The sequence below is a fragment of the Pseudaquabacterium terrae genome (assembly GCF_013266755.1).
GTDB classification, from domain to species: Bacteria; Pseudomonadota; Gammaproteobacteria; order Burkholderiales; family Burkholderiaceae_C; genus Pseudaquabacterium; species Pseudaquabacterium terrae.
The window spans coordinates 115344-173014 of the sequence record NZ_JABRWJ010000013.1; the positions used below are offsets into that span (position 1 = coordinate 115344).

The 57671-nt window shown below is 67.2% G+C and carries 39 protein-coding genes and 2 pseudogenes (2 of these 41 cut by a window edge); 31 read left to right on the forward strand and 10 right to left on the reverse strand.

The window, feature by feature from the left end; translation table 11 throughout:
- Positions 1-2212: the 3' portion of a glycoside hydrolase family 2 protein gene (locus tag HLB44_RS32430; RefSeq protein WP_173133442.1), read on the forward strand. Its footprint begins 377 nt before the window's first position; only the last 2212 of its 2589 coding nucleotides appear in the window; its start codon lies off the left edge, out of view; the stop codon is at positions 2210-2212.
- Between the two features lie 37 nt (positions 2213-2249).
- On the opposite strand, the gene HLB44_RS32435 is transcribed toward HLB44_RS32430, so the two are convergent.
- Positions 2250-2663, reverse strand: a complete 414-nt coding sequence (locus HLB44_RS32435) for an alpha/beta hydrolase (protein WP_173133445.1) — start codon at positions 2661-2663, stop codon at positions 2250-2252.
- 16 nt (positions 2664-2679) lie between these two features.
- Positions 2680-3438: a PEP-CTERM sorting domain-containing protein gene (locus HLB44_RS32440; RefSeq protein ID WP_173133449.1), complete on the reverse strand. Its 759-nt coding sequence runs from the start codon at positions 3436-3438 to the stop codon at positions 2680-2682.
- Positions 3439-3524: 86 nt separating this feature from the next.
- Here HLB44_RS32440 and HLB44_RS32445 point away from each other — a divergent pair, with 86 nt between their 5' ends.
- Together HLB44_RS32445 and HLB44_RS32450 are read left to right on the forward strand one after the other, a co-directional pair.
- A complete protein-coding gene (locus HLB44_RS32445) occupies positions 3525-3734 on the forward strand; it encodes a hypothetical protein (RefSeq protein ID WP_173133452.1) in 210 nt (69 codons plus the stop codon).
- 138 nt (positions 3735-3872) lie between these two features.
- Positions 3873-4870 (forward strand): annotated as a pseudogene (locus tag HLB44_RS32450) (class I adenylate-forming enzyme family protein); the annotation flags it as partial.
- A gap of 77 nt (positions 4871-4947) precedes the next feature.
- On the opposite strand, the gene HLB44_RS32455 reads toward HLB44_RS32450, so the two are convergent.
- Positions 4948-8313, reverse strand: a complete 3366-nt coding sequence (locus tag HLB44_RS32455) for a triple tyrosine motif-containing protein (protein ID WP_173133455.1) — start codon at positions 8311-8313, stop codon at positions 4948-4950.
- 134 nt (positions 8314-8447) lie between these two features.
- Between HLB44_RS32455 and HLB44_RS32460 the strand changes: the two genes are divergently transcribed.
- Complete coding sequence (locus HLB44_RS32460; RefSeq protein WP_173133458.1) at positions 8448-10256, forward strand: response regulator; 1809 nt, start codon at positions 8448-8450, stop codon at positions 10254-10256.
- Here the strand turns inward: HLB44_RS32460 and HLB44_RS32465 are convergent.
- Positions 10193-10546 (reverse strand): tripartite tricarboxylate transporter substrate-binding protein, encoded by a 354-nt coding sequence (locus HLB44_RS32465; RefSeq protein WP_343051696.1) that lies wholly within the window; start codon positions 10544-10546, stop codon positions 10193-10195. The two genes, HLB44_RS32460 and HLB44_RS32465, sit on opposite strands and share 64 nt — an antisense overlap.
- Positions 10547-10568: 22 nt before the next feature.
- On the reverse strand, positions 10569-10748 hold the full coding sequence (locus tag HLB44_RS38270; protein WP_343051697.1) for a hypothetical protein: 180 nt from the start codon (positions 10746-10748) through the stop codon (positions 10569-10571).
- A 394-nt stretch (positions 10749-11142) separates the two neighbouring features.
- Here HLB44_RS38270 and HLB44_RS32470 point away from each other — a divergent pair, with 394 nt between their 5' ends.
- Positions 11143-11754 carry a poly-gamma-glutamate hydrolase family protein gene (locus tag HLB44_RS32470; protein WP_173133464.1) on the forward strand — a complete coding sequence of 204 codons (612 nt, stop codon included), beginning with the start codon at positions 11143-11145 and terminating at the stop codon, positions 11752-11754.
- A gap of 171 nt (positions 11755-11925) precedes the next feature.
- Here the strand turns inward: HLB44_RS32470 and HLB44_RS32475 are convergent, their stop codons facing one another.
- On the reverse strand, positions 11926-14580 hold the full coding sequence (locus HLB44_RS32475) for a S8 family serine peptidase (protein ID WP_173133467.1): 2655 nt from the start codon (positions 14578-14580) through the stop codon (positions 11926-11928).
- A gap of 1449 nt (positions 14581-16029) precedes the next feature.
- On the opposite strand from HLB44_RS32475, the gene HLB44_RS32480 reads away from it, so the two are divergent.
- Positions 16030-16308 carry a hypothetical protein gene (locus HLB44_RS32480; protein WP_173133470.1) on the forward strand — a complete coding sequence of 93 codons (279 nt, stop codon included), beginning with the start codon at positions 16030-16032 and terminating at the stop codon, positions 16306-16308.
- On the opposite strand, the gene HLB44_RS32485 is transcribed toward HLB44_RS32480, so the two are convergent.
- From HLB44_RS32485 to HLB44_RS32500, 4 genes are all read right to left on the reverse strand, one after another.
- Entirely contained in the window at positions 16268-17392 is a 1125-nt protein-coding gene (locus HLB44_RS32485) for a hypothetical protein (RefSeq protein ID WP_173133472.1), read from the reverse strand. The genes HLB44_RS32480 and HLB44_RS32485 overlap by 41 nt on opposite strands.
- 103 nt (positions 17393-17495) lie before the next feature.
- Entirely contained in the window at positions 17496-17933 is a 438-nt protein-coding gene (locus HLB44_RS32490; protein WP_343051698.1) for a phage integrase family protein, read from the reverse strand.
- Positions 17934-18163: 230 nt separating this feature from the next.
- Entirely contained in the window at positions 18164-19336 is a 1173-nt protein-coding gene (locus tag HLB44_RS32495) for a tetratricopeptide repeat protein (RefSeq protein ID WP_173133475.1), read from the reverse strand.
- Entirely contained in the window at positions 19333-22380 is a 3048-nt protein-coding gene (locus HLB44_RS32500) for a TIR domain-containing protein (protein WP_173133477.1), read from the reverse strand. Before HLB44_RS32500 ends, HLB44_RS32495 begins: the two co-directional genes overlap by 4 nt.
- Before the next feature lie 1030 nt (positions 22381-23410).
- On the opposite strand from HLB44_RS32500, the gene HLB44_RS36860 reads away from it, so the two are divergent.
- The 25 genes and pseudogenes from HLB44_RS36860 to HLB44_RS32620 all read left to right on the forward strand — a co-directional run.
- Complete coding sequence (locus HLB44_RS36860; RefSeq protein WP_217283898.1) at positions 23411-25831, forward strand: phage tail sheath subtilisin-like domain-containing protein; 2421 nt, start codon at positions 23411-23413, stop codon at positions 25829-25831.
- Between the two features lie 19 nt (positions 25832-25850).
- Complete coding sequence (locus HLB44_RS32510; protein WP_173133479.1) at positions 25851-26372, forward strand: phage tail protein; 522 nt, start codon at positions 25851-25853, stop codon at positions 26370-26372.
- Positions 26373-26408: 36 nt separating this feature from the next.
- Positions 26409-27149, forward strand: a complete 741-nt coding sequence (locus HLB44_RS32515; protein ID WP_173133480.1) for a hypothetical protein — start codon at positions 26409-26411, stop codon at positions 27147-27149.
- Entirely contained in the window at positions 27146-28096 is a 951-nt protein-coding gene (locus tag HLB44_RS32520) for a hypothetical protein (protein WP_173133482.1), read from the forward strand. Before HLB44_RS32515 ends, HLB44_RS32520 begins: the two co-directional genes overlap by 4 nt.
- A 17-nt stretch (positions 28097-28113) precedes the next feature.
- On the forward strand, positions 28114-29328 hold the full coding sequence (locus tag HLB44_RS32525; RefSeq protein WP_173133484.1) for a Pvc16 family protein: 1215 nt from the start codon (positions 28114-28116) through the stop codon (positions 29326-29328).
- Positions 29325-31484: an ATP-binding protein gene (locus tag HLB44_RS32530; protein WP_173133486.1), complete on the forward strand. Its 2160-nt coding sequence runs from the start codon at positions 29325-29327 to the stop codon at positions 31482-31484. The genes HLB44_RS32525 and HLB44_RS32530 overlap by 4 nt, the downstream gene beginning before the upstream one ends.
- A 6-nt stretch (positions 31485-31490) precedes the next feature.
- Positions 31491-31751, forward strand: a complete 261-nt coding sequence (locus HLB44_RS32535; protein WP_173133489.1) for a hypothetical protein — start codon at positions 31491-31493, stop codon at positions 31749-31751.
- A gap of 7 nt (positions 31752-31758) precedes the next feature.
- A complete protein-coding gene (locus HLB44_RS32540) occupies positions 31759-32424 on the forward strand; it encodes a hypothetical protein (RefSeq protein WP_173133491.1) in 666 nt (221 codons plus the stop codon).
- Positions 32425-32435: 11 nt separating this feature from the next.
- Entirely contained in the window at positions 32436-32738 is a 303-nt protein-coding gene (locus tag HLB44_RS32545; protein ID WP_173133494.1) for a hypothetical protein, read from the forward strand.
- 2 nt (positions 32739-32740) lie between these two features.
- Positions 32741-33904 (forward strand): hypothetical protein, encoded by a 1164-nt coding sequence (locus HLB44_RS32550; protein WP_173133497.1) that lies wholly within the window; start codon positions 32741-32743, stop codon positions 33902-33904.
- Entirely contained in the window at positions 33904-34548 is a 645-nt protein-coding gene (locus tag HLB44_RS32555; protein ID WP_173133500.1) for a phage baseplate assembly protein V, read from the forward strand. Before HLB44_RS32550 ends, HLB44_RS32555 begins: the two co-directional genes overlap by 1 nt.
- 2 nt (positions 34549-34550) lie before the next feature.
- Positions 34551-34886 carry a hypothetical protein gene (locus HLB44_RS32560; protein WP_173133503.1) on the forward strand — a complete coding sequence of 112 codons (336 nt, stop codon included), beginning with the start codon at positions 34551-34553 and terminating at the stop codon, positions 34884-34886.
- Positions 34887-34890: 4 nt separating this feature from the next.
- A complete protein-coding gene (locus HLB44_RS32565; protein ID WP_173133507.1) occupies positions 34891-35271 on the forward strand; it encodes a GPW/gp25 family protein in 381 nt (126 codons plus the stop codon).
- Positions 35272-35278: 7 nt separating this feature from the next.
- A complete protein-coding gene (locus HLB44_RS32570) occupies positions 35279-37942 on the forward strand; it encodes a baseplate J/gp47 family protein (RefSeq protein WP_217283899.1) in 2664 nt (887 codons plus the stop codon).
- Complete coding sequence (locus tag HLB44_RS32575; protein WP_173133510.1) at positions 37939-41547, forward strand: baseplate J/gp47 family protein; 3609 nt, start codon at positions 37939-37941, stop codon at positions 41545-41547. The genes HLB44_RS32570 and HLB44_RS32575 overlap by 4 nt, the downstream gene beginning before the upstream one ends.
- A gap of 1 nt (position 41548) precedes the next feature.
- Positions 41549-44131 (forward strand): hypothetical protein, encoded by a 2583-nt coding sequence (locus tag HLB44_RS32580; RefSeq protein WP_173133512.1) that lies wholly within the window; start codon positions 41549-41551, stop codon positions 44129-44131.
- Between the two features lie 10 nt (positions 44132-44141).
- Entirely contained in the window at positions 44142-47486 is a 3345-nt protein-coding gene (locus HLB44_RS32585) for a DUF6519 domain-containing protein (protein WP_173133515.1), read from the forward strand.
- A 5-nt stretch (positions 47487-47491) separates the two neighbouring features.
- A complete protein-coding gene (locus HLB44_RS32590; RefSeq protein ID WP_173133518.1) occupies positions 47492-48454 on the forward strand; it encodes a hypothetical protein in 963 nt (320 codons plus the stop codon).
- A gap of 587 nt (positions 48455-49041) precedes the next feature.
- The gene (locus HLB44_RS36865; protein WP_217283900.1) at positions 49042-52203 is read left to right on the forward strand and encodes an eCIS core domain-containing protein; all 3162 of its coding nucleotides are present in this window, start codon (positions 49042-49044) and stop codon (positions 52201-52203) included.
- Positions 52204-52463: 260 nt separating this feature from the next.
- Positions 52464-52907, forward strand: coding sequence for a helix-turn-helix domain-containing protein (locus HLB44_RS32600; RefSeq protein WP_246312597.1), 444 nt, complete (start codon positions 52464-52466; stop codon positions 52905-52907).
- Positions 52904-53332, forward strand: coding sequence for a hypothetical protein (locus HLB44_RS32605; protein WP_173133521.1), 429 nt, complete (start codon positions 52904-52906; stop codon positions 53330-53332). Before HLB44_RS32600 ends, HLB44_RS32605 begins: the two co-directional genes overlap by 4 nt.
- Before the next feature lie 160 nt (positions 53333-53492).
- Positions 53493-54906 (forward strand): annotated as a pseudogene (locus HLB44_RS32610) (IS701 family transposase).
- 196 nt (positions 54907-55102) lie between these two features.
- A complete protein-coding gene (locus tag HLB44_RS36870; RefSeq protein ID WP_217283901.1) occupies positions 55103-55456 on the forward strand; it encodes a hypothetical protein in 354 nt (117 codons plus the stop codon).
- Complete coding sequence (locus HLB44_RS36875) at positions 55425-55997, forward strand: hypothetical protein (protein ID WP_217283902.1); 573 nt, start codon at positions 55425-55427, stop codon at positions 55995-55997. The genes HLB44_RS36870 and HLB44_RS36875 overlap by 32 nt, the downstream gene beginning before the upstream one ends.
- Positions 55994-57671, forward strand: the 5' portion of a protein-coding gene (locus tag HLB44_RS32620; protein WP_173133523.1) for an ATP-binding protein. It continues 575 nt past the right edge of the window; only the first 1678 of its 2253 coding nucleotides appear in the window; it begins with the start codon at positions 55994-55996; its stop codon lies beyond the right edge, outside the window. The genes HLB44_RS36875 and HLB44_RS32620 overlap by 4 nt, the downstream gene beginning before the upstream one ends.

Consider the following 57671-nt stretch of genomic DNA (forward strand, 5'->3'; position numbering starts at 1 on the left):
CATCGACATCACGCCGCACGTCAAGGCCGGCCGCAACCTGCTGGCCGTGCACGTGAACAACCTGTGGAATGCGCGCGTGGCCCCGCGCGCGGGCGAGCACGTGTTCTCCGGCGGCATCTACCGCAACGTGCGCCTGGTGGTCACCGACCCCGTGCACGTGGCCTGGTACGGCACCTTCGTGACGACACCGCAGGTGTCCGACGAGCGGGCCTCGGTGCGCGTGCAGACGGAGGTGCGCAATCACCGCGCGGCCGAGGTCAGGGTCACGCTGGTCTCCGAGGTGCTGGACGCCGCCGGCCGGCGAATCGCGACGCTGCGCAGCACGCGCAAGGTGCCGGCTGCCGGCATGGCCACCGTTGACCAGACGCTGCCGCAGATCGCCCGGCCGCGGCTGTGGTCGCCCGAGCAGCCCACGCTGTACAAGCTGGTCAGCCGTCTTTCCGTCGCGGGCAAGCCCGTCGATCGCTTCGAGACGCCGTTCGGCATCCGCAGCCTCCAGTTCACCGCCGACAAGGGCTTCTTCCTCAACGGCAGGCACCTGTACATGGTCGGTGCCAACGTGCACCAGGACCAGGCCGGCTGGGGCGACGGCGTGACCGATGGCGCGGCGCGGCGCGACGTGCAGATGGTCAAGGACGCCGGCTTCAACTTCATCCGCGGCTCGCACTACCCGCACTCGCCGGCGTTCTCGAAGGCCACCGACGAGCTCGGCCTGCTGTTCTGGTCCGAGGCGCCGTTCTGGGGCATCGGCGGCTTCGGCGCCGATGGCAGCTGGCTGTCCAGCGCCTATCCGCCCGACCCGGCGGACCGGCCCGAATTCGAAGCCAGCGTGCTGCGGCAGGCGCAGGAGATGATCCGCATCCACCGCAATCATCCGTCGATCGTCGTCTGGAGCGCCAGCAACGAGCCGTTCTTCACGCTGGGCGATGCCATGGGCCCGATGCGCGAGTTCCTGAAGCGCCAGGTGGCCTTCATGCGCCAGCTGGACCCGACGCGGCCGGTGGCCATCGGCGGCGCGCAGCGCGGCGAGATCGACAAGCTGGGCGACATCGCCGGCTACAACGGCGACGGCGCCACGCTGTTCCTGAACCCGGGCGTTCCCTCGGTGGTGTCGGAGTATGGCTCGACGATGGTCGACCGGCCCGGCGCCTACGAGCCCGGCTTCGGGCTGATGCCCGACACCCCGGACCAGAAGGGCAGCACGAAGCCGTACGCGTGGCGCTACCCCTGGCGCGCGGGGGAGGCGCTGTGGTGCGCCTTCGACCATGGCTCGATTGCCTCGGTCGAGTTCGGCTCCATGGGCTTCATCGATTATTTCCGCCTGCCCAAGCGGCAGTACCACTGGTACCGCGAGCACTATCGCGGCGTGCCGCCGCCGGCGTGGCCGGTGGCCGGCAAGCCGGCGAAGCTGCACCTGGCCGCCAGCCAGCCGGTGATCCACGGCACCCAGGGGCTGGACGATGCGCAACTGGTCGTCACCGTGCAGGACGAGGCGGGCAGGGCGCTGAGCAACGCGCCCGACGTGACGCTCAGCATCGTCAGCGGCCCGGGCAAGTTCCCCACCGGCCGCAGCATCCACTTCAGCAACCAGTCGGTGATCGCCATCCGCGATGGCCAGGCGGCGATCAGTTTTCGCTCCTACTTCGCGGGCGAGACCCTCATCGAGGCCAGTTCCCCAGGGCTCGCGCCGGCCCGCCTCGCGATCACCACCACGGGGCCGGACCGCTTCGTGCCGGGCGAGTCGCCGCTGGCGCCGGACCAGCCGGTGGTCGTCTACCCGCCGATCCACCGCAAGGCGCTTGCCGACGATCCGATCAACGTCACCACCAGCCGCCCCACCGCCACCAGCGGCTCGGAACCCGGGCACGAGGCGCCGTTGGCCAACGACGGCCAGACGCAGACCTGGTGGCGTGCCAGCGCGACCGATGGCAGTGCGCACTGGGTGGCGCACCTCGAGAACGTCTACGCGCTGCACTGGTTGTCGCTGGTGATGCCGGACGATCGCGGGCCCGACTTCGTCGTCGAGATCAGTCAGGACGCCACCCGCTGGCGCCCGGTGGCCGAGGCCAAGGGCGGACGCAAGAGCCACGAGATCGCGCTCTTCGAGCCGCCGAACACCGCGGCTTTCCTGCGCATCCGCTTTCCCGCCGTCACGCCCGATCGGCCGGCCATGCTGAGCGAGGTGCGCGTGTTTGCCAAACCCAAGCCCTGACCCGCACGGCCTGGGGTCCTGCTCGGCAGGAGCCGGGTCAATGGAACAGGCGCTGCGAGAAGTGGTACAGGTTGTCGGCCCAGCTCTCGCGCACGGGGCCGTGCTCGTGGACGGTCCACACGTGCGGGATGCCGCGCTGCTGAAGCTGGCGGTGCAGGGCCTGCGGCACGCGGATCAGGCCGTCCTGTCGACCGCAAGAGAGGTACAGCAGCGCCAGATGGCGCCGCACGGCGTCCGCATCGGGCAGCAACTGCGCCGCTGTGCGCGTGTTGGGCGCCGGCGAGAAGCCGCCCACCCAGGCGAAGCGGTCGAGGTGGGCGAGGCCGACATTCAGCGCCTGGCCGCCCCCCATCGACAAGCCGGCGATGGCACGCATCCGGCGGTCGCTGGCGGCAGCGTAGTTCGCCTCGACGCTGACGCGGCCGGGTACCGTCGACCGGGACGCGTCCATGAGAGGTCAGGCGCGGTCAGCGGCCCCGGTGGCGACGCATCAGGCCGACCATGCCCAGTCCGGTCAGCAGCATGGCGAAGCTGCCGGGTTCGGGCACCGTGTTCGGAGCATCGGTCTCGGCCGAGGCCGCCAGGCCGATGCGCATGCGGGCCCAGCCCGTCGCGCCGGGATTGGTCCAGCTGGCCGAGAGCGTCATCGGGCCGGCGTAGGGGCCGCTCGTCGCGTCGACGAAGGCCTCCGCATAGTTGAGCGGCTCGCAGATGTCGGTGGTGAAGTCGGTGCTGCACAGTTCGATGTAGGCATTGGCCTGCGCGATGTCGCCATCGGCGAAGAGCTCCGTCAGCGTCGTGGACAGCGTGATCGTGGCGTTGCCGCCGACCATGATGTAGCCGTCGAAGACCTGCGCGAAGGCCCAGCCGGTGTGGCCTGCATCGGCCGCTGTTTCGGCGCTCGCCGCCACGCCGTCGAGCAGGTTGCCGCCGGTGGCCGCACCGATGTTGGCCTTCGCGAACGAGCTCGCGTCGATCACCGTGGCGTCGTAGGGGGCGCCGTGCCAGCCGCTCGCGCTGTCGGCCAAGGACGGGTTCTCGAGCGCTGCTGCCGTCGACGACGTGGGCTGCAGCCAGTTCTGGTCGTGCGGCAGCCAATACCATCCCTCGCCGCCGTTCACCGACAGGGCCAGGTTGGAGACGCCCACCTTGGCGATGCCGGCGGCTGCGAGTTGGGAAGCTGCCAGCAAGGCGGCCCCGAGGGCGAATTGGAAGCGTTTGCGCATGCGGGTCTCCGTGGGTCGATATTTGATTAGTGCAGAGCACGAATTTAAGTCAGTAACAACAGTTCCCGAACTGCGGCTTTCCCTAGATGCACTTTGCCTATGCCCAAGCCAAGCTGGCGCGCAGCCACCTGACCGCCGGGCAAGGCGCGCGGCTGTCGGTGCTGTTGAAGAACGAAGGCTCGCGTGAGGCGGCCGAGGTGGTGCAGGTCTATGCCCGGCGCTCCGGCGCCATGGCGCCATGGCGCCGGAGCGCACCCTGGCAGGTCACGGGGCGTGCCGAGCTGCCGCCGTTTTGAGAGAGGGCGCCACATCAGCGCCGCTCCTGGGTCGGTGATCCGGATCAAGCCCTCGAGCGCACGCGCCACCTTCTCGTGGGCCGGCAGTGCGTCGTCGAGCCCGTCGAGCACCGTGAAGCAGGCGGCCGTGGGTTCCCAGTCACCCGGTCCGGCGCTGCGGCACCGCCCGTGACGGTGGACATGGACGACGTCGCGCTGATGACCTACACCTCGGGCACCACGGGGCTGCCCAAGGGCGCGATGCTCACCTACGGCAACGCCCTCTTCAAGAGCGCGGCGGCGGCCGATTGCGCAGGCGTGCAGGCGAGCGACGTGCTGCTCGCCGTCGCGCCGCTGTACCACATCGCGGGCATGGTGGCGGGCGTGAACGTACCGGTGTTGAAGGGTGCGACCAGCGTGCTCTTCTACCGTTTCGATCCCGTGGCCACCTTGCAGGCGATCGAGCGGCATCGCATCACCAACTGGTACGGCATCGCCCCGATGAACGTGGCCTGCATGCAGGTGCCGGGCGCGAAAGACCACGATCTGTCCAGCCTGCGGATCAGCTCGGTCACCAGCTTCGGCATCAGCTTCACCGAGTCGCTCGCCATGCAGTGGCGCGCGCATGCGCCGAACTGTCAGTCGTTCGAATCGGGCGCATTCTCGATCCCGACACCGGATCACCCGTTCCCACGGGCCAGCAGGGCGAGATCGTGCTTCGCAGTCCCGGCGTCTTCAAGGGTTACTGGAACAATCCCGAGGGCACGGCGAGAACGCTGCGCAACGGTTGGGTGCACACCGGCGACATGGGGTCCCTCGACGCGGACGGTTATCTCACCTTCACCGGACGGATCAAGGAGATGATCAAGGTGTCGGGCTATCCGGTCTTCCCGGAGGAGGTGGAAGGCATCCTCGTCAAGCATCCTGCCGTGGCGCAGGCGGCCGTGATCGGTGTGCCGGACGCCACCAAGGGCGAGGTGGTCCGGGCCTTCATCGTGCGCAAGCCCGGGCGCGAGCTCGACGCGGATTCGCTCATGGCGTGGGCGCGCGACAACATGTCGGCCTGCAAGGTGCCGCGCGAGGTGCGCTTCGTCGAGCAGCTTCCCGCCACGGGCGCGGGCAAGGTGTTGCGCCGGCTGCTCAGGGACCTGCGCTGAGTGCACGTGCCGATCGAACTCGAGGCGAAGGTCGACGGCAGTAGGGAAAGGCGAGGGCGTCTGTGCGTGGGGCTGCCTCAGGTGTCCTTGCCTTGCCGGTCGGCGTTCTGCGAGGGCGCGCGCTCGCGCCGGAGTGCATGCCACCAATGCCGCGTATGCGCGGCCGCATCGTAGGCGTTGCGGCCGGGCACCCTGAGCGCCACCTCGGTGCCGCGTCCGTTCGCGCTTCGGACCTCCAACTGCCCACCGATGACGACGGCGCGCTCGCGCATGCCTGGCAACCCGAAGTGGCTGACTGGCTGCCGGCCCTCGAGCGTCGCTGCGTCGATGCCTTTGCCGTCGTCGACGATCGTCAGCCGGAACTGCCGCACGCCGTAGTGCAGCGTGACCGCGATGTGCCGTGCGTCGGCGTGGTGGAAGCTGTTGCGCAGCGCCTCTGCTGCGATGCGGCACGCTTCCTCGCGCACGACCGGGTTCAAGCCACGCGACGCTCCGTCGACCGCGACGCCGATGACTGGGGCGGTGGCCGCTGCATGCTCCTTGGTCAAGTCGGCTCCGATGGCAGCGATCGCCTCGGCGAGATCGTTGACCTCGACGTTGGCGGCCCGCAGACCCTGCACGGCGTCACGCCCTTCGGCGATCGCCGCCGCTGCACGGTCCAGAGCGAGCTCGAGCCGCTGTTTCGCTTCGAGCGGCCGCTCCGGCAGGACGTTCATTGCCGCACGGAACCACAGCAGCGATGCCTGATATGTCTGCAGCAGCGTGTCGTGCAGCTCGCGCGCGATGCGCGCACGCTCGCCGAGCCGCGCATAGAGCGCGATCTCGAACCGGCGGTGCAACTGGCGCACGCGCAAGCGGTACGCGAGCCAGAGCGCAGTGAGCAGCAATGCGGCGACCAGGATCCGGAAGGACCATGTCGCGTACCAGGGCGGCGGAACGCGGACCTTCAGCGCCAGCGCGCTCTCGTCCCAGTCTCCTCGCGCGCCTCGGGCCTGGACCAGGAACGTGTAGTCGCCGGTCGGCAGCATCGTGTACGTCGCGCTGCGCCGGGCGCTGTCCGTCTCGTTCCATTTCGCTTCGAACCCTTCGAGCCGGTACCGATAGCGCGTGCGCTGCGGATCGACGTAGTTCAAGGCGGCGAAGTCGAACGACACGATGCTGTCCGATTCCAGCTCCAGCGATGCGGCGGACCAGATGGGCTGCTTCAGCGGCCCGCTCCCCGGCAGCACCGGCTCGCCGAACAGGCGGAAATCGGTGAGGAACACCGGCGGCGCTCGCCCGCGCTCGACGACCTGACCGGGGGAGAACGCCACCAGCCCCTTCTGCGAGCCGAAGAACATCTCTCCGCTCGCGCTCTTGACGGCAACCACGGGGTTGGCGAACCGATCGGTCAACAGGCCATCCGACGCGTGATAGTTCGTGAAAGACGCGGTGCGCGGATCGAAGCGCGACAGCCCGTTCGGGGTGCTCAGCCACAGGCGTCCGTCGTCTTCTTCCAGGATGCCGAGGACGGTGTCCGCGGGCAGTCCGGAGCGCGAGCCGAACGACGTGAACGTGGCGTCGCGGGGATCGAGCTTGCCCAAGCCGCGGAACGTCGCGGCCCACACCGTGCCCGCGCGGTCGACGTGAACCGAATGGACTCGGTTGTGGCCGGGCGGATGCGCGGCGCGCAGCTCGGCATCGAAGGCCCGGAAGGTGCCCGTGCGAGGATCGAAACGCTGTACGCCGCGTGAGGCCGTCGCCAGCCACAGGGCACCGCTCGCGTCCTCCGCGATCGAGCGGTACTGGACCAGACCTTTCGGTTGTGGCCGGAAGGTCGAGAAGTCCTCCGTCGCGGGCTCCCAGCGGCTCAGGCCGAAGTCCGTCGCGATCCACAGGCTGCCGCCACGACCGACTCGCAGCGCCGTGATCCGGTTGTGGTTCAGCGATCGCGGATTGGATGCATCGTGGACGAACGTCGTGTACCGGCCCGCACGCGGATCGAAGCGAACGAGACCGTTGCCGTGCGTGCCCAGCCACAGGTGGCCGGAGAGGTCCTTCGCGATCGCGCTGACCCCTTGGTTGAAGACTGGCTGGTCGATCTGCGCGACCTGTTCCGACGTGCGGTCCACCCGGTTCAAGCCGCGGTCCGTGCCGATCCACAGCATGTCGGGATCTTCCGCGTAGGCCGCGGTCACCGCGCCTTTGCCGAGGCTCTGCGGGACGGCCTGCTGGTGGCGGTACGACCGGAAGCGCGGACGCTCGGTGTCGAAGCGGTAGACCGCCCCTGCCTTCGTCGTCGACCAGAAGCGCCCATCGCGATCCCTGAACACGCCGACGACGAGGTCGTCGCGCAAGCCGTCGGGATCGTCCGGGTTGCTCTGGTACCAGATCGCCTGGTTGCGGTCTGGCGTCAGCTTCACGAGGCCGAGCTTGTGGGTGCCGAGCCAGAGCGCCCGGTCGTGATCCTCCTGGATCGAGACCACACCGGAAGAGGCGTTCGGCGCCACGCCGCCATCCCGGAACGCATAGACCGTCACCTGGCCGCTGGTCACATCCACCGCGGCCAGATCGCCGCCGGAGGACAGGCCGAACCACAGCGTTCCGCTGCTGTCCTGGAACGGCCGCGATGGAAAGCCCGTGCAGACGAACCGGCGCCCCGAAGGCGTCTGCAGCCTGTTGTGGCGGGTGACCTTGCCCGAGCGCCGGTCGAGTGCGTAGAGCCCCTCGCTGCTGGTGATCCACAGCGTGCCGTCTTTCACGGCAAGCATCGCGATGACGCGCGTCTCGCCGACCGCGGGCGTATGGCGCGGCCGATGACACGTCGTCTTCGACGTGACCGGATCCAGGGCCGTCACGCCGTCGTCCGTCGCGAGCCAGATCATGCCCTCCTGATCCTCGACGATGTCGTGGGCGATCGCGACGGTGCCGCAAGCCTCGTTCGGCGAACGGTATTGCGTGAAGCTGCCGGTCTCGGGGTCGTACCGATTAAGGGAGTCGTCGGCACCGATCCACAGTCGGCCGTTGCGGTCCGTGGCCAGCGATTGGCCGATGATGTGGCCGACGCCCTGCGAGCGGTGTCCCTCGGGCACCTTCATGAATCCGTAGCCGTCGTAGCGCCGCAAGCCGTCGGCGGCGCTCAGCCAGAGAAAGCCGTACCGGTCCTGCGCCAGCCGTTGCAGCGCGAGCGGTGCGGAGGGCGCCTGCAGCCGGTGAAACTGGATCGGTGCGCCCGCGACGAGCGCAACCTCGACGACGGCGATGTCCTGCGATCGGGCGAACCCGCAGGTCGCGAGCGACGCGATCAGGGCCGAGAACAGCGCAACGAAGCGACGGCTCCATCTCTTCATACACCGTACCTCTCCGCCTTCCGGCAGCGTCGGTTCCGCGAGCGGCGGAACGAGCGCGTCGACGGCGACCGCAATCTTCGGCGAAGTCGGAGGCGCGATGACCAGCGCGACCACCGCCCTTGCCGCATCGGGATCGAATTCTATGGCTCTGCCCGGCGGACTGCCCCCGGGTGGCGGGAGTACAGTACGCCCGCAACGGCCCTCTCGGAGCCCCCGTACGGGCGGTTCTGGCCCGGCGAGATCGGTGAATGACCGAAGACTTGGCGCCCATCAAGGTTCTCTGCGTCGACGACCACCCGATCGTGAGGCAGGGCATCGCCACGCTGCTTGGCGTGGAACCGGACATGGCCTTCGTGGCGGAAGCGTCGAACGGGCGCGAAGCGATCCAGCAGTTCCGCATCCACTGCCCGGACATCACGCTCATGGATCTGCAGATGCCCGGGATGAGCGGGCTCGAGGCCATCAGCACGATCCGGGCGGAGTTCCCGGACGCACGGATCCTCGTGCTCACCACCTATGCCGACGACGCCAACGCGCAGCGCGCGCTGCAGGCCGGCGCGTGCGGCTACCTCCTGAAGAACGCGTTGCACCGCGAACTGCTCGAAGCCATCCGCGCCGTGCACAACGGCCGCAAGGCGCTTCCCTCGCGAGGGTCCTTCGAGCTTGCCGCGCAGGTGGCGGACGCGGGCCTCATGCCGGCAGAGATCGGCGTGCTGCGATTCATCGCAGAGGGCAATGCCTACCCCGAGATCGCCCGGGCGCTGGGCCTCAGCGAAGAAGCTGTCGAAGGCCAGGTGCGAAGCATCCTGTCGAAGTTGAGCGGCCCGGAGGGCAGGCCTGCCGAGCAGGCTGCGTCGGAGGGCGAGTTGATGCAGGCCGAGCGCGCCGCCCGCTTTGCCGCCGAGCTGGCCAACCGCGCGAAGAGCGAGTTCCTGGCGAACATGAGCCACGAGTTGCGCGCACCGCTGCATGCCGTGCTGGGCTACGCGCAACTGCTCGCCAAGGACGCCGGACTGAGCCCGCGGCAGGAGCGCGGCTTGAACACCATCCAGGAGAGCGGCGCCCACCTGCTTTCGCTCATCAACGACATGCTCGACCTGGCGCGCATCGAAGCTGGCCGCACCGAGCTGAACCCGGTGCCGCTGCCCCTGCCCGCCTTCCTGCAGGCGGCGCTCGAACTGATGCTGGTGAAGGCCAAGGAGAAGCAGCTGGCCCTGGTATTCGAGGCCGGGACGGGTCTCCCGAGCTTGGTGCTGGCGGACGAGCGCCGGCTGCGTCAGGTGCTGCTGAACCTGCTGGGCAATGCGATCAAGTTCACCGACCACGGCACCGTCACGTTGCGTGCCTCGGCCGAGCCGCAGGGCCCCTCGCAGGTGCTGCTGCGGCTGGTGTTCGAGGACACGGGTGTCGGCATGCGCCCCGAGGATCTGGAACGCATCTTCCAGCCCTTCGAGCAGGTGGGCAATGCCGATCGTCGCAACGCCGGTACCGGCCTTGGCCTGGCGATAACGCGCGCGCTGGTGAACGACATGGGCGGACAAGTGCGGGTGAGCAGCGAACTGGGGCGGGGCACCCGCTTCGAGGTGGAACTGCCGTTGCCCGTGGCGTCGCTCGCGCAGGCCCCCTGGCACGCGTCCGGCGTTGCGCGCTACGAGGGCCCCCCGAGGCGCGTGCTGGTGGTCGACGACGCCGATTCGAACCGCGCACTGATGTGCGATTTCCTGACCAACGCCGGATTCGAAGTCGCGCAGGCGAACGACGGCTGCCGGATGTTGGTGACCGCGAAGTGCTTCCGGCCGGACCTGATCCTGATGGACATCGCGATGCCGTGGGTGGACGCCGTGGAGGCCACGCGCCGATTGCGGCAGGATGCCGATCTGGCCGCGGTGCCGGTGATCGCGGTATCGGCCTCGGCCACCGCCGACAACCGCGCCGCCTGTTTGCAGGCCGGGGTCAACGTGTTCCTCATCATGCCGGTCTCCCTGGAGACGCTTCAGGCCCACATCGGAAAGGAGCTCGGTTTGCGATGGATCGAGCCGAGCGAGGGTGCAGGTTGATCACAGAAGCCCACCAGCGCGGCCGAGGCGGACTTGTGGGGCACGTGCGTGAAGCGTGCACCCGTCGTCGTCTGCAGCAGTTCCAGGCACAGGCGGCTGGACGTGCCGTTGCCGCCGGAACCGAAGCTGATCCTGCCCGGCTCGGACCTGCCGCGTTCCACCAGCGATGACACGGGCCTGGACGTCGACGACGCTGCCGGGGAGAGCGGGACGACGAGCGTGATCACGCACTGGGGGTAGGGCTTGTCCGCGGCCCGTGCCTCGCCGCCGAGGGCCAGCGCGCCGGCCACCAGTGCGAAGCGCGCCTGTCCCTCAGCGCTCTCCCGCCGGGCGCGCGGGCGCGGCCGGCAGCGGCAGCTCGTTCGCCGCGTAGACCTTGATCTCCGGCGCGGCGACGGCCAGGGTGGCCATCGCGCGCGCAAAGTCGATGGAGGCCGGCACCTTGAAGTGCCGAAACAGGTCCTCGGCGCTCGCCCATTGCTCGACGAACACGAGGTGATTGGGATGGGCCAGGTCACATCGGGAAATCCCTCAGCGGCGCGAGATAGAGCACGCAAGCGGCGTAGACCGCGGTGAACGGCGAGTTCCTCATTCGTAGCCCAGCCGCAGCTCCTGGGCCTGCTTGGCCAGTTGTTCCATCGCCTCGGCGCTCGCACGGTCACGCTCGGCTGGGCCTGCGGGAAGAATCAGACTGACTGAGGTAGAACAGGTCCGGGCCTCAGACTGAGTACGCTTGGAATCTCAAGCCGCCTCCTGCCCAGCAGGCGAGAGCGTTGCACTACCTGTTTCCGCGTGCCCGCGTCGAGCTCGGCGTCCCGCATTCACGCCAAGCGACTGCCGCGCATGTGGGTGCGGACTAGCCGGGGGCGGCGCGCGACAATGACGCATGCCCCGCAGACTTGCAAAGGACCTTGCCTCATTCGCCGACCTCGCGGCCGACTACGAAGCGGACAAGGACTATCGGATCGTCCAGGTCCCACGTCCCGAGTCCTCGACGGCCGTGCTCGCGCCGCATGGTGGTGGCATCCAGGCCCACACCTCCGACATCGCGCGTGCCATCGCCGGCGCAGAGTTCGGGCTTTACCTGTTCGAAGGACTGCTCAGGGCGGGCAACTTCACGTCGCTGAGACTTCGCGGCGACCGGTTCGACGAGCCAGGTTGCCTGCAGATGCTGCAGGCCTGCGACCGCGTCGTTTCCGTTCATGGGCTCGGGAGTCCAGGGGAGGTCGTGCTGCTGAGTGGCAGGGACCTGGCGCTGCGGGCCGCCATGGCCCAGCGCCTTGTTGCCGCCGGCTTGACCGTCGAAGACGCGCCCGCCAGGCTATCGGGCTCCGATCCGAACCATGTTTGCAATCGCGGCCGCAGTGGAGCCGGTGTGTTGCTGGAGATCTCGATGGACCTGCGGCGTTCGGTACGCCGAACCGTGCTGGTGCGTGCGGTCAGGGAGGCGTTGCTGAGTGGCGCCACCGGTGCATCCGAAGTTTTCCCCCCGAGGTGATCGAGCGCGCGGCCGAACCAGCTGTGGGTGGCGGACTCTAGCTCGACGCCCTGGAGCAGGCGTTGTACGCGCGCCGGCCCGTGCCCGACGTTGCCGCGAGCGGATCGGGGTGGCGCCCGGCAGCGGGCCAGCGCCGCAGCTGGCGACGAGTATCTCGCGCGCCAGCGCGGCCTACTCCGCAGCGACGAACAGCGCGCTCGCTCCCCCCACCACCTGCCCGGCCGCATTGCGCTGCGCCACGCTCACCATGGTCCGCTCGCCGGCGCGCAGGCCCGTCGGCAGGCTCACTTGCACACTCATCGGCACGACTTGCCCGGCGGCCTTTTCGACGGTGATCACGGTTTGCATGTCGCGCGCTTCGACGTAGCGCTGGTCACCGACCAGCACCACCTGGCCGCCTTGCACCTTGACCTTGCCCACGCGCGCTCTCGGCGCGCAGTCGAAGGACGATCCCTTTTCGATGGTCAGCACCCCTTCGCAGCAGCCCAGGCGCGTCTTCACGCGCGTGCGCTCCAGGAACACCATGCCGCTGCAGCTGCCGTTGTCGGGCTTCACCGGCACGGGGCTGAGGTCCACCTTCGGGAAGTGCAGGTTGCCTTCGTCCAGCGCCACGCGCACGATCGCGTTCTTCGGCAGGCGGCTGCGGTCCATCACGAGCTGCATCGTCTCCTCGGCGTTGAGCGCATGGCCGGCCAGGAAGGGGAAGGTGGCGCGCGCGCCGGGGGCATCGGCCAGCACGTTGATCACCGAGAGGTTGCGCTGCGCGAGGTTGTTGCGCTGCGTGACGATGGGGTTGGCGGTGAACGGCGCGGTGCCAAACGCGTAGTCGTTGTCCGCGGTCACCGAGGCCACGCAGCAGGGGTGCCAGCCTTCGTCCCACAAGGTCTGCACCTGCGCGGCCGAGATCGAGAACTTGGCGATCACCTCGGCGCCCGCGGCCAACGCCGGGAAGCTGGCGCTCATCGGCGTGGGGCTCAGGTGTGTGGCGTCCACCGCAGCCCAGTCGTGCGGGTAGACGAACTGGGTACCGACGAAGGGCGTGAGGCGCGCGCTGACGACCACGTTGCGCGCCTCGCGCGGGCCGTTGTTGCGTACGCGCACGTAGAGGTAGTTGGTCTGCCCCAGCTCCAGGTGCTTGGACTGCGAAGGGTCCGAGGGCACGAAAACGTCGTCGTCGTTGATGCGCACGACCACGTCGCTGAAGTCCCAGAAGTTGCCGCCAGGGCCGGGCTCGTCGCCGCTGTCCGACGGCTGGTCGCGCACGATCACGTCGGCAAGGTCCATCGCGCGATAGGCGTTGATGCGGCCGTAGCCCATCTCCTGGTTCCACGTGCCGTTGGGGTAGCCGGCGGTGTCGGCGTACGCGACGGCACCCACCTTCTCCGCGCTGCGCTCGATCGCGTCGCGCACCTGCGGGCTGGTCAATGCGGGGTAGACGCTGCGGAGCAGTGCCGCGAGGCCGGCCACCAGCGGCGTGGCCGACGAGGTGCCGTTGAAGTTTGGGATGTAGTCGGCGGTGGCGTCGTAGCCCGCGGCACCGAGCTGGTCGGTGGTGGGGATCAGCACGCCGGGAGCGACGACGCTCATCTCGGGGCCGAAGTTGGAGCCCCACCAGAACTCGCCGTCGGGGCTGGTGGAGGTCTTGCGGTTGTCCACTTGGTCGGACGCACCGCAGGCCATCACCAACGAGTTGGTCGCGGGGTAGGTGATGCCCAGCCCATCCTGGTTGTGCGTGGCCACGCACATGACAACGTCCAGATCATGCGCATGCTGGATGGCGGGGTCGATGATCGCCGGATCCCACGCGTTCCAGCCGAAGCTCATGCTGATGACGCGCGCGCCGTTGTCGGCGGCGTAGTTGATCCCCGCGGCCACTTCGACGTCGGTCCACGCATCGAAAGCCAGGGGCATCACCTGGCAGTTGCCCGCGAGGCCGGCGACGCCCGCAGTGTTGCCGAACACGGCCGCCACGACGCCGGCGCAGGCAGTGCCGTGCGGGCCGGTTGGCGATCCGTCGCCCGACATGGTGCCGAGGTTGATGCCGGGTTCGGAGTACACCAGGTCCGGGTGCGCGAGGTCGCAGCCTTCGTCGAGCACGCAAACGACGACGCTGCTGCTGCCGGTGGAGAGGTCCCACGCCGCCGGCGCGCCGACCTGCGTCATGTTCCATTGCTGGGTGTAGAGCGGGTCGTCGGGCACCAGTGCGGCGGGGCGCAGCAGCGGCATGGACTCGAAGCGCAAGTCCTGCACGTTGACGGCCTTTTGCTCGATGAGCTTGTCGCGCAACTGGTAGACGTTGGCGGCCTTCGGGTCGGTGATGCGCAGGTAGTGCCAGGGGCCGAGGTAGCGCGACTTCTCGGAGTCTTCGCTCACGGCAGCGGCGCCGGCGGCGCGCACCATGGCGTTGATGCGCTGCGGGCCGTCTTCGCCGCGGCCGGTGCGCAGCTTGGCCAGCAGTACGTCTGGCACCGGGCACAGCAAGGCTGAACGCTCGTCACCGCCGAACCTGGGCAGGCGATAAACGGGGCCGATCCAGGCCAGCTCCTTGCCGAGGGCCTTTTCGATGCGGGCCAGGCGTTCGTCGTCGAGCGCGCCGTCGAGCACGCGCACCCAGAAGCGGCGGTCGGTGTGGTTCACGGCTTGCAGCGGGCGCGGCTCGGGCTTGTTCTCGCGCGACTCTTCGAGTGTCAGCGCGACGGCGGCGAGCTTCTTGCGCAGCACGTCGAGGTCGGCCTGCGCTTTGCCGAAGGCAAGCAGCAGGCGGCCCGTGTCGAGCGTCATGCGGCCGTGGGCGGGATGGTTGAGTACGGATGGGAATCGGGTCATGAGTGGCTCCTGTCGCGCGCAGTGGGTATCCGGGCATTGCGCGGGATTGCGCGTACTTTTGACAATAGGCGCGAAGGAGCAGACTTGAATCCACAACAGGAGTGAGGAAGAGACTCACCCCCCAACTCGTTGGAAATTCTGTCGACCCTGCCCTCCTTGGCGCCCGGCGTTTGATCATCTTGAGCTCAAACAATCCGGTGGCCCGCAAGACCCAGGCTCGAAGTCACGCAGCCTTACTTCTCCCGCCGGGTCAGACAGTCAAACAGCTGGCATCCGGCGCGACGATCTTTGACCCGCTCACTTCGGCGTGTAGCGTTCCTTGCCCGACCGCGACCTGGCAGTTCAGGTGGTCGCGTGCCAGCCGATGTTCCTGGTCTTGCGCTGACGGCTAGCAGACCCCACCGACTACCACGCTGCAAGGTTGGAATCGCTTGAAGTGGAGTGCTGCGAAGTTCTCTGAAGCGAGTACGGTCAGCTCAATCGAATAGCACACGCCGGTTGACCTGCTCAACCGTTCGCTACGAGGGTGAAGGGGATGGTGAACCGCGGTCGCGCGGCGTTTGAATAGCACGCTCAATAGCACAGCCCAAAGAAAAACGGGCTAGCCCTTGTGGAGCTAACCCGTTGATCCGTTTCTTGTTTTTCTGGCGCGGCTGGCAGGAGTCGAACCCACGCCCCCTTGGTTCGTAGCTATGAAAACGCGCCTAAGTCATTGATTTTATTAATGTTTCGTCGAAGTCGCCTGTCCAAGTCTTCCTCTGTCGCGTTCAGTCGCGTCGAGCCGAGTCCCTTCAAGGTCCCTTCAGCAACCGCGGGGGCAATGTCGCTCGCGGTCAGGCCGCCTTTTTGCCACGTGCACGCGGCAGAGGCGTCCGCTCCGGGATGCGATGGGTCCTGGCCTCGGCGCTGTAACGCCAGCCCGGAAGGGCATCGGGCATCGGCCACCTCCGCCGCCTTCGCGCGCGGAGCTTCCACCAGCATCGTGCCAGCCAGCGAGCGCACCACCGTGGCGCCCAACCGGGCGGGCCGTGCGCTTGGCCGCGGTCACGGCCGGCGTCCAGCGATGGGGCGTAGAAGTTGAAGCGCTCCATGGCTGCCGGAGTGTCTCGCCATGCCCCGGCCTTGACGACGCTGTTCTTCGACAAGACGGGAAACCAGGTGGCGAGTCACGTTGGTGCGCTCTCGGCGGCCACGCTTGCCTAGACTAGCGACTCGAGCAGGCAACCCAGCGTCTTTGACCCCGCGCGACAAGAGTGCCTTCTACCATGCGGACCAGTCGCGTACCTACGAGGTTTTCGTGCTCGGAGTGGACGCGTCAATCTGAAGCTAGAGCCGCTGGTCTCACGATGGCGTTTGGGAGTTTGCAGCCGCGACACAGGTACCGCGGTAAGACTAGTTCTCACGATGAATGGATGCTGCAGCGACCGGGGCGGCTTCGGGAGCGACCGGATGCTCAAGGACCTGGGCCTCGCGGCCGAGGCCGCGATGGGCGCCGGTGCCGGGCTGACGCCGGCTGAGCGCGGCCAGTTGCGCGAGCGCGTGCGGCGCAAGCGGCATGCGCTGCAGGGCCGGCTCGACCTGCGCTGGCTCGACTTCGCCTCGCATCCGCTGCACGTGGTGGAGGCCGACGGTCGCGTGCTGCTCGAGCGCGCGAACGAGGCGCTGGATACGCTGCTGGCCGTGATTCCTAGCGCATCACCCACAAGCGGTTCGGCTTGTCCGGCGTGAGCTTGGCCTTGCGCTGGCCGGCTTCGACGAAGTAGCAACTGGAGATGCCGAGTTCGCTGGCAGGTGCGTTGGCGTCGTCGTAGCGGCCGAAGATCGTCGCGTTCCCGGTGTAGCCGCTGACCATCACCTTGTCGCCGTTGGCCTCGGCGATCACGCCCGACAGCTCTCGGCTCAGCTTCAGCGCGTAGTCGCGGTAGGCGCTTTCGAAGGCCACGCGCAGCGCCTCGATCAGCGCGGGCCGCGGCCGGACAACGTTCTCGATGAACGGGTCCAGCCGCCTCGGGTCCTGCGTGCCGCCGGGACCGGTGAAGTAGCCGTTCTCGACCGGGCTCAGCGCCGGCGGCGGCACGTCCGCCGCGCGCACCTGGATCTGCAGCGCACGCCACCACCACCGCGCCTCGACCGCGTATTCGCCGCTGCTGTTGCAGACATGCTTCTTGAAGTGGTTGCTCAGGTTGGTGGCGGGCTGGTGGTCGGCGGCATCGCCTTCGCCCCAGCGGGTGAAGCCTGTGAACCGAGCAGCGGGGAAGGCGTTCTTGACCCGGATCGCGCCGACGAGGTTGCCTTCCTTCAGGTTCAACGTGCAGCGGTCGCCGCTGGCCGTGATCAGCTTCATCACGTCGACGATGTCGGTGCGCAGCATGCCGATCGTCGCGGTGACCGGCAGCACGTCGGTGAGGATCTTCGCCGGATGCTGGCCGGGCGCGGCGCGCGTGCGCGCCTGCATGAACGTGCTGAACGCCGCCTGCTCGCTCACGCTCCAGTCCGACAACAGGTCGTCGAGCTGCTTTTGCGTGACGCCGCTGGTCAGCAGGCCGTTGTTCGCGGGGATGTCGATGCAGCCCTTGCCGGTGATGCGGCCCACCCGCAGCAGCTGTCGGCCCCTCAGCCCGCCGGTCGCCGCATCGACGTCGACGAAGGTCGCGATCTTGCGCAGGTTCTCCAGCGTCGTGACGTGGGCCAGATCGGCCGCCTTGGAGATCAGGAAGTCGCCGGTCTCGGCCTTGAACCGGGTGAACTGGTCGAAGCTGGCTTCGGCCAGCTTGTAGGTCGTCAGCAGCTGCCTGGCTTTCGCTTCTTCCATGTCGCCTCCGCGGGAGCTTGCGATGTACGACGTCACTCTAGCCACGCCGGCGGCGGCGCAGGGGCTCGAATGACATATGTCACCCGGCTGTGCCGAACGGGTGTTACTGGGTGGCCGGCGCCTCGTGCAGCGACAGCCAGGCTTGCACGACCTCGTAGTCGTCGTTCGCCCGCAGCGCGCACGTCGGGGCTGGCGCCCGGAAGGTGCCGCGCGTGCCGTCGACCTCGTCGGGCACAACGATCCGCTCGAAGGGCATCACGTCGGATGCCGGAAGCACGGGCACCAGTGCCCGAGCGCGCTCCGTGAGGTCCGGGTGGGCAGCGAAGAGCGCTTCGATCTCCCGCGCACGGGCGGGCCCAAGCCCGTCGATCGACGTCCACCAGCAGCGCCGCCGCGGCACGCGCACCGTGAGGTCGGCGAGCGTCCGAATCCCCGCGGCCTTCAACACCGCCACAGTTCTCGGCCCGAACCACCAGTCGACGTCATCGCCGATCAGCGGTGAGGGCAGAGGTGCGGAGCGCAGCACCTCGACGGCGGCCACGAGCTCGCGCGCCGTAGCGGCGCCGCCCTTCGCAGCCCCCTCGAAGAGCCCGGCCAGGTCGTCTCGGTGCCGGATGCGCGCGTACGAAGCGAGCCGCGCGCGAATGCGCCCGATGACACCCCGCGCCGCGATAAGAAGACTTCTCGCTATAGCTTCTGATTGAGCCGGTTCTTGTCGACTTCAAAACCGCGGCGAGCCCGTTCCGGGCTACGCTGCTCAAGCTTCGATGCTCAGCGCGACCAATGTTGTGCCGCCCAGGCTCGCGACCGCTGCTGCGCCTCGGTCACCTGCGACTCGGACAGGTTTCGGACCATCCGGTCGCGATTGGCCCGCGAAACGTCGCGCAATTGCGGGCTGGCTGTCTGCGCCTGTATCGCCAACTCCAACCACATGAGTGCCTCGATCGGGTCCTCCTTCGCCCCCTTGCCCGCCAGGACATTGGCACCCAGGTTGTTGCAGGCCTGTCCCAGGCCGGCCTCCGCGGCGCGTATGTAGAGCCTCATCGAGAGGCCGGGGTCCTGTGGTACGCCGTCTCCTTCATCGAGCATGATCGCGGCGTTCAGTGTGGCTGCGGCATGACCCCGCCGGGATGCTTCCATGTAGTTCCGAAGCGCCAGCCCCGCATCGCGCGGAACCTCCTTGCCGAGGTGATGAATGCTGCCGAGCCGGTAGTAAGCCTCCACGTTTCCGCGGTCGGCGGCGATCTTGTACCAATGTAGCGCCTTCTGCGGATCGCGTTCGGCACCGGCGCCGGCAGAGTGCAACTCGCCCAGCGTGTAGGCGGCCAGGGCATCGCCAGCCTGCGCGGCGGCCCTGAGCCAATAGAGGCCAAGCTTCTCGTTCGCCTCGCGGCCTTCGCCCGCAATCGTCATCACGGCGAGAAAGTATTGGGCCGCCGGGTAACCCTGCTGTGCTGCGGCCTCGTACAGCTCAAGCGCCTTGCGTGCGTCGCGTGCCACGCCATTGCCCGCGCGATACAGTGTGGCAAGGTTGTACTGCCCGCGCGCGCTTCGTTGCGCCGCGGCGCGATCGAACCATCGGGCCGCAGCCGCAGCGTCCTTCGCAACACCCTCACCCATGTTCAGCATGTGGCCGGCTGAATTCTGCGCATCCGCGTCTCCCTTTTGGGCGGCTGAGCTGAACAGACTGAACGCGCGCGCCGGGTCGCGCTCGACACCTCGGCCTGCGTAGAACATGTCACCGAGCAGGCGCTGCGCGACAGGTTCGCCGGCCGCAACCAGCGGGTCCAGCTCGCGTAGCGCCCGGGAGAAGTCGCCGGCCATCAAGGCGCTTTGCGCCTCCGGCATTCCCGCGCGCACGGCGCTGCTCGTCAAGCAGAGAGTGAAGACAAGCGACGCGGCGCACCAGGGCCAGCCCGCTCCAATGCGCTTGCCTGGTGTCATGGTGCCTTTCCCTCCCGCTTGGCGTCGGCGCGCGGGGCAAGGTCGCAGGTGCTGCGATACGGCTCTCCCGGCAGGTACTGGTTCCATTCCGACCGGGTCAGATCACGGTGCCGGCGCGTGCAGATCTCATTCACCAGATCCTCCGGACGCCACATCCAGACTCGCGCCGTGCGGTCGCTGCGGAATCCGCCCGACACGACTCTGCGTCCGTCGTGGCTGAAGGCGGCCGACATGACCATGTCGTCATGATGAAGTGCGGCCGCGCGCCGCAACAACTCGGTATCCCACAGCCATGCGTTGCGGTCCGCATCACCAAGAACGACGTACCTTCCCGACGGGTCGAAATCCGCCGTCGTCAGTGCCGACTCGGCATCGATGCGTTGCAGCTGCCTGCCGCTGGTCGCCTCGTAGATCGATGCGCCGCGCTTGCCGCGCACCAGCAGGCGAAGTCCCTGCGGATCGAACGCGACGCCGACGACCGGATGGGAAGGTTGAACGCTTGCCAGCGGACGCCAGTCACGCAGCCGCCAGACGCTGACGCCGCGTTCCTTTTCCGCCACAGCGATGCAGCAGCCGCTCGGGGCAATGGCAGCGCCGACGACGGGCGCAGCAAAGGCATGTCGCGAGATCGCGCGGCCCGTGCGATCTCGCAGCACGACGATCTTCTCGGCCTCCCGCGCGGCCACCACCGACCAGTTTCTGGCGACGGCCAACACGGCACCCTCGGCAAAGGGAGGCCGGTCGACCGAACCCGATTGAAAGTCCCAGGCCAGGCGACCGTCGATCAGCAAGCCGCGCCCATCGGGCCGGAACAGCAGGGGTGGCGCGCTTGGATTCTCGCGCCAGGACATCTTGAAGCCTTGAATCTTGTGCGATCGCAGGAGATCGCCTGACGTGCCGCTCCACAAACGAGCGATTCCGTTCAGGCTGATAGTCGCGATACGGCTGTCGTCAGGACTGAAGGCCACGCCGACCACGGCATCTTCGTGAGCCAGAGCCAGTGCCTGGCGGTGCCCTTGCGAGCCCCAGCTCCTGCAGCCCTTCGGTCCCCATGCCGCGATCGAGCTCCCATCTCCGACGAAGGCAAGCTCGGTGATGGGTATCTCGTCGGCCTCGACAATCCTCAGTACCTCACGCCCACGGTAAGTCTCCCAGACGCGTGCTGTGCCATCCTTGCTCACCGTGCCCATCAGGCGACCATCGCGACTGAGTGTCACCCTGTAGATGCTGTCGTTGTGACGAACCGTGGGCTGCCGCTGGCACCCGACCGGTCCATCAACGGCGACCGGGGCAACAACTCCGCCCGGCGCGGCAACGTACCGCGTCCCTGCCATGCGGCAGCTGCGAAGGTCGTAGCTGGTTGCATCCCATTCGGGGCTCGCGAGCGCGATGGTCGATCCATCACCGCTGAATGCAACGCTGATCCGACGATCCTCGTGGAACAGTTGCCTGCGCGATTGCACTTCGAAGAGATTCGCGACGAATTGCGGTGCCACCAACTGGGCAAGATGTTTTCCATCGGCACTGTAGGTCCAGATTGCCTGGAAATTCGACACGAACGACTGGGCCGGCAACCCTGGCGAGCCCATGATTTCGGAAAGGTCTGCATTGGACGCAGCGACCTCCTCGGCTTGGGGGTGCACCGCCACATGCGTCATCGGTTCGGCATTGACCCAGCCCGAACCGACCTCTGTCCACGAATCTGTCAGCCACAGCCGCGTGCGCCGGTCGTCATGCACACTCGCCACGTAGTCGCCGGAGGCCGCGAATGCAACATCGTTGACCCCGCGTTCGGCCAGGGTCAGGGGCGACGCGATCTCTCCCACTCGCCAGACAAGGGCCTTGCCCGCGTCGTCGAGCGTGACAAGCCGCTTGCCATCGGGGCTCCAGACGAACTTGCGAGCACCTGCCAGCGGCACCTGTCCCAGTGATCGACCCGTGCGTGTCTCCCAAAGCCGAATCGGTTTGCCTTTCGTTTGCGTGGCCAAGGCCGTGCCGTCAGCGCTGAACCGGCCCGTCAGCACTTCGCCGTCGCGCGCGCAATCGATGACCCCGGCCTTCGAGGGCAGCAGTAGCAGCGCTTCGCGCGCGGCACGATCCGCGTCGAGCGAGGGCTCCCGGCGCGACGCCTCCACCGCCAGCATGCCGGCGATCGGCAGCAGGGTGCCGCGTTGGGCTATGAGTATCTGTGCCCGCGCAGCCAGCTCACCGGCAACAGCGATGTTGCGTTGTCGCTCTGCCTCGAGGCGCCGTCGCTCGGCCTTTGCGAGCGCCTTGGTTTCATTCTCGAGTGCCAGCTTCGCAGCCTCGGTCTTTTCGTCCGCCAACTTGCGCGCACCGCGCTCCGCGCGCTCGGCTGCCTGAGCCTGCCCGCGCTGCTGCTCGGCGTTGGTCGCCTCCCGAGTCGCGCGCCGGGCTTCGAGCCCGGCATACGCGGCGAGCGCCACAAGCGCCAGCATCACGATGCCGGTCGCCCACCTGAGCCTCACGTTCGCCTTGACGAAGTGAGCATGCCGCCGGATGTTGTCCACGGTCGCGGGCGCTGGCCGCCCGGACGCCACAGCGTCTTCGTCGACGTCGATCCATATGGGCTCGCGGGCGCGCAGCGCGCCGAAGCCACCGTCTGCTGGGCTCGCGCCCGAGAACGCGCCACCGACGTTGATCGGAATCACCGGCCGGCGGCCCTTGCCGGCAAACGTTTCCAACTCGAGTTGCACGTACTTCGATGCGACGGCACCCCGAGTCGCAATCAGGATCAGCGCACGGCTTCTTCGCAGGGCTCGCGTAAGCGTGGACTCGAGTTCGAGGCCGATGGGCGCCTCGACGTTGTCGAGGAATACGCGGAAGTCTGCCGCCGTCAGCTCGCGCGCCAGGGTCTGTGCATACGCAGACGCGCCGCCGTCTACCGCATTGCCGCGCTTGTAAGAAATGAAGAAGTCGTAGCCGAAGAGCCGGCCCCAGTCGACAAGAGGCGACCGCTGGCGGGACACGGGATCGCTGGCCTCTTCTGACCGATCGAGCGATGCTCCGAGACTCTCCGACATGCAGGCCTTCCTCTGCGTCGAAGATGCTAGGCGCGACGCAGGTGACGCGCTTCCGTAGTTCTAGGGATGCATGGCTGCAGGCATCGGTTCCCGCCGGTGCCGAGCGATGCCAGACTCGTCGAGTTGCAAGCCAAAGCCGAGAAGCTCCGCAAGCTGGAGGCAGCGGCGGAAGTCGGATGGATTCGACAAGCCATTCGCGACTGTGGCGCGTCGCACACGCAAGGCGCCGACATTGGGCAAGTCCTGTTCTCCGCTCGGCCGTGGGGTTTGCCCAGCGGGCCTTCAACGCGAACGGTGGCTTCTTCGCGACAGCCGTGCATCCATCGGTGACAACATGCCGTTGCTGCTGGCCTGATATGGGACGCTCGTGTGGGCACCTGAAGGACTGTGTCACCCGCGGTCACGTCTAGGCTCTCCCTAGGAAAGATGACACCCAACCAGCGTTCTAGGCCGAGAATAGAGCGTGGGCGTGCAACCACCGCGTGCCTCAGGGAGACGATCGATGCCGGGACCTCTCAATCCGCCTCGAGGTGAAGGCGCGCATGCAACGCGCCCATTCGGTCCACGACGAGTACCCCTTCGTGGCGGGGCCCATCGCGGACGTCGGAAGCTTCGCGCTCTACCGCCGGTCTGGCCAAACCAGTGAAGCGCCTCGGCAGCAGGCGGTCATCGACGTGGGCATCCATACCGAAGTGGCGCAGTCGCTCGGCAGCGGTGGGCAGATGCTTTTGAGCGATTACCGGGCGCTGCAGCCAAGGCAGCCTGTGGCAGCGCCCAGAAGGACAGTCAGCGGTTCCGTGCTGCGGGTGAGCAAGCAATTTGAGCGTAGGGCGCCGCTCCTGGATGGACGCAAGTGGTTTCGGGACATCAACACGCGGGACTTCGAGCTCTGCATCACTGCGAAGGATGCGCAATGGCTCACGAACACTCGACGCGACGCGACCGTCTCGATGCCCGACTCAGGCGCAGCTCCGAGTCCTTCGATCGCTTGTGTTCGCGTTAGCCGGATCACTTTTCGAGGTAGATCATCATGCCGATTCAGCCGAGCTACCCTGGCGTATACATCCAGGAGATTCCCAGCGGCGTCCGTACGATCACGGGAGTCTCCACGTCCATCGCCGCCTTCTTCGGGCGGACGCTGAAAGGTCCCATCAACAAACCAGTCCGCTGTCTGAGCCTTTCGGACTTCCAGCGTGGATTCGGCGGCGGACATCCCTCGGGCGAGATGAGCTCGAGCATCTTCCAGTTCTTCGGCAATGGCGGCACAGACTGTTATGTGGTCCGGCTCGCGCACAACGCCAGGAAGGCCGAGGTCACGCTCAGGAATCTCGCGGGTGCCGCGGTTCTCACGTTCACGGCGAAGGACGCCGGCACCTGGGGCAACAACGTACGCATCGCCGTCGACTACAACACGACGAACCCTGAAGAAGCCTTCAATCTGTACGTGACGCAGGAAGAGAGCGGCGTGGTCGTCAAGAGCGAAACTTTCCTGAATCTTTCGATGAATCCGCTGTCGCCGCGGTTCGTCGTCAATTTTGTCACGCAGGGGTCGGCACTGGTCGACGTTCGTCTGGCGACCGGCTTCGATCTGAACTCCGCTCCGCAGGACGGGTTCAGCCAGGGACGCCGCGTGATGGGCAGCACGCTGCCCGCCATACGCGATGAATTCAACACGCTGGTCTTTCCAGCGGCTCCGGCGGTCTCGACGACTTTCAAATTCGACATCAGCGTCAATGACGGGCCGTTCACGACGGTCGATCTGCAAGCCAGTGGCCTCGGGCCCATTGCCACGAGCGTCACGAGCCGAAGCGCACTCGAGGGGGCCATCCTCGCGCGCATCGCGCCCTCGCTTCCCGCCGGCGTTTCGGTGTCCTGCAGTCTGGACGAAATCGAAGGGGGCACCGGATTGCGAGTGCTCACCATCAGGTCGGCGACTGGAAACAACCTCAGCGTCAAGATTCGCCGTGCATCCAACAACGATCTCGCGGCCGCGTTCATGCTGGGCATCGATCAGGGCGGCATCGAGGCAACGCGCTTCGCGAACCATCGCCCGGTGCCGACGGCAACGTATTCATCCGGCGACGTGAACGTGTGGGCGAGGTTGCTGCAACTGGATACGGCTGGAACTCCCGCCCACGATCTCAGGAGCATCACGTTCTCCGGCGCGCCCAGTCCCGCCACAGTCACATTCGGTGACGCGGCGACGAACGTGCTTCAGACCACGACTACGGCTGGCGATCGATGGTTCAAGGATGCCTTGTCCTCGGCGGTCAACAATCACTCCGATGGTGTGCGTGAAAAGCTGCAGATACTGGCCAAGGCGATCAACGACAAACCCGACGCGCCGGTGACGGCGGAAGTCTGGGGCTATCGCATTGCGTTCAAGCCGAAGGTCGGCATGCTCAATACGAGCTACGGCATCGGTTCGACCGCATCGGAAAACCTCGCGGCTTCGTTCACGGCCAATGTGCGGCAATATGCGCTGGGCAACATCGGCACCGGCAGTTTCCAGAATGGCGCCGGCCAAGTGGGCGGTGACGACGACGGTACGCCGCTGACCGTCGCCGACTACACGGGCAGCGCGCTCGACCACACCGGCTTCCACGCGCTGGACCGCGTCGATCTGTTCAACCTCATGGTGTTGCCGCGGGACGAGGACATCGACGAAGCCGAGTATCAGCAGCTCTTCGGCCCGGCATCCATCTACTGCGAGAGCCGGCGCGCCTTCCTGCTGCTGGATGCGCCGACGAGCTGGACGAACGGCGAGAAGATGGACGCCGATGCCGCGAAGGTGAACTCGCTGCGCGCCGGTGTCGTCAAGCAGAATTCCGCCATCTTCTACCCGCGCGTGAAGATCAGCGATGCAGGATTCATCAAGTCGATCGGCCCGTCCGGCATGCTCGCCGGCCTGTTGGCTCGCACCGACTCCCAACGCGGCGTGTGGAAAGCGCCCGCGGGCATCGAAGCCGACACGCGCGGCGTGCTCGACGTCGAGCTGAACCTCACCGACAACGAGAACGGCGTGCTCAACAAGCTCGGCGTCAACTGCATACGCAAGTTCCCGAACGGCATCGTCAACTGGGGCGCGCGCACGCTCGACGGCAGCGACGACTTCGGCTCGGAGTGGAAGTACATCCCGATCCGCAGGCTCGCGCTCTTCCTCGAGGAGTCGCTGTTCCGCGGCACGAAGTGGGTGGTGTTCGAGCCGAACGACGAACCGCTCTGGGCAAAGATCCGGATGAACGTGGGCGCATTCATGCTGAGCCAGTTCAGGCAGGGCGCGTTCCAGGGCAGCACGCCCGACAAGGCGTTCTTCGTGAAGTGCGACGGGGAAACGACCACCGCGAACGACCGCAACCTGGGCATCGTGAACATCCAGGTGGGATTCGCGCCGCTGAAGCCGGCGGAGTTCGTCGTCATCAGCATCCAGCAGATCCCCGACATCGTTTGAAGTTTGAGAGGAGAGGCACATGGCCAAGGGATTCGAAAAGAACGCCAAGCGGTTCGACCCCTACAAGAACTTCAAATTCCGTATCCTGTGGGACAACAAGCCAGTGCTCGGGGTGAGCAAGGTGAGCGCGCTGAAGCGCACCACCGAGGTGGTGAAGCATCGCGAGGGCGGTGACAACAGCACCGACCGCAAGTCGCCGGGCAGGACTACGTACGACGCCATCACGCTCGAACGCGGCATCACGCACGACCCCGAGTTCGAGAAGTGGGCTAACAAGGTCCACCCGTACGCGGGCGACTCGGCGATGGATCTCGCGGACTACAAGAAGGACCTGACGCTCGAGATGATGAACGAGAAGGGTCACGTGGTTTACCGCTACTTCCTCTACTACTGCTGGGTCAGTGAATACACCGCGCTGCCCGAGCTGAACGGCAACGCGAATGCCGTGGCCATCGAGTCGCTCAAGATCGAGCTGGAAGGCTGGACGCGGGATCTGGACACGAAGGAACCGAAAGAATCTGACGACGTCCCGCAGCCCTGATCTGCGGCGACAACGCACCGGAAGCGGTTGAAAGAAATGCGTCGGTTCGGGATCCATGCAAGTGACCTGACGATCGACTTCGCCGTCGGCAACGAATCCGTGCTCGTGACGCGGATCCTGGAACAGTGCGCCGGCAATGCCGAGGAGGGCACGCGCGCAGATTTTTTCCGCGAGCTGTCCGTCGGCAGGCGGATCGAGCGGCTGCTCACGCTGGCGGCGGACGGCGAGCGTTCGGCGTTCAGCTTTCCGTTTCATTGCACGGGCTGCAATCAGCAGCTCGAGTTCGAGCTCACGCTCGAGGAGATCCGCGAGTTGCAGCGGCACGCGGACTCCATCGATGCCGTCGCGGTCGAGTTCGGCGGGCAGTCGTTCGAATTCCGCAAACCCTGCGGGCGCGATCAGGAAACCTGGGGTGCGATGAGCTTCGCCGACCAGTCGGAAGCGATGCGGGTGATGCTGGGCTCGCTGGCGCTGAAGCAGGGCGCGCCGAGGCTCGGCCTGGAGCTCATCGACCTCGTCGACGACGCCATGGACGAAGCCGACCCGCTGGTGAATTTCCGCTGCCAGATCACCTGCGCGGAATGCGCCGCGACCAACGCGTTCTCCATCGACCTGTGCGAGGTCGCGCTCGCAATGCTGCGTGGGTTGCAAACGCGGTTGATCGTGCAGGTGCACCGGCTCGCCTCTCACTACCACTGGAGTGAGCAGGAAATCTTCGCCGTGCCGCACTGGCGCCGGAAGCAGTATCTCAACCTCATCGCCGCCGGTGGCTCATGAACGGGTACCTGTCGCGTATCGCCAAGCAGAGCGGGCTCAAGTACCAGGCGCCGAGACCGGAAGCACGCGCGTTGCCCGCCGCCGGCCCTGTCGAAGTGCCGGCTGCACCCGAGCTCGAGCGCACCGTCATGGTCCGCGCCGACTCACCGCAAACGGAAGTGTCGTCGGCTCCCGAATCGAAAGGCATGCAGCGGGCACAACCGCCTCTCGGGCCGGAGCGCGGCGTGGATGCCGCAAGAACTCGCGAGAGCGGCGCACAAGCAGGCGCAGCGCGCGTCGCGACGGGCGGCGAGCCCAACCAACCGGCGGCGGCGACGCCCGAGGCTGCGCCGGCGCGTGAGCCACTGGAAGGTGGGCTGCGCACCGAGCTCCCGGATGCGCCGGCACGAGACCGCGCCGCCGGCGAACCGCGGCTCGTCGAGCTGACTCATCTCGTGGAATCCACTCCGTCCGAAACCGCGCCCGCCAGGCCCGCCCAGGCGGATGTCGCGCGTCACGCGGAGCTCGAAACGGATTCCGCCGACAGGCGCGCGCCGCTCGCCGAACCGAAGCAGCACTTCACGCGCACCGCGGAGCTCCTCGGCAACCACGCCGCGCTCACGCCCGAGCTGCAGACCGTCGTCTTCCGCGAAGTGCAGGAATGGGTCGCGGCATCGCCGCAGGCGCAGCGGCTCGAGCGGGACGCACCCACGAGCGCGCCGCGCCTGCTGGATGCCACGCAGGCGCGCGCACCCGAGGCGGCTGCCGCCCGCGAAGACGGGCCGCGGGACGCGCCGGACCGCGCGCAGCCCATCGAGCAGCAGTTCGACCTTTCGATCGGCACCATCAACGTCACCATCGAGGAGCCAGAAACGCCGCGCCGGCCGGATTCGCGGCCGCGCCAGCCGGAGCGGGCAGCCCGCGACGACAGCGCCCACAGCTCGCGGCTCGGGCGCAGCTACCTCTAGCTACTCACCGGCCACCCATGTCGCTTGCCCAGTCATCCAATGCCATCGGCGCCGTCACCCGGGTGCTCAAGGAGCGTCTCGACGCGCGCACCGGCAGGAGCGTCAGCATCGGCCGGCTCGATCAGGCCTCCGGCGTGGGCGAGCACCTCAACCTCTTCCTGTACGAGATCGCGTTCGACCCGCACCTCAAGAACACGCCGCTCAACGAAGGTGAGAAGCCGCCCGTCTGGCTGGTGCTCAAGTACCTGCTCACGGCGTTCGAATCCGCGGACGACAGCGACTCGCCGCGCGCGCACGAGATCCTGGGCTCGGCCATCCGGGCCATCTACCAGGACGACCTGCTGAAGCTCGACGGCCTGGTCGCGAACACGAAGCCGCTGGAGAGCAACCCGGGCGAGCTGCACGTCACCTTCGACGAGTCCCCTGCGGACGTGGTAGCCAAGCTGACGCAGGGCGCAGACGAGACGCCGCGGCTGTCCATTGCCTTCCAGGTGCGCCCGGTGATGATCGCGCCGCCCGAGCCCGGCAACTACTCGCTGCTCGTCGGCGTCGACTACGTGAGCCCGCCCGCGCTGACGTCCGAGCCGGTCGGCCTGGATGTCATCCCGTCGATGGGACCGTTCATCGCGGAGATCTCGCCGGGCGGGTTCGAGGTGAACGAGGTCGTCACGCTGCGCGGTACGGATCTGCATCTCGCGAATCTTTCCGTTGCGCTCGGGCCGGTCGACCTGCCCGTCGTCATGCAGCGGCCGGACGAGCTCCGGTTCAAGGTCGATTCGACCTTCATCGGTGCCGGCGGAATCTCCGCGGGCAGCCACCCGGTGGCCATCGTGCAGCTGCTGCCGGGCACCGGGAAGAAGCGCCGAAGCAATGCCGTCATCGGCAATCTCGTGCCGACGCTGAACACGGCCGGGGTGCCGCAGGCGAGCATCGTCATCACGCCCGGCACGTCCGGCACGCCCGACAAGGCGCACGCCACCATCGATCTCGGCGGCACGCTGCTCGGCAACGAGCACGACGACGTGATCCTGGCGCTGCATCGCGACGGCACAGTCCGGAAGATGTTCGACGTGTTCTCCGCCTTGCCCACGCCGCCCGTGCCGTTGCAATCGGCGCGGCAACTCGTGATGACGGCCGGCAGCGCGGTGGAGGTGGGCGAGTACCGGCTCATCCTGCTCGTCAACGGCCAGCAGGCTCCTCAGAGCCCGGAAGTCCGGTTGCGCGCACCATGAAACCCGCCAGGCGCGAAGTCACCGAGATCGTGTTTGCGCCGAACCTGCGCGGCGCCGACGAGCTCGCCAACCACTGGATGCGCCAGGCGACGCTGCGCTCGCGGCGCGAGATCGCGTGGTTGTGGCACGAGCGCGGACATCGCGCGCCGACCATCGCGGGTGAGTTGCCGCCCATCGTGGACAAGGCTTCGGACTCGCTCGACCTGTCGCGGCACTGGGCGGAGAAGCGGAAGTTCTTCGGCGAGAACGTCGCCGCACACTATCTCAGCGAGAAGCTCCAGACGGCGCCCCCGGTGCTGAAGAAGCGCCGCCGCGGCTCGTTCGCCTGGGTCGTGCACGAGCTTCAGCTGGACGAGGTCGCGTCGTTCGCGCTCGGGCTCGGCCTCGCCGCCGCGTTCGATGCGACGTTCGGCGCCGTCATCGCGACCTGTCTCAACGACCACGCGCGCACGTATCCGAACCTCATGTTGATCCAGCGGCTCTGGGATTCGCCCGAAGACGCGCTGGTGCTCGCCGATCCGCTGCACGTGCTCTTCGGCCATGGGCTCTTGCGCCGAAGCTCCGTGGCGCAGCGCAGTTACGCCGAGACGTTCTGGGAGCAGCCGTTGACGGTGCCGCCGCTGATCGCGCGCGAGTTGCTGTCGGCCCATCCCATCGCGCCCGCGGGGCTCGAACTCATCGAGCCGCGGAAGGAACCCGGCGCGACACCCGACAAGGCGGGCGAGCTCATGGGCTATCGACTCGAGTCGGAGAAGGCGACCAGGTTGCGCGTCGTGCCGCTGCTCGGCAACAAGCGCTCCGCCTACCGGCAGGCGGCGGCGGCTGTTTCCAGCGTCACGAAGCGTGCGTTCTGGGAATACCGCGGCGCGCCGGCGCTCCCGGCCGCCGATGAATACCTGAACACGCTGGTCACGCTGTGCTGGCTGCAGGACCGCGACCTGCTCGTCGACCACGGCCTGTTCGACACGGCCGAGAAGAACCGGCCGCGCAATGACGGGCTGCCGCCGTTGTCGGTGCCGGTCACGCTGTTCGCGCCGATCTCGGAACACCTGCAGGTGCGGCACATCGACGCGGAGCTGCTGCTGCCGGTGCTGAAGATCCCGACCCTTTCGTACGAGGGCCGGCTCGCCGCCTGGCGCGAGGAATTCGGGCGCGACGCGACCGCGCTCGATGCGACGCTGACGGAAGTCGCGCGACGATTCCGCTACGAACGCGCGACCATTCGCCAGATCGCGGCGGAGATCAAGGCGCTTCCCGGCACGCCGACCGAGGACGATCTCATCGCCGCGTGCCGCGCCGAGCTCGGCGTCGACATGGGCGATCTCGCCGCGTACGTCGAGCCGCGCTTCAAGGACGAGCGCCTCATCCTGCCGAAGAAGCAGTCGCTCCAGTTCCAGGAGCAGCTCGGCGCCATGGCGTCGTTGACCAAGGTCCACTACGGCTGGGGCACGGCGCAGGCCTGGAACGAGGGTGGCATCACCGTGTTGTTCGCCGGCCCGCCCGGTACCGGCAAGACCATGGCCGCGGAGATCATGGCGCGCGAGCTCAAGCTGCCGATGTATCGCATCGATCTCTCGCAGGTCGTCAACAAGTACATCGGCGAGACCGAGAAGAACCTCAAGCGGGTGTTCGATGCCGCGGAGGTCTCGGACATGGTGCTGTTCTTCGACGAGGCGGATTCCCTGTTCGGCAAGCGCACGGACGTCAGCGATGCGCGCGACCGCTACGCGAACCTCGAGGTGAGCTACCTGCTCGAGCGCATGGAGCGGTTCAAGGGGCTCGCCATCCTCGCGACCAACCGCAAGCGCGATCTCGACGAAGCGTTCATGCGCCGCATCCGCTACGTCATCGACTTCCCGGTGCCGGACGAACCGGAGCGCGCCGAGATCTGGAAGCAGGTCATCCCGCGCGAAGTGGTCAGGAACTCGACCATCGATGTCGCATTCCTCGCGCGCCAGTTCCCGCTCTCCGGCGGCCACATCCGCTCGGTGGTGTTCAACGCCTGCCTGCAATCGGCGCGCGGCGCGGGCGACCGGAAGGAGCTGTTCATGAAGGACGTGTTGATCGCGGTGAAGCGCGAGTACGACAAGATGAATCGGTCGCTGAGCGTGGACCAGCTCGGCGCGTATGCGCATCACGTCACCGGGCTGGAGTAGACAGACATGGGCAAACGCACCGTGCACGTCGCGAACCTCCGCATCCGCATCCCCCGCGGCCTCGGCGGTCAGGCAGTGGACCTCGCCTCGGGCCTGGGCCGCGAGATCCTGCGCAGCGTCGCCGATGCCACCGCAAGCGAGACCCGCAGCAAGAAGGTGGGCGCCATTGACACTGTGGTGGTGCGCGCCGCACGCACGGACGTGCCGGACCTGCAGAAGCAGGCGGCGGCGCAGGTGGCGCAGTCACTGCGCAAACGGTTCGACTAGGAAACACATGGCTGGCGTTCTGCTTCGTGGCGCATTGATCGAGTACGGCTCCGACTTCATGGGGCCGATACCGAACGTCGTCATCTTCCAGTTCAACCCCGACACCATGACGCGCACGGTGGAGGTGCCGCCGCGCCCGTCGTCGGCCGTCGCGCGCGAGACCACGCAGGCTGGCGAGCCCACGGTCGAGAAGATCACGCTCAAGGCGAGCTTCAGCGCTGCGGACGAATTCGGCAAGAACAAGGTGCTCGCGCGGCTCTTCGGCGTCGGCCCACGCCTGGCCGCGCTCGAGAAGATGGTCTACCCGGCGAATGAGCTCGTCGCCGCCATTGGCGCGGCGCTCGGCATCGGCGGTGCCGTGGCGGAAACCGGCGATGCGCGCCAACCCATTCCACGCCAGAAGATGCCGCGCATTCTCTTCGTGTGGGGTCCGTACAAGGTGTTGCCAGTGGTGCTCGAGTCAATGAGCATCACCGAGCAGCAGTTCGATTTCCTGCTCAACCCGATCCAGGCGGAGGTGTCGATCACGATGGCCGTGAATGCCATCGACGAATGTTCCGACGACAAGGTGGGCAAGGGCGCGCTGAGCTATTCGAACATGGCGAAGGACGCGCAGGCCATGGCCAACCTGGCCAATACCGCTTCGCAGGCGGTCGAGCTGATTCCGTTCTGAGGCGGGCGATCATGTTCGAATCGAATTCGCGCTATCTGAAGATTCCGACCGTCGAGGTCGAGAACGCCAAAGGCGAGACGGTGCTGGCCGTGAAGCTCCGGCGGCTGCCGGCGGTGGAGGGCAACCTCACCGCGGTGGCGGGCACGGACCGGCTCGATGTCATAGCGCACCGTCGCTACACCGACGGCACGAAGTTCTGGCACGTCGCCGACGCCAACACCGAACTCGAGGCCAGCAACCTCGTCGAGCAGGAATCGAAGGCGGATTCGCCCGGCACGCACGAGACGAAGTTCCTCTTCGTCCCCGAGAACTGACCATGAAGAAGGAATTCCGGGTCTATTACGGCAGCAAGCTCGCGACGAAGGCGCAGCTCGATGCCATCGAGGAGATCGTCGTCGAGCAGGAGATCGGGCACTCGTGGGCCGCGCGCATCCGCATCCCGGTGTGCATCGGCGAGGATGGCTCGTGGCACGGCGAGAACGAGCCCGCGTACGCCGACCACGCGCGCGTGCGCGTGGAGGCGCGCATCGGCGACGGGGATTTCATCGCGCTCATCGACGGCAGCATCCACTCGCAGGAACCCGACTACAACGCGACACCGGGCCGCAGCGCCGTGACGCTGGTCGTGCACGACGACACGAGATTGCTGCATCGGGAAGCCGCGTCCGAATCCTTCTCCGGGCAGACCGACAGCGAGATCGTCACGGCCATTTTCCAGGCCGCGGCGCTGGGCGAAGAGCCTGACGTCGAGGACACGCCGCGGGGCGCCGACGCGAATGCCGTCGTCAACCGTCGCGGCACCATGATGGAGATGCTGCGCCTGATCGCCGCGCGCTACGGAGATTTCCACGCCTACGTGCTTCCGGGTTCCTCGGTGGGCACCAGCAAGGGCTGCTTCAAGAAACTGCGCACCGGCACCGGCACTGCGTTGCCGCAGGCCATCCTGAGCGGCCCGCAACGCAACCTCTCGGAGTTCCGCATCCAGCGGAATGCAGGACGCGCCGCGCGCTTCGAAGGCGCGCATCTGAGCCTCGGCGATCTCAGCGTGACCACCGCGAGCGCGAGCCCCGGCGATGCGCTGGCCGCCGGCGCCACCGGCGCGACGGAATCGGACGACGAGGATCTGCTCGTGCGGCGGCTGCCGCCCGGCACGGGCGACCAGACCGACCTCGACGAAGCCGCGCGCGGCATGGCGGCGGAATCGGGCTACACGCTGCGCGCCGACGGCAGCGTCATCCCGTCCATCTACCCCGCCATCCTGAGCCCCTACCGCGTGCTCCCGGTGCGGCTCTCCAACAGCCGGTACAGCACGGACTACGTCGTCTACAAGGTGACGCACACGCTCGGCATCTCGGAGTACACGCAGCGCTTTTCGGTGATCGGCAACCAGGCGTCGCCGGAAGCAGGCGCGGGCGCGTCGTTGCCCGCCGCCGCGGCCGCGCCCGGTCTCAACTTCAACGTCCAGGTGGGCATCTTCTGATGATTACCGACGAATTGGAAACACAGCTGATTTCGCTCATCGAGTGGCGGCAGCGGCACCACTTCGGCAAGTACCGCGGCAAGGTCCACAAGGTCAGGACGGACGCCGAGCTCGGACTCGTCGACGTCAAGGTGCCGGAGCTCTTCGGCGACGACTTCGTGGTGGAGAAGGCACGCCCGTGCTCGCCGTTCGCCGGTGCCGGCCATGGCTTCGTCGCCATTCCCGAGGAAGGCGACGGTGTCTGGGTGGAATTCGAAGGCGGGAATCCTTCGAGCCCGATCTGGAGCGGGTTCTGGTGGGCGGACAACCAGATGCCCGAGCCCAAAGGCGCGCTCGTGCGCAGCTTCATCACGACCGGGGGTCACAAGCTGGTCATGGACGACGACGCCAACGAGGTGCAGCTGCTGCATGCGGGCGGCGCCGAGCTCACCATGACCGACGACGACATCACCATCAAGATCGGCGACTCGAGCATCAAGCTCACCAAGACGGACATCACGCTGCTGGCCGGCGCCGTGTCGCCGCAGCCGAAGATCAAGATCGAGGCGAGCCAGATCGCGCTGGAAACGAGCACCTCGGGTTCGGTGAAGCTCACGTCCGGCGGCGTGGACATCGGCAATGGCGCCATGAAGGTAGGGGCCTGACCGTGCCCGGATACATCCTCACTACTTCGAGCCAGGTCATGTGCACGCACGGCGGCAAGGCCGTGCTCTCCACCTCGAACACGAAAGTGAAGATCGAGCGCATGCCGGCGCTGCTGGAATCGGACGTGCACGCCGTGGCGGGCTGCTCGTTCACGTTGCCCGGTCCGAAGCCGTCGCCGTGCGTGCGCATCGAGTGGTCCGCCGGCGCCGCGCTCTGCAAGAACGACGGCACGAAGGTGCTGGTGCAGTCGAGCGTCGGCCGGTGCATCAGCGCCGAAGGCGCGACGCAGGGCCTCGCGATGATCACGCAGACGCAGACCAAGGTGCGGGGGACGTAGCGGCGTGAAACTCCAGAACGGCAAACATCTCTCGTTCCCATTCCGCGTGGGCAATGACGGACGCATGGCCACCGTGCGTACGCTCGACGAGCACGTGCGCGACGAGCTCGTGCAACTCATCCTCACGAACAATGCAGAGCGGCCGTTCCTCGTGGATTTCGGCGGCGGCGTGCGTCGCCTGGTCTTCGAGGGCGCGGACGACGTCACTGGCGCCGTCGCCAAGGCGACCATCACGCAGGCCATCAACGACTGGTTGGGCCATCGCGTGGTGCTCGAGACCATCCAGGTGAAGACGGAGGGCTCGACCATCTCCATCGACATCAGCTACCGGCTGGCGGGTTCAGCGGACTCGCGCGCACTGCGCTTCCAGCACGCGGGAACCTGACGGGCGCATGTACACCGAAGCCGACAAGCCTTTGCGGGAGCTGGCACTCACAGAGCCGCTGGCCGCGCGCGCGCGTCTGATGGCGGACTCTCCCGCCGTGACCGCGCCCAACGGCATCAAGCTCGTACGCGTGGTGGCGGTGGACGCGGTGGCCGACGAGGCCCGCATCGAGATCCACTTCTTCAATCTCAACTACCTCGCCGACCTCGTCGCGGGCTACACCGCGGACAAGACGCTCGCGAAACGCCTGTTTCCCATCTCGGGTGGCACGCGCCTGCGCGCCGGCGGCGCGCTCGGGCAAGTGCAGGTAGATAGTTCCGCGGCGCCCGCGACGCCCGCCATTTCGCTGCCGGTCGCCACTAGCCCGGTGCTCGTCGTGCGTGTGAGCCCGATCGGCGACTACTCCACCTACACGCTGGGCGTTTCCGCGTCGACGGGGGTGTTCGATCCGCTGTTCTCGGAAATCGGCTTCAAGTTCCGCCCGGGCTGCTTCAACAGCAACTGCGCGCCAGAGTGGGAGTCCGCGCCGCGCCCGCAGCCCGAGCTCACCATCGACTACCTCGCGAAGGACTACGCGTCGTTCCGGCAGACGATGATCGCCGCGATGATGGCACGCGTCCCCGGATGGGAAGCGACCAGCGAAGCCGACCTCGACATGGTGCTCGCCGACCTCTTCAGCGCCGCCGCCGACGAGCTCAGCGACTTTCAGGACCGCGTGATGAACGAGGCGTACCTCGCCTCCGCGCGCAAGCGAGTTTCCCTCGCGCGGCATGCGCGGTTGATGGATTACCACATCCACCAGGGCAGCCAGGCGTCGTCCTGGCTCGCGCTCGAGATCGGGCACGACGTTGGGCCGAAGCAATTCCAGTTGCGTGAGGGGCTGAAGGCGTGGGCGGGGGAGAGCTCCGCGGATGCGCCGCCAAAGGAAACGGCCAACTCGGTGGTGTTCGTGTCGCGCCATCCGACGCAGACGGTGCACCAGTATCTGAACCACATCGGGCTCTACACCTGGAGCAATACCATCACGACGCTGCGCGCGGGCAGCACGCGCGCCGACCTCAAGCTCTACCAGAGGTTCTATCCGGGCGACGGCACGGTGCCCGTCCCTGACAGCACCGACGCGGCGGCGAAGGAAATCCAGAACCTGATCCGCAACGGCAACATCCGCCGTCTGCTCATCCAGGAGCATCTGAACCCGGAAACCGGGTTGCTGCCCGGACGTGATCCATCGAAGCGGCAACTGCTGACCTTGTTGGGCGGCAGTGACCCCGCCACGGCTGCGACGGCACTCCAGGATCCGGTGACCGGCGAATGGTTCGTGCGCGTGCGCTGGGAGAAGGTGGACGCGCTGCAACGCGACTACTGCTTCCGCGTCGATTGCCCGTCCACCAACAGCGGCACGGCGCTGGGCGCCGTCGACAACATCTCGCTGTTCCACGGCAACCTGGTGCAGGTGCTTCACGGACGGATGCGCAGGACGATCTTCAAGGATCCCGAATCGCCGCTCACCAACGCAGCCGGTATGCCGCTGCAGCTCCACTACGAGCGGACGCGGTGGGGCGCGGTGTGCCGGATACCCGAAGCCAACCTTGCCTATCGCAACACGCTTGCGGGCGGCGACGTGCCTCCCGTCTCCACGCTGAACCTCACTGTGCAGGCGTCGGCGTCGGGTCCGAGCGACGCGTGGGACGAAGTCGCGAGCCTCATTCACAGCGACGACTCGGCGGAGCAGGGTGACCACTTCATCGTCGAGACCGACGAGAACCGGCGCAGCATCATCCGCTTCGGCAATGGCCGGAATGGCATGGACTTGCCCGACGGCGCGGTGGTGACGGCCAACTACCAGTTCGGCGAGCCGCTCGAGGGCAACGTCGGCGCGGACACCATCGTCTGCTTCGACGCCTCGACGGTGGTGGTGGAGTCCGTCGGACACGTGCTCACCATCCGCCGCTGCTGGAATCCCTTCGATGTCACGAACGGCAAGGACCGCGAGCCTCTCGCGGAGATCATCCGCCGCGTGCCGGAGGCGTACCGCCTGCGCCAGCTGCGCGCGGTGACGCTCCCCGACTACGTGGCGCGCGCGGAAGAGGTCGACGGTGTCGCGCGCGCCTCCGCCCGGTACGCGTGGACCGGAAGCTGGCGGACGGTGCGCATCACCATCGACCCGGCCGGCACCACGGAGCTCTCCGACAAACTACTCGCGGAAGTCGAGGCCTATCTGAATGCCGTGCGGCTGATCGGCGAGGACATCGAAGTGCGACCGCCGCTGTTCGTGCCGCTCGAGATCAAGGTGCGCGTGTGCATCGAGCCCGACGTGTGGCCCGAGGACGTGCGCTTCGTGCTGGAGCAGGAATTTTCCGATGGCTGGACCTCGGACGGACGCATGGGCTTCTTCCACCCCGACCTTTGGACCTTCGGCCAGCCGCTGCATGCCAGCCAGATCATCGGCCGCGTGCTCAAGGTGGATGGCGTGGAGCACGTGATTGCGCAGCGGCGCGCGGCGGGCTCCGAGCCGCCGATCAGCGTATCGATCAAACGCGCGAACTCGTCGTCCACGCCGGTCGAGTCGTTCACGCAGATCGACAGCAACGAAATCATCCTCGTGCTGAACGATCCCGATCACATGGAGCGTGGAACCATCACGTTCGAGCTCATGGGCGGCAGGCAATGAGCGACGCCTGCGACAACGACTGCGTCGCACCGCTGCGCTTCCCGCGCCGGCCGGGCGAGCGCCTGGCCACGGTGCACGGCGAGAACTGCTCGTGCTGCGCGCCGTCGGCGCGCGTCAGCGCCGACAACCGGCCGGCGCTGCCGCACTTCAACTATCGCAGCGGCACGTACGGGACCATCCGCGAGTGGCTGTTGCACCAGGTGAACCAGTCTCCCGGGCTCCGGCACTGGACGCATCGCGCACCCGACGACCCCGCCATCGCGCTGCTCGAGGGCGCGTCGATGCTCGGCGACATCCTCACGTTCTACCAGGAGACCTACGCCAACGAAGCCTTCCTGCGGACCGCGCAGTGGCGCGACAGCATCTCGGATCTGGTGCGGTTGTCAGGCTACCGGCTGTCGCCCGCGGTCGGCGGCAATGCGACCTTCGCGTTCGAGATCAAGAAAGACGAGCCCGTGGTGGTCCCCGCGGGATTTGCGCTCAAGGCGACGCTGGCGGAGATTCCCGCGCCGGCGACGTTCGAGACGAGGGAAGAGAGCACCGCCTATCCGTGGCTGAACCGATTCAACCTGTTCAAGCCGCTGGAAGACGGTGACATCCTCGCGACCACTACCGAGTTCTACATCACCTATCCCGAGCAGCTGCTGCAACCGATCGATCTGAAGATCGGCGATCGTCTGCTGGTCGGTGACCCGGACCTCGCGGCGGTCTTCGGCGCCGCCGCCCTGCCGAATGCCGAAGTCGTCATCGTCGACTCCATCAGCGAGTTGCATGGGCGCAAGACCTACAAGATCAAGGGCAACCTGAAGCGGTCCACTTCAATCGACACGCTGGTCGCGTTCCGTCTGGGCCGCTCGTTCCATCACCAGGGGCACAACGGCCCCGCGAACATCGTCGATCCGTCTAAGCCTATCAGTTCGACCACCAGGACCACCGCGCAAACCAATTCGAGCCCTGCCAAGACAGAGACCTCGACGACCATTCCGCGGTTGCTGGTTCCGCTCGCCCGGCCGATCAGGACCGACACGGGTGTCTTTTCCAATCCCGCGATCAGCCTTTCCATCCGCGACGTGGAGTTTCCCCTGGATCTCGAGGTACAGGACATTCCGGGCAACGTTGCGATGATCATCCAAACACGGATCGCCTCTCCGGGCGTCACCGACATCGCAAACTACTCCGACTTCCAGACGCTGATCCGAACGGTGAGGCGCGTCGACCCGATCGCGATCACCTGGGGCGCGATCAGCGGCGTCGTCAGCAAGGTGACGGTGTCGGGTCCAATTTCCGATTCGATCGGTGATGGGGACCCGATTCTCGCGCAGCAGGCGCTGGACAATGCTGAACTGGCCAATGAGGAAGCTACGCAGGCACTCGCGGACGCGGCGGCGGCCAGGACTTCCGCGCAACAGGCGCGGGCGGATGCGGATAACGCCATTGCCGCTGCCGCTGCCGCCGATGCGGACATGGCGGCGAAGACCTCGGAATTCGCGACCGCCGATGCGAAGGCTACAAACCTGGCCGTCGCCGCTGCCATCGCCGCGTCGGCGCTCAAGGACGGGCCCACCGATGCGGCCGCTCAGGCAGCCGTCGTCAAGGCGCAGGATGCATTGACTGCCGCCAACCAAGCGCAGAGCTCCACGAATACTGCGGCAACTGTTGCCGACGTCAAGGCCGACGAGGCGGAGACCATCCGGGACTTCACGGTCGCCGCGGATTTCTTGGCGCTTGGCCCTCTGGCACTCACGTCTCCGCCTCTGGCTGCTGCAACACTTGCGCTTGCGAATGGCTATGCGTTCAGAGCCGCTGCTGCGGAGCGAACTGTTTCCAACGAGGTCAACGCGGCCAAGGCCAAGGTCGACGACGCGCAGACCAAAGCTGTGGCCTCCAAAGTGGCTGTCGATGCGGTCGCCGCCGCCGCCGCGGAAGACGCCGATGCCCGCCGCCGCTCGGAGCTGGCTGATCAGGCCGCGAGTGACGCAAAGGATGCGGCGGATCTAGCCGCGGGCGCATTGGCTCTAGCCAGAGGTGCTGCGGCGTTGGCTCACTACAACGAGGCAATTGCGAAGCTGACGGCCGACGGTCGCGAAAAGGAAGCCGACGACTTCGAAGCGCTGGCCGCGATCGCGGTGGAAACCGCCGCGATCAAGGAAGCCGCGAAGCTCACGCGCATGTACATCGGCGATGCACTGTTCCACGAAGTCACCACGCCGTTGTTCACGCTCAAGCGCGCGAAAAAGGAGATCGCCGCGACGACGGGCAACAAGCTGAACTTCTACGGCACGGTGGACGAGGTCGAAGCCCTCGAGAGCCGCCGCATCATGCTGCAGAAGGATGGCGAGCCGAGCGAACTGGTCAGGGTGTCGAGCGTCGACACGACATCCGCGACCGGCACCGAGGCGCTACGGCAGCTGCACGAAATCACGCTGCCCGCGAACGTCAGCTACGCCGACTTCTCGAACACGAAGCCGAGGGTCACCGTGTTCGGCAACGTCGTCGACGCGAACGAGGGCAGGACGCTGCCCGAGGTCGTGCTCGGCAGCGGCGATGCCAGCGCGGTGTTCCAGAACTTCAGACTACCGAAGGCGCCGCTCACGCATCACCTCGTCGCGGGCAATACGCCGGCCGAAACGCCGGAGATCGCGGTCTACGTCGGTGGCCGCGAATGGCAGCGGGTAGATAGCCTGTTCGGGCGCGGCGCCGACGAGCGCGTCTACATCGTGCGCGAGGACGCTGCCGGCAACAGCTGGGTGCAGTTCGGCGACGGCAAGACCGGCGCGCGCCTCACCAACGGCGTGAACAACGTCACCGCGGTCCAGCGCATGGGCGCGGGTGCATTCGGGCCGCTCAAGGAAGACACCAAGGTCCAGGCGGTCGCGAAGCTCAAGAATTTCGATCAGGCACAAATGCTCGACGTGGTCACGGGCGGCGCGCCACCGGAGAGCGGCGACAACGCGCGCGAGGCCGCGCCCGGCAAGGTGCAGAGCCTGGGCCGCATGGTCAGCCTGCAGGATTTCGAACGCGAAGCGGCCGCCATTCCGGGCGTCGCCCGAGCGAGCGCCGCCTGGCAGCTCGAGGACAACGTTCCGGCTGTCGTCGTGAGCGTTCTGATGGACACCGGGCGCGCAGCGGAGCGGCTCGCCGTTCGCGACATCATCATCGGCTACAACACGCAGCGTGGCGCGGGACGAACGGCCATCGAGGTGCTTGAAGGCAGGCGCATGCACGTCACCGTGTCGGTGCAGTACGCGCTGCAACCCGGCTATCGCTCCGATCTCGTCGAGCCGCAGATCCGCCGCGCGCTCGGCGTGAACACCGGGCTGGCGGTGTGGCAGGAAGATCAGACCGGTCTCTTCAGCCTGAGGCGGCGCCGGTTCGGTGGGAGCGAATACGCGTCGTCCATCGAAGGCATCACGCAGAACGTGGAGGGCGTGCTGTGGGCGAAGGCCGTGACCTTCGCTGCACTCGCGGACACGGACGCGCCCGCGGACCTCCCGCTGCCGACGGGGTCGGTGCTCGAGCCGGTGGTGACGTGCGACGCGCAGCACGTGCTGAGCCTCTTCGATGCGCATCTGTCCCTGACCGCCGTCATGGCGCTGGGGAGCTGACATGACCACGGGCAAACGCGTAGAGCTGTATCGACGCCTTCCGGAGATCTACCGGATCAAGGACGAAGGCCTGCCCGAGCTCTACCTGCGCGACGGCGAGCGCGTGCCCGCGCACCAGTTGCGCAGCTATCTCGAGCCCGTGGAGGACATGTTCTCGGCCATCCACGAGAACATCGAATCGCTGTACCACGATTTCTTCATCGAGACCTGCGATGACTGGGTGATCCCGTACATCGCCGACCTGCTGGGCACCAGCCATCTCTCCGGCGACACCTGGACGCTGCGCGCCGACGTCGCCGACACCATCGCGCTGCGCCGTCGCAAGGGCACGCTCGGGGCCATCGAGCTGCTCTCGTTCATCCTCACGAAGTGGGGGGTGCACTGCGTCGAGCTCATGGAGAACATGGTGTGGAACCAGCACCTCAACCATCAGCGTCCGGACCGCGGCGGCGTGCCGCCCTACGGGCTGCCGAGGCTGCGCTCCGCGCCCGTGCGCGGTGGCACGGCAAACCTGCGCGATCCCTCGCTGCTGTCGCAGCTCGGCACGCCGTTCGACCCGTTCGCGCACGTGGCGGACGTGAAGCCCCACGAAGCCGGGCAGGTGCGCTACAACCTGCCGAACCTGGCGATCTACTTCTGGCGGCTCAAGGCTTGTCGGCTCAACGTCACGCGGCCGCATGCGCTCAAGGTGTCGCCGCCGTCGGGTGCACCCCGCGTGGTGCGCATCAACGTCGACCCGGTGCCGGTCAACAACCTTTCGATGCCCTATGTCGAACTCGACAACCTTCCGGCCGGCCGGCCGGGGACGCTGTTCAATACGAACCGGTTCGATCTCTTCAACCGGAGGCGCTCCGGGCCGGAGAAGCTGAACCTCGCCGCCATTGCGCCGCGCATCACCTCCGCGGACCAGGTGCCGGCGCCGATCCCGGTGGAGCGCATCTCCGACGCGGACTTCGCCGCCGCGTACGATGCATCCCTGGCCTCGCCGGTGCCGCAGCCGTTCGCCTCGTTCGCCGCCGCTTCCTTCACCGCGCCACATGAATATGTGTCGGTCGAAACCTATGACGAGCTGCGCGCGGACCTGAGCACGCTCGACATCTCGGACCAGGGCCTGCAGCTCCACCTGCCGAAATCCATCTTCCCCAACCAGGGCTGGCCGCACTCGGCGCTGCCGCGCAACTGGACCATCCGCGGAGAGAACCTGTGCGCCTGGGAGCGCGGGCTCCAGCCGCCGCTCGGCAATCGGGAGATCGCCATCGACCCCATGCGCGGGCGCATCTGCATCGGCGTGCTCGACGACGAGCTGGCGGATGCGCTGGTCGACCACCTGCTGATCTCGTTCGCGTATGGCGTGGTGGGCGAGGTCGGCGCGCATCCGATCTCCTATCCCGCGCTGCCCGCGGCATTCGACCACGACCGCACGCCTGGAGTGATCTACAAGACCGTCGACGTCCGGCAGGGGCCGTCGTTGCAGCACGCGCTGTGCGATGCGTTGCTCGCGGCGCGCCAGGCGGTGGCCGCGGATCGGAACGCGCTCGGGAAAGTGCCCATCGTCATCGAGATCACCGACAGCCGCGTTCATGCGCTCGACATCGACGCGCTGCCGGCGGCGGACGTCGTCGACGAGCACGGCATCCGCAGCATCAAGCTGCACGCGCCGCTCATCATCCGCGCGGCCGACGAGCAGCGGCCCATCCTCGAGCTCGCGCGGCCGCTGGCGTTCCGCCCGGCAATGGTGGCCGGCACGTCCGCCCCGCAGCAGTTGCAGTTCGATGCCGTCATGGACGCATTGTTCGTGCGGCTCGAAGGGCTGTACGTCGCGCGCGGCCTCGATTTCGGCGCGACCCTGCCGCTGGTGGCGCGCGCCGCGCTCAACAAGCTCGAGATCCTCAACTGCACGCTCGACCCGGGCGGCTTCCGCCGTTTCAACAGTACGCGCGCGCCGCTGCTGCCGGCGTTCAAACTGCTCGAGCCCTACGGCTTCGCCGACGCCGACGAGGAGCGCGAGTTCAAGCAGGTGCCGGAGATCGACATCCAGCGCTCGATCTGCGGCGCGCTGATGGCCGACGAGGGCTACCGGTTGTGCATCGCGGATTCGATCGTCGAATCGATCCCGGTGGCGGCGACGGATTCGTTCGCGATCACGGGCGCCAGCGACCCGGTGAACGGCTACGCGGGCCGGACGTGCATCAAGAACGTGACGCTGCTCGGCCGCGCGCGCGTCGCGGGCATCGATGGCAGCGGAGTGATCTTCAGAGGCGCGCTGCAAGCCTTCGACCAGCAAACGGGTTGTCTGAAGTACTGCTGGTTCGCCGACGATGCGCGCAATCGCCTGCCACAGCACTTCGCCTGTGTCAGCGGTGCCGACGCGCGGCTGATCTTCACGAGCGAATACTTCGGTGACGCCGCGTATTGCCAGCTCTCGCTTGAATGCGATCGACGCATCCTCGAGCAGGGCGTCGGCGGCGATCAGATGGGCGCATTCAATTTTCTCCTGGAAGCTCACAAGTGGCGCAATTTGAGAATTCGGTTTCGCGAGTTCATGCCAGTTGGAATCCGGCCGCTTTTGATTCCGGCAACCTAGGACGGATTGTATGAAGGGCGATTTCTCCAGCTGGAACAAGGACCGGTCCCAGAACTTCCGGGGGACGCTGCATCAGCAAGGCAGGGTCTTGCTCGATCGCGACTGGAATGCACAAACCGAGATCATCGGCGAGTGGCAGGAAACCGCGGGGCGCGATGCCTTCGGCGCTGGCGTCGCCGCCGTGCCGGCGGAAGTGCCGCTGGGCTTCAAGGTGACCGAAGCCCGGATCGACGCCGGCGTCGTCAAAGTCTCCGCGAACAAGGGCCGCGTGTGGGCCGATGGCCTGCTGGTCGAGGCACCGCGCGATCTCTCGCGACGTGTCGCGGCGTATCTCAACCTGCCTGCGGGCTCGGTGCCCGACACCGCCGCGGCTCCGAACGACGCGGTGATCCTGGAAACCTGGCTCGAGGCACTGAGTCCGTTCCAGGCGCCATCGTTGCTCATCGAGCCCGCGCTAGGCGGCGTCGACACCACAGAGCGCGTGCAGACCGCGTACCGCTTCCGGCTCTTCCGCATGGCGGACGGCGAAACCTGCGACTCCATCGCGCCACAGCTGCGCGACGATTTCTCGACCAAGGGAAAGCTCACCGTCAAGCTCAACCCCACCGTCGTGGTGACCGGCGACTGCCCGGTGGTCGAGAGCGGCGGCTACACCGGCTTCGAGCATCGCCTGTATCGCGTTGAAATCGCCGAGACGAGCCGGACCGGAAACTTCTTCAAGTGGTCGCAGTTCAATGGCGGCCTCGTGGGTACGGGCGACTTCGACGCCGTCAGCCGCCGGGTAACCCTCCACGGCAACCTGAATGCGATCGTGCACGCGGGGCTCAACGAGTTCTATCTCGAAGCGCTCGACTTCGATGAGGCCTACGGCTTCTGGCGCGTGGTCTACGGCGCCATGGCAACGCTCGGCGCGGATAACATGCTCACGCTGCCGCCCGTCGCGGACGCGCGGGAATACCTCGGTTCGATGCCGCCCGCTCCCGCGAAGGGCAAGCGTTTCTTCCGGCTGTGGAACGGCATCGAAGCCATCGCCGACTACATCGCCGCCGACCGGGATCTGCCCGACCTCGTGGGCATCCGGCTGCGCTTCGACACGGACGCGAGCGGCAGGCACACGCCGTCCGACTTCTGGACCTTCGAAGTGCGTGCCGGCGAAATCGGCAACGCTGCCGTGCTCATCGGCGATCCGGTGACGTTCGCGGGCGCGCCGCCGCAGGGAATCTTCTATCACCGCGTCCCGCTGGCGGAGCTCGAGTGGACCGGCACCAGCATCACGGGCGATGCCATCCACGATTGCCGCAGCGTCTTCCAGCCACTGACCCGGCTCAAGAACTGCTGCACCTACCGCGTTGGCGATGGCACCCGCAGCCACGGGGACTTCAGCAGCATCCAGGATGCCATCGATGCGCTGCCCGCGGAAGGCGGCCAGGTGTGCGTGCTGCCGGGCCTATATAGAGAGAGCGTCCACATCCACGAGCGCGTCAATGTGGTGGTGCACGGCTGCGGGCCGCGCACGCGCGTTAGCGCCCGCGTGACCACCGATGCGGCCGCGGCGATGCCTGCGTTCCTGGTCGAGGACTCGACCGGCATCGCCATCGAGGGCATGGCGATCGAAGCCGGGCCGCGCAGCGCGCTGCAGATCGACAACTCGCGCTTCGTCACGTTGCGTGGCTGTCTCGTGCAGATGCGCGACGTGGCCTCGCTGTGGCAGGCCATCTTCAGCCGCGGCGACGATGTGAACATCGAAGACAACACGGTCGAGATCGTGGCGGCGGAAGGCGGCGCACCGGCCGCCACCATTCCGCCGCCGGTTGGCGATGCACTCGCGCCCAACGGCGTACGCACTCCGTCGGCCGCGTCGCGGCTCGCAGTGATCACGCGCGGCGGCATCCAGGTGGCCGGCGGTTCCGATCGCGTGCGCATCTTCAACAACCGCATCCGCGGCGGCACCTGGAATGGCATCACGCTAGGAAGCCTCGAACAGCCCGACGTAGAAGACAGTGGAACTCCGGATCTTCCCGAATCGGAAGACGACTGCGCGCAGTGCAGGCCCGTCGACCTGACCGCGCCGCCCCCGCCCGCGACGGCCGACGCGCCGTCGGCCCACTTCACCTCCGCGGGCGATCTGTACGACATCGAAATCGGCGGCAACCACATCACGGACATGGGCATCAACGGCATCGGTGTCGTGCGCTTCTTCAACCTCGCAGACGGCGGCGAGATGATCGGCGTGCACGGCCTGCACATCACCGACAACATCATCACGCGCTGCATGCGGCTCACGCTGGGTGACGTGGAGAAGTCCATGGAGCGGCTGATTGGCTATGGCGGCATCGCGCTCGCCAAGGTCGGCGACCTGCGCATCCTGCGCAACCAGATCATGGGCAACGGCGCGAGCGACCGGGCGCCCATCTGCGGCGTGTTCGCGATCATCGTCCAGGGACTGCAACTCGACGACAACCGCATCTTCGACAACGGCCACGCGCGCGACGGCGCGGACGGCGCGCTGCGGCCCGGCGTGCGCGGCGGCGTGCACGTGTGGCTCGTGCTGCCGACCATCGAGCAGGCGGCGGGTGGCAAGTACCAGTCGTCGTTCGTGAGCCGCGAGTCCGCGCGCAACGGCCTCACTACCTGCGAGGTGCGCGACAACATGATCGTCGCGCCGCTCGGGCGCGCGTTGACGTTCTTCGCGCTGGGGCCGGTGGTGGTCGCACGCAACCGGCTGGTGACCCAGGGCACCACGGGCAGGGGAATGGATCTCGCCGCGGCCACCGTGCTCATCGGCGATCTGGGCATCAGCAACGAATGGACCTGGGGCCTGCTGGCGATGCTGCTGTGGACGCGGTTCGGCACGTACAAGCCGATAGACAGTTTCAACACCTGCGCCTACGCGAAAGCGTTCGGCCTGATCCGGTCGCTGAAGCCGCCGGCGCTCTGGCCGCCGATCAGCGCCTTGTGGGCCACCGGCAAACTACTGCTGACGGAGAACCAGATCACGCTCGACGTGGCAGAGGAGAATCGGCCACTCGGTATTGCGCTGACGTCGGTGTTCGTGTTGTCGCTGGACGACGTCGGCATGGCCGACAACCAACTCGAGGTCAGCTCGACGAATTTTTTCGTCGCGGCCGATGCGCTCGTGCTCGGCGGCAGCCTGCGCGTCGCCGACAACCGCTTTTCCGAGACCTGGTACCGCACGTACTTCTCGGCGTTCACGTGGGGCGGCATGAACACGACGACGGACAACCAGTCCACGCATTGCATCCGCGCGGCGGCGCTGTTGCCGCGCATGCTGATCAATCGCGACAACCTCGCGTTGATCGAAGTCTTCTGCCCGAATGAATGCGGACAAGGGTGAGCACCATGCCTGAACAGAAAAACACCGGCTTTTCCTACAACATCCCGGACGGCTTCTCGGCCGATGCGATGCGCGACGAAATGCTGAAGGGGAAGGCTGACGCGGCCCTGCTCGAGCTGATGGGCGAGGCGCTCGACCTGTACTCGTTCATGGGCACGCTGCCCGACGCGCTCATCGCTTCGCAGAAGCGCGAGGCGAAGCGGCTGGCGAAGTTCTCCGGAGAGAAGAGCCCGCGCATCGAAGCGCTGAAGGCATCGATGGAGCAGGCTGCGCAGCTCGATACGACCGTGCGCTGGGGAAGGGCGCGCTTCGACCGCGCGGTGGCTTCGGCCATCGAGCCCAACGAAGTGTTCCACGGCTTCGTATCCGGCGCCGGCCTGCAGATGCAGAAGGGCTACACGGTTCGCCTCATGGGCGCGGACGGCAAGCCGCGGCAGTCGGCGTTTACCGAGGCCGACGGCTACTTCACGATGACGCTGAAGGCGCGCGACAAAACCAGCGCGTATCGCACGAACGATGAAACCCGGACTGTGCTGCTCGGCGAACTATTCAAGGTCTTCGGCATGCGCGGCTCATCCGCGACCGCGTCCTCCAAGGCCGGGGCGGCAACCGCGGTGAACGACGCGCCCCAGGACACGGCCGCCACGGAGAAGGACCTGGCCAGCGTCGAGATACTCGACCCGAATGGCCGAGTGGTTCAGCAGGATCCGATTCCCGTCGACGTCAATGGTGGCACCGTCTATCGCGAGTACCTCGTCGGCAGCAAGCCGGGCGACGTCGTGACGAAGCGGTACGTCGGCAACACCGCGTCGCGCGAGATTCACGATACGCAGAACCTGAAGAAGCAGTGCAACTTCGACGCCATCCGCCCGAACCACAAGGTAGAGTTCGACAGCACCACGGCCGCCGAGAAGGCGGGCTACGACTATTGCGCGCATTGCTTCGACCGGAAGATGTCGAAGCGGTGATGGCCCGCTGCGATGAAAACCTTCGCGCAGGAGAAATCCACGGACTCGCGAGCCCGGCAGGGCTCCACGCACTCTCTTGCGTTCGATGTCTCGCGGCCGGCAATCGGGCTGGCCGGCGCTCCCGCCACGTTCCTTTGCGTGCCGAACGAGAAGGGCATGACCGAGGCGCTGAGGGCTGACGGCGACTGCCGGCCGCCAGAGCCAGTCGCATCCGTGGAGGTGCCGCCGGCACCTCGAGTGCCTCAAGCGTCTCGCCCCCCGGCGACCACGGCAAATCCAGCGAAGCAGGCGGCCAAGCCGAGGAAGGCGAAGTGAAGGCATTCGCGACGAAAACACCGGCGCCTGGACACTCGCCGGACCATGCTGCCAGGCGGCACGAGGGTTCCCCCGCCGAGGTCTTCCGCACGGCGGCCCCTGCGGCCGTCCGTGCCCGAACGTCGTGCGCATGTGGGGGCGGCTGCCCTCGCTGCGCAAGCGCGCTTGTCGTCGGCCCGCTCCGCGATCCGTTCGAACAGGAAGCCGAGCGAGTCGCCGGCGAAGCCGCGGCCGGTCCTGTCAGCACACCAATCAGCCGGATCGGTAAGCACGTGCAGCGCGCCGACGTTACCGGAGGCGGCTCCACCGGAGCAGCGCCGTCGAGTGTCGGCGGCGTCCTTGCGGGAAACGGCACGCCGATGCCCGCGTCGGTGCAATACGAGATGTCGGGGCGGTTTGGGCGCGATCTCTCGAACGTCCGCGTCCACACCGGGCCGCAGGCCGAGCTGTCTGCCCGCGATGTGTCGGCAAAAGCGTACACGGTCGGCCACCACATCGTATTCGGCGCCGGACACTACGCGCCCGACTCAGCTCGCGGCAAACAGCTGCTCGCGCACGAGCTGGCCCATGTGGTGCAGCAGTCCGGTGGCGGCGCCTACCTGGCACGGTCGGTCGATGACTGGCTCACCGGCTCCGTCAACGTGGGTGCGATGAGCTACACCCAGCTTCTAGGCGAGGTCGACGAACTTGCTCAGTACCTCGAGCGACAGACCGAGTCGTCGCCCGATACCACCCGGATTGAAGAGGCGTTGCGGGCTCTGCGCGCCGAGGTGAACCGGCGGGACACCGCCGCCGAGGGCCCTCGGGCGCGCGGGCGAGGCGGCCGACGCGCCGCCACGCGGGCGAGCGACTCGCCGCTGCCGGCGCGCTATCCGCGCGTGCTCACCGAGATGACGAGCGTGGCCTACGCCGACCCGGCGGAGATGCGCGCCGAGTACGACCTGATCATGCAGTGGCTGGCGCGAAGCGAGATCAGCGCGAATGAGCGGCGCATCCTCACTGCCGAGCGGGACAGCCTCTCGCCGCAGCTCCGAGCGGACCGCGGACTCGTCGCCGCCGAGAGCCGCGCGGCGCGGCTCCGGATGGCGCTGTCGCCTGTCGCAGACGACGACGCGCGCACGCTCGAGACGCTCGCCCGCACGATCCAGGGGATCGTCGCGGAGCCGGGAAGCGACATCCGCTACATCTATCAGGGGCACGAACGCATCGGGATTTCGGCCGCACAAGCCGAGCAGTTGCGCCGCAACCTCCGGACTGAGCTCGAGCGCGCCGCCCGTTCCATCGATTCGCGCGCTTCTTACTACTGGGATCGCTACAACTCCCAGCTCGCCATCAACAGAGACTCGCCGATCATCGCCAGCATTTCCGGCTGGCGGGTCGAGGATCCCGGGGACGAACTCAGGGGGCGCTACTTCTGGGTCTACCAGCGTATTCGCACGATCCAGGAGCACCTCGCGGCCGATCGCCTCGTCGAGGCAGCGGCCCTCCTGCCGCGCGTCGAGTTCGTCGGTCAGGAGATGCGCCGGCTTTCGCGGGCGTTCTACGAGGGCTACATCGAGGGTGCCGAGACGGCGGTGGCCGTCCTGGAGTTCACGCGCGATGCGTCGTTCGCCATCGCGGGCAGCGTCGCGGCGATCGTGGCCGCCCCGATAGTGGCCGGGGTCGTGGCCGGAACGGGGGCGACCGGTGTGCTCGCGGCGGGGCTGACGACGGTCGGCACCGGCCTCGTCGTCGGCACCGGCACGGCCGTGGTCCGCGGCGGCTCGGCCGCCACGGGAACGGCAATGGCGGGTGGATCATGGAACGAGGTGAGCTCGGCGTTCCGTGGTGAGGCGATCCGCGGCTTCCGCGAGGGGTTCATCAACGGCGGCGCCGGCGCCGCGGCGCGGCTGCTCGGCCCGGCGTTGGGTGTGGGCACGTCGCTTGGCGCGCAGGCGTTGCGACGGGTTGCGGCCGAGGCCATCGTCAATGGCACCGCTGCGATGGTCGATGTCCTGTGGCAGGGCGGGTCGCTCGATGCAGCCGTCGAGGCGGGCGCAAGAGCCGCCGTGCTCTCTGTACCAGGCGCGCTGCTCGGTGGATCGAACAACCCCATCGTCCGCAATCTCGTGGCGCCGCTCACGGCTGGCGGGATGGCGTACATCGGCGCACGAGCTTCGGGTGCTTCGCCTGGAGATGCGATGCAGGCGGCGGCAGTGGCAGTCACCACCAACATCTTGATGACACGCAGCTCCCACGACGCGCGTTCTGAGGCCGCGCTGTTCGACAGGGGCCGCGCGATGGGAGGGCGCATGCGCGAAACGGCCGCGAACGCCACGCGGCGAGTGGCGTTGTACGGCGCAGCCACGATGATCGGCGTATCCGACGCCGTGCCCCCGGTTCGATCGAGCCATGGTGGCACCTCCACCGTGCTCGACACCGACATGTCGCCGACGGCGGTCATCAGCTCCACGGCGCCGACATCCACGGCGGACGTCGAGACGTTTCCGGTAACGTCGACTGTCGCAGCCGACGACACAGCCCCGGCGCCAATCTTGACGGCGACGGCTGCGGACGGAACGACGTCGACGACGAGCACGACCACGCCGACGCCGACGCCGGGGGAGGCGAGCCCGACGACCTTATCGAGCCCAACGGGGGCCGATACGGCTCCGGCGACCAGTTCGAGCGCCGCGACCTCGCCAGCGGTCGCATCGACGGCGGCATCGGCGGCAGTCAGCAGCGCAACTCCCGCTGACGCGGGCCCTGCCGCGACAGCGCCAGGGCCCAGCGCGGCGACGCCGTCACCCCTGGCACCGATCGCCGGCGCGCAGGACATTACCGTGAGCACTGCGACTCCAGGACCTGTCGACACTCACGACATGGGAAGTCAGCTAAGCGCAGAGCTTGGCCTACCAGCCGTGCAACCGGCAACAGGAACGATAGCTGCCCGCACCGCTGCGGCATCTGCGGACGCCGTGGCCGGCGGATTCGCTACGCCGCAAGGTGATCCTGCGGGACCGGTGTCCGCCGTGGTGGGAGAGCACCGCCATGCGTCCGAACGAAACGCGGCTACCGGTCAGACAGGAGCGACGCGTCAGTCGGCACACATTGGCGCCACGTCGCTGCTCCGCACGCTGCTTGGGTACAGCCGCGGCGCCGCGCTGACAGTACTGCTTCCGCCCGCGCAGCACCATGCATTCGACATCCACTGGATGCGCTGGATAGCTGCTAGGCGGAATTCGATCCGTGCATCCGGCAGCACGACGTTTACGGCGCCGTTGAGCGACATTCTCGGTGCACAACGCCGGGCGATTCAACAGACACCAGGCCTGACACAGCAGCAAAGAAGTACTCTGCAGTGGATGCTGGAGAGAGAAATTCAGACGTTTGCCGCCAACCTGCCAAATGGTATGGCCACCACAGTCCCGCTGCCCGCAGTTCTCGGCAGCTGATCCCGCCATCAGTGAGCGAGCGCGATGGGTTTCAACGTAGAGACGCCGCTACTTCGGGCCGCGGGGAAGGCCCTGCCGCAATGGGACCACACGGCATTCTCTTTGCGCTGCGGCAGTGACATGGGCCCAACTGGCGCTGAGGCGGCTGGCTCGACGGACTTGACTTATCAACCAGCTCACGCGACTTATCCGCCCTTCTGTCGGACGCGCGAGAGAAAACATCGGCCTCCATTGCCGCCAGACCGCCTGCGGAGGGTGCAATGAATTTGACCGAAACCGAAGTCATGGGACTGCAGCGACGGGCCGACGCAAGAACCGAGAGAGCGGATTCGGCCCGACATGCCCGGCTGATCTTGTTGCGCACGGATGGTCTGACGTGGGCGGAGATCTGGGCCAAGCTTGATTGCAGTGACAGCTACATCGATCGCTGGAGCAAGCGCTTGGCAGCCGATCGGCTGGCAGGACTTTTCGCTCGGCATGCCGGGCGCGAGCGCTACAAGGTGACCGACCGCATCGAGGCGCGCGCACTGGCACGCACGACCAAGCACAAGCCTGCGGATGGCTCGACGCATTGGTCCACGCGCAAGCTCGTGGCCGAACTCGGCGGAGACATCTCGCACATGACCGTGGTGCGCATCTGGGCCAAGCACGGCATCAAGCCGCATCGGCTGGAAGGCTACCTCGCCTCCGGGAGAAACGCATGAGCAATCCAATCAACCCTGCAGCCGAGGCGCTCAGCGCATTCTTCGTTGGCCTGTTGTACTTCTTGGCACAATGGATGTGGCAAATGGCGAATGCCAAAAGCGGCGCAGCCCTTCCTGTTGCCTACGTGCTGTTCATTGGAACAGCCGTATCCGGCGCCGGCAGCTTTCATGCGCTGCTGATGTATGGTGAGTGGCCGCCAGGTCGGATGAGGGTCGTCAATGCGTTGTTGTTTTCTCCATTTCTCGTCGTCGGCCTCGCTTCGTATGAGCGCGCGAGAATAGCCTTGTCCCCGAGTGCCTCCGCCTGGTACGAGCATTGGGCATTTGTAATTGCCGTGGGCGTCGTAATTGGATTTGTGCCCCTGGCTGCATCATATGCCATTGCTCGGTCTCGAACCAGCAAGTCCATTGACACGAGCCATTGATCTCTTTCGGTGAGCGGCCCAGTGAGACGAGACTCGCGACGCCATCCCGGGTGGCGGAGGTTTTCGCGCTGAGTCTTGGTTGCCACAGCCACTCCTAGTCTTACTGTGTCAGTAAAATCAAGGCATTATATGCATCTCTTCATCCTTTGCGCGAGGAATGATGGATGCAAGCGCCCGGTTCGAGCAGTACATGGAGCATCTGGCTGAAGGTTTGGGTCACGCGGATCGCCGCGCCGGCCTTCGGGGTTACTGCACTGGCCTGATGCTGCCTTTGTCGCGCAAGAGCATCGAGCCGATCGCGGCCCGAGTGGATCCGCTGCACGCCAGCGCGAAGCACCAAGCCTTGCACCACTTCGTCGCCAAGGCACAGTGGAGTGACCGCGAGATGCTGCAGCGCGTCGCCCAATGGGTCGTACCGAGGATGGACCTTTCTCGCGGGGGCTTCTGGATCATCGACGACACAGGTTTCCCGAAGCAGGGTACGCATTCGGTCGGGGTTGCGCGCCAGTACTGCGGGATGCTGGGCAAGCAAGACAACTGCCAGGTCGCGGTGAGCGTGTCCTTGGCCTGCGAGGACGGTAGCCTGCCGGTGTCGTGGCGGCTGTACCTGCCCCATGAATGGGCTGACGACCAAGCGCGTCGTCAGAAGGCGGGCGTCCCAGCAGAGGTCGAGTTCGCGACCAAGCCGCAGATCGCGCTGCAGGAACTTGAGGCATTGCTGGCCGAGGGCGCTCCCCGGCATTGCGTCCTGGCCGACGCTGGCTACGGGGTCGATACGGCCTTCCGGCAGCGACTGACCGAGTTGGGGTTGCCGTACATGGCGGGTATCACCTCAGTGCTGTCCGTATGGCCGCCGGACGTTGAGCCGCTTCCGCCCAAGCGGTATAGCGGCATGGGACGACCGCCGGTGATGCCTCGGCGAACGTCCATGCGACAGCCCAAGAGCGTCAAGGCGTTGGCCCAGTCGCTGCCAGCCACCGCCTTCCAGGCGATCAGTTGGCGCGAAGGCACCAACGAGACTCTCAGCAGTCGTTTTGCCGCCATGCGCGTTCGCCGTGCCGGAGGCAATTCTGGGCGCGCCCGGCTGCAGCCACAGGAGTGGCTGCTCATCGAATGGCCGGCAGGGCAAGACGAGCCAACAAAGTACTGGCTATCCACTCTGCCCGAAGGCACAGCGATCAACGACTTGGTCGACGCGGCGCACCTGCGCTGGCGCATCGAACGCGACTACCAAGATCTGAAGCAGGAGTTCGGTCTGGGCCACTACGAAGGCCGAGGGTGGCGAGGGTTCCACCATCATGCGTCGCTATGCATCGCGGCATACGGCTTCCTGATGGCACAAAGACTCATCGTCGGCATTTCAGCCCGACGGCAAAAAAAACTTCGCCGAACGCCAAGTGCCTGCCCTTCCCAACGATTACATCCCCCGCGGCAGTCCTGCGCGCCCAGCGCCACGTCCCGGACTCGCGATAGCGTCGCTGCGTCACTACCTGAGCTACCGTCTGATCGAACGAATGGGACTATGTCCGTGCTGCGGAAAAGATCGAAGTCGATCTAACGTTGTGACACAGTAAGACTAGCGCCTTGGCCAGACGTTGGTTCTTGACACTGCGCCGGTGTCAGCACGCGATCGGCGGAGACAGGCCGGGCCAGGCGGCGCGACGTTGTGGCGTCGCTGTCCTAGTCAAACGTGTGGATGCAAACGGCTCTGCGTTTGAGATAGTGGCCAGGGGTGCCTCCACCGTGGTGCCGCATCCTCGGGAGTCCTCGTTGTCCTACGTCGGCCAGCCATTCGCGCACGACATCTTCGTCAGCTACAGCCACGGCAGCGACGCCGCTGGCGACGCGACGCTGCAAGGCTGGTCGCTCGCGTTCGTCGGCCAACTCGAACGCGAGCTGCGCGCCGACCGCGCGTTCCGCGATACGTTGTCGCTGTTCGTCGACGCGCAGGGCAGGGCGGGGCAACGGCTGGACCGCATGGCGCCGCTGACGGATCAGCTCGACAGCCACGTCGGCGCTGCGGCGCTGCTGCTGGTGCTGCTGACGCCGGACTACCAGGCCAGCGGCTGGTGCCGCGACGAACGCGACTGGTGTGCGCGAAGCGCTGCTCGGCATGGCCGGTGAGCTGGCGCAGAAGCTCGATCTGCTGAAGGCCGAGCTCGAGCGCCGCCTCGCTGCCGAGACCGACGCCGGCCGGCTGGCGAGCGCCGGCGGCCAGACGCTCTACCTTCATGGCCGCGCCGACCGCGCCGCCGAGTGGGAGCGCGCTGCCAACGAGCTGACCACCAGCGGTTACGCGGTGCTGCCCGGCGAGCCCGATCCGGTCGACCGCGATCCGTCGCGGCAGGAAGTGATCCGTCAGCAGCGTGTCGAGACGCTGACGGTCTGCGATGCGCTGGTGCTGGTGGCCTCGCCCGACGGGCGTGCGGTCGATGCCGACCTGATCGTCGTCGGCAAGCACGACCGCAACTCGGCGCGCTCGCGGCACGACCGGCTGCTGCCTTGCGCGCTGCTCGACACGATAGGCGCGCCGGTGGCGACCCCGGTTCGCCGCAACACCGCGCGCATCGTGCAGGCCGACTGGCTCGATGCCACGCACGATCCGGTGACGCCGGTCGTGCAGCGCTGGCTGAACGAGAAGTCGCAGCAGGCGACGCCGCCATGAACGATGCGATCGATATTCCGCCCGACGCCGACGACCTCGCGGCGCCATTCCAGGTCACGATGCCGCCGCGGCCGTATCCTGGTCTGCGCCCCTTCGATGAAAACGAGTGGCCGATCTTCTTCGGCCGTGAGCGCATGACCGACGCCGTGGTGGCGGGACTGGTGAGCCGCCAGTGCATCGTCGTGCACGGTGATTCGGGCGCTGGCAAGAGCTCTCTGATCCGCGCCGGCGTGCTGCCGCGGCTGCGCCAGGAACAGGCCCGCTGCGGCCAACGGTGGCGCACCTGCATCACGCTGCCGCGCGGCGGCCCGCTCGGCAACCTGGCGCGCGAACTGGCTGCACTGGACAGCAGCGGCGGCGATGTCGAGCAGATGCTCGAGCTGCGCCGCCTGCTCAACCAGGGCCGGCGCGCCCCGGAGGCGCTGGCCCAGGCGCTGCTGCGCGATCCGCATGACCGGCTCTGCATCCTGATCGACCAATTCGAGGAGCTGTTCGAGTTCGCGCGCCAGGGCGGCACGGCCGAGTGCCGGCTGCTGACCGATTTCATCGTCCGCATGGCCGAGGCGCCGCCGCCGGGCCTGTACCTCGCGCTGACGATGCGCTCCGAATTCCTCGGCAACTGCGCACGCTTCCCCGGCCTGGCCGAGGCCGTCAACGAGCGCCAGTACCTGCTGCCGCCGATGGCGACGAGTGACCTGCTGCGCGCCATCCGCGAGCCGGCGCCGCCGTATGGCGGCAGCATTGACCCCACGCTGGCCGAGCGCCTTGCGGCCGACGCCGCCGCCAGCGACGGCCTGCCGTTGGTGCAGCACGCGCTGATGCGACTGCAGGCGCTGCGCGGCGGCGGCGCGACCTGGCGGCTGGATGCGGCTGACTACCCCGCCGACGGCCTCACCGGACTGCTCTCGCGCCACGCCGACGAGATTTCCGAAGCGGTGTCCCGCCTTGCCGGCGTCGACGCGGCGCTGGTCGAGCGGCTGTTTCGCGCGCTGATCATCGTCAGTCCTGAGGGCCAGGTCGTGCGCCGCCCGCAACCGCTGGCACGGCTGGCCGCTGTCTGCGGCGCGCCAGTCGACGTGCTGGCGCGAGTGGTCGAGATCTTCCGCGCCGACGGTGTCAGCTTCCTGACCACACGCAGCCGTAGCGATGCGCTCGGCGACGAAGAATGGATCGACATCGGCCACGAGGCGCTGGTGCGCTGCTGGACGGCGCTGTCGCATCCGCAGCGCGGCTGGCTGGTGCGCGAGGTGCGCGACGGGCTGATCTGGCGGGCGCTGCTCGTGCAGGCCGAAAGCTACGAGGCCGACGCGCAGAGCGTGCTCTCCGAAGCCACGACTGGCGAACGCCAGCGCTGGCTGAAGGGCCGCAACGAGGCCTGGGCCGAGCGCCACGGTGGCAGCTGGCAGCGCGTCAATGCGCTGCTGTCGGCCAGCGTCGCGGCGCGCGACGCTGCGCTCGCCGAGCGCCGGCGGAGCAGCCGGCTGCGCCGCGGCGTCGTGCTTCTGGCGATTGCCGCGGTGCTCGTCAGTGCCGGCATATGGCTGCGGTACGAACTGCACGGGCAGGTCACACAGGCGCAGCAGCAGGCGACCCACGCCGAGTTCGAACGCAACCTGACCCAGTTGCGCGCGGCCAACGACGATGCCGCGCGGCAGCTCCAGCAGGCGAACCGTG

Bases quoted from the DNA above. Each gene is read 5' to 3' on its own strand.
- HLB44_RS32435 (WP_173133445.1), bottom strand. From the start codon at position 2,663: ATGGACGCGTCCCGGTCGACGGTACCCGGCCGCGTCAGCGTCGAGGCG.
- HLB44_RS32440 (WP_173133449.1), bottom strand. From the start codon at position 3,438: ATGCGCAAACGCTTCCAATTCGCCCTCGGGGCCGCCTTGCTGGCAGCT.
- HLB44_RS32445 (WP_173133452.1), top strand. From the start codon at position 3,525: ATGCACTTTGCCTATGCCCAAGCCAAGCTGGCGCGCAGCCACCTGACC.
- HLB44_RS32460 (WP_173133458.1), top strand. From the start codon at position 8,448: ATGACCGAAGACTTGGCGCCCATCAAGGTTCTCTGCGTCGACGACCAC.
- HLB44_RS32470 (WP_173133464.1), top strand. From the start codon at position 11,143: ATGCCCCGCAGACTTGCAAAGGACCTTGCCTCATTCGCCGACCTCGCG.
- HLB44_RS32475 (WP_173133467.1), bottom strand. From the start codon at position 14,580: ATGACCCGATTCCCATCCGTACTCAACCATCCCGCCCACGGCCGCATG.
- HLB44_RS32480 (WP_173133470.1), top strand. From the start codon at position 16,030: ATGCTCAAGGACCTGGGCCTCGCGGCCGAGGCCGCGATGGGCGCCGGT.
- HLB44_RS32485 (WP_173133472.1), bottom strand. From the start codon at position 17,392: ATGGAAGAAGCGAAAGCCAGGCAGCTGCTGACGACCTACAAGCTGGCC.
- HLB44_RS32495 (WP_173133475.1), bottom strand. From the start codon at position 19,336: ATGACACCAGGCAAGCGCATTGGAGCGGGCTGGCCCTGGTGCGCCGCG.
- HLB44_RS32500 (WP_173133477.1), bottom strand. From the start codon at position 22,380: ATGTCGGAGAGTCTCGGAGCATCGCTCGATCGGTCAGAAGAGGCCAGC.
- HLB44_RS36860 (WP_217283898.1), top strand. From the start codon at position 23,411: ATGCCGATTCAGCCGAGCTACCCTGGCGTATACATCCAGGAGATTCCC.
- HLB44_RS32510 (WP_173133479.1), top strand. From the start codon at position 25,851: ATGGCCAAGGGATTCGAAAAGAACGCCAAGCGGTTCGACCCCTACAAG.
- HLB44_RS32515 (WP_173133480.1), top strand. From the start codon at position 26,409: ATGCGTCGGTTCGGGATCCATGCAAGTGACCTGACGATCGACTTCGCC.
- HLB44_RS32520 (WP_173133482.1), top strand. From the start codon at position 27,146: ATGAACGGGTACCTGTCGCGTATCGCCAAGCAGAGCGGGCTCAAGTAC.
- HLB44_RS32525 (WP_173133484.1), top strand. From the start codon at position 28,114: ATGTCGCTTGCCCAGTCATCCAATGCCATCGGCGCCGTCACCCGGGTG.
- HLB44_RS32530 (WP_173133486.1), top strand. From the start codon at position 29,325: ATGAAACCCGCCAGGCGCGAAGTCACCGAGATCGTGTTTGCGCCGAAC.
- HLB44_RS32535 (WP_173133489.1), top strand. From the start codon at position 31,491: ATGGGCAAACGCACCGTGCACGTCGCGAACCTCCGCATCCGCATCCCC.
- HLB44_RS32540 (WP_173133491.1), top strand. From the start codon at position 31,759: ATGGCTGGCGTTCTGCTTCGTGGCGCATTGATCGAGTACGGCTCCGAC.
- HLB44_RS32545 (WP_173133494.1), top strand. From the start codon at position 32,436: ATGTTCGAATCGAATTCGCGCTATCTGAAGATTCCGACCGTCGAGGTC.
- HLB44_RS32550 (WP_173133497.1), top strand. From the start codon at position 32,741: ATGAAGAAGGAATTCCGGGTCTATTACGGCAGCAAGCTCGCGACGAAG.
- HLB44_RS32555 (WP_173133500.1), top strand. From the start codon at position 33,904: ATGATTACCGACGAATTGGAAACACAGCTGATTTCGCTCATCGAGTGG.
- HLB44_RS32570 (WP_217283899.1), top strand. From the start codon at position 35,279: ATGTACACCGAAGCCGACAAGCCTTTGCGGGAGCTGGCACTCACAGAG.
- HLB44_RS32575 (WP_173133510.1), top strand. From the start codon at position 37,939: ATGAGCGACGCCTGCGACAACGACTGCGTCGCACCGCTGCGCTTCCCG.
- HLB44_RS32580 (WP_173133512.1), top strand. From the start codon at position 41,549: ATGACCACGGGCAAACGCGTAGAGCTGTATCGACGCCTTCCGGAGATC.
- HLB44_RS32585 (WP_173133515.1), top strand. From the start codon at position 44,142: ATGAAGGGCGATTTCTCCAGCTGGAACAAGGACCGGTCCCAGAACTTC.
- HLB44_RS32590 (WP_173133518.1), top strand. From the start codon at position 47,492: ATGCCTGAACAGAAAAACACCGGCTTTTCCTACAACATCCCGGACGGC.
- HLB44_RS32600 (WP_246312597.1), top strand. From the start codon at position 52,464: ATGAATTTGACCGAAACCGAAGTCATGGGACTGCAGCGACGGGCCGAC.
- HLB44_RS32605 (WP_173133521.1), top strand. From the start codon at position 52,904: ATGAGCAATCCAATCAACCCTGCAGCCGAGGCGCTCAGCGCATTCTTC.